This window comes from Acidovorax sp., assembly GCF_047607405.1.
Lineage (GTDB): Bacteria > Pseudomonadota > Gammaproteobacteria > Burkholderiales > Burkholderiaceae_C > Acidovorax.
In genome coordinates, this window is the sequence record NZ_JASGDA010000108.1 from 1 (window position 1) to 55943 (window position 55943).

General features: G+C 67.6%; 52 protein-coding genes, 1 tRNA gene, 1 pseudogene and 1 riboswitch (1 of these 55 running past the window's edge). Of the genes and pseudogenes, 36 read left to right on the plus strand and 18 right to left on the minus strand.

Annotated elements, in window-relative coordinates; all coding sequences use genetic code 11:
- The 3 genes from QM569_RS12650 to QM569_RS12660 all read left to right on the plus strand — a co-directional run.
- Positions 1–1097: DNA polymerase Y family protein (locus QM569_RS12650; RefSeq protein WP_414987592.1), on the plus strand; the 1097-nt coding region annotated here is incomplete at its 5' end.
- A 136-nt stretch (positions 1098–1233) separates the two neighbouring features.
- Entirely contained in the window at positions 1234–4401 is a 3168-nt protein-coding gene (locus QM569_RS12655; protein WP_414987593.1) for an error-prone DNA polymerase, read from the plus strand.
- A 63-nt stretch (positions 4402–4464) separates the two neighbouring features.
- A complete protein-coding gene (locus tag QM569_RS12660) occupies positions 4465–4758 on the plus strand; it encodes a YbfB/YjiJ family MFS transporter (RefSeq protein ID WP_414987594.1) in 294 nt (97 codons plus the stop codon).
- 89 nt (positions 4759–4847) lie between these two features.
- Here QM569_RS12660 and QM569_RS12665 read toward each other — a convergent pair whose 3' ends face one another.
- Positions 4848–5981, minus strand: a complete 1134-nt coding sequence (locus QM569_RS12665) for a GGDEF domain-containing protein (protein WP_414987595.1) — start codon at positions 5979–5981, stop codon at positions 4848–4850.
- Between the two features lie 194 nt (positions 5982–6175).
- Here QM569_RS12665 and QM569_RS12670 point away from each other — a divergent pair, with 194 nt between their 5' ends.
- The 8 genes from QM569_RS12670 to QM569_RS12705 are packed head-to-tail and all read left to right on the plus strand — an operon-like array spanning position 6176 to position 12524.
- Positions 6176–7225: an ABC transporter ATP-binding protein gene (locus QM569_RS12670; RefSeq protein WP_414987596.1), complete on the plus strand. Its 1050-nt coding sequence runs from the start codon at positions 6176–6178 to the stop codon at positions 7223–7225.
- 41 nt (positions 7226–7266) lie between these two features.
- Positions 7267–8550 carry an ABC transporter substrate-binding protein gene (locus tag QM569_RS12675; protein WP_414987597.1) on the plus strand — a complete coding sequence of 428 codons (1284 nt, stop codon included), beginning with the start codon at positions 7267–7269 and terminating at the stop codon, positions 8548–8550.
- Positions 8551–8601: 51 nt separating this feature from the next.
- On the plus strand, positions 8602–9510 hold the full coding sequence (locus QM569_RS12680) for an ABC transporter permease (protein ID WP_414987598.1): 909 nt from the start codon (positions 8602–8604) through the stop codon (positions 9508–9510).
- Positions 9510–10391, plus strand: a complete 882-nt coding sequence (locus QM569_RS12685; protein WP_414987599.1) for an ABC transporter permease — start codon at positions 9510–9512, stop codon at positions 10389–10391. The genes QM569_RS12680 and QM569_RS12685 overlap by 1 nt, the downstream gene beginning before the upstream one ends.
- Positions 10388–11089, plus strand: coding sequence for a GntR family transcriptional regulator (locus QM569_RS12690; RefSeq protein WP_414987600.1), 702 nt, complete (start codon positions 10388–10390; stop codon positions 11087–11089). Before QM569_RS12685 ends, QM569_RS12690 begins: the two co-directional genes overlap by 4 nt.
- A gap of 14 nt (positions 11090–11103) precedes the next feature.
- Complete coding sequence (locus QM569_RS12695) at positions 11104–11850, plus strand: aspartate/glutamate racemase family protein (protein WP_414987601.1); 747 nt, start codon at positions 11104–11106, stop codon at positions 11848–11850.
- Between the two features lie 54 nt (positions 11851–11904).
- Positions 11905–12129, plus strand: a complete 225-nt coding sequence (locus QM569_RS12700) for an AbrB/MazE/SpoVT family DNA-binding domain-containing protein (protein WP_414987602.1) — start codon at positions 11905–11907, stop codon at positions 12127–12129.
- On the plus strand, positions 12126–12524 hold the full coding sequence (locus QM569_RS12705; protein WP_414987603.1) for a type II toxin-antitoxin system death-on-curing family toxin: 399 nt from the start codon (positions 12126–12128) through the stop codon (positions 12522–12524). Before QM569_RS12700 ends, QM569_RS12705 begins: the two co-directional genes overlap by 4 nt.
- A 66-nt stretch (positions 12525–12590) precedes the next feature.
- On the opposite strand, the gene nth is transcribed toward QM569_RS12705, so the two are convergent.
- Complete coding sequence (gene nth, locus QM569_RS12710) at positions 12591–13229, minus strand: endonuclease III (RefSeq protein ID WP_414987604.1); 639 nt, start codon at positions 13227–13229, stop codon at positions 12591–12593.
- Positions 13230–13309: 80 nt separating this feature from the next.
- Between nth and QM569_RS12715 the strand changes: the two genes are divergently transcribed.
- From QM569_RS12715 to QM569_RS12730, 4 genes are all read left to right on the plus strand, one after another.
- A complete protein-coding gene (locus QM569_RS12715) occupies positions 13310–14500 on the plus strand; it encodes a PLP-dependent aminotransferase family protein (protein ID WP_414987605.1) in 1191 nt (396 codons plus the stop codon).
- Positions 14500–14715 carry a SlyX family protein gene (locus QM569_RS12720; RefSeq protein WP_414987606.1) on the plus strand — a complete coding sequence of 72 codons (216 nt, stop codon included), beginning with the start codon at positions 14500–14502 and terminating at the stop codon, positions 14713–14715. Before QM569_RS12715 ends, QM569_RS12720 begins: the two co-directional genes overlap by 1 nt.
- Positions 14716–14778: 63 nt before the next feature.
- Positions 14779–15237: a DUF2721 domain-containing protein gene (locus QM569_RS12725; RefSeq protein WP_414987607.1), complete on the plus strand. Its 459-nt coding sequence runs from the start codon at positions 14779–14781 to the stop codon at positions 15235–15237.
- A complete protein-coding gene (locus QM569_RS12730; protein ID WP_414987608.1) occupies positions 15237–15608 on the plus strand; it encodes a translation initiation factor Sui1 in 372 nt (123 codons plus the stop codon). Before QM569_RS12725 ends, QM569_RS12730 begins: the two co-directional genes overlap by 1 nt.
- A 71-nt stretch (positions 15609–15679) precedes the next feature.
- Here QM569_RS12730 and serB read toward each other — a convergent pair whose 3' ends face one another.
- Positions 15680–16396, minus strand: a complete 717-nt coding sequence (serB, locus tag QM569_RS12735) for a phosphoserine phosphatase SerB (protein WP_414987609.1) — start codon at positions 16394–16396, stop codon at positions 15680–15682.
- A 35-nt stretch (positions 16397–16431) separates the two neighbouring features.
- Complete coding sequence (gene mfd / locus QM569_RS12740) at positions 16432–19893, minus strand: transcription-repair coupling factor (protein ID WP_414987610.1); 3462 nt, start codon at positions 19891–19893, stop codon at positions 16432–16434.
- A 57-nt stretch (positions 19894–19950) separates the two neighbouring features.
- Between mfd and QM569_RS12745 the strand changes: the two genes are divergently transcribed.
- Positions 19951–20760, plus strand: coding sequence for an IspD/TarI family cytidylyltransferase (locus QM569_RS12745; RefSeq protein ID WP_414987611.1), 810 nt, complete (start codon positions 19951–19953; stop codon positions 20758–20760).
- Positions 20757–21236: a 2-C-methyl-D-erythritol 2,4-cyclodiphosphate synthase gene (ispF, locus tag QM569_RS12750; protein ID WP_414987612.1), complete on the plus strand. Its 480-nt coding sequence runs from the start codon at positions 20757–20759 to the stop codon at positions 21234–21236. Before QM569_RS12745 ends, ispF begins: the two co-directional genes overlap by 4 nt.
- Before the next feature lie 11 nt (positions 21237–21247).
- On the opposite strand, the gene QM569_RS12755 is transcribed toward ispF, so the two are convergent.
- Both QM569_RS12755 and ompR read right to left on the minus strand, forming a co-directional pair.
- On the minus strand, positions 21248–22744 hold the full coding sequence (locus tag QM569_RS12755; RefSeq protein ID WP_414987613.1) for an ATP-binding protein: 1497 nt from the start codon (positions 22742–22744) through the stop codon (positions 21248–21250).
- A gap of 78 nt (positions 22745–22822) precedes the next feature.
- Positions 22823–23557: a two-component system response regulator OmpR gene (gene ompR, locus QM569_RS12760; protein WP_414987614.1), complete on the minus strand. Its 735-nt coding sequence runs from the start codon at positions 23555–23557 to the stop codon at positions 22823–22825.
- 199 nt (positions 23558–23756) lie between these two features.
- Here ompR and QM569_RS12765 point away from each other — a divergent pair, with 199 nt between their 5' ends.
- Complete coding sequence (locus tag QM569_RS12765) at positions 23757–24473, plus strand: SIMPL domain-containing protein (RefSeq protein WP_414987615.1); 717 nt, start codon at positions 23757–23759, stop codon at positions 24471–24473.
- 233 nt (positions 24474–24706) lie between these two features.
- Here QM569_RS12765 and QM569_RS12770 read toward each other — a convergent pair whose 3' ends face one another.
- On the minus strand, positions 24707–25489 hold the full coding sequence (locus QM569_RS12770; RefSeq protein ID WP_414987616.1) for a 3-hydroxybutyrate dehydrogenase: 783 nt from the start codon (positions 25487–25489) through the stop codon (positions 24707–24709).
- A gap of 70 nt (positions 25490–25559) precedes the next feature.
- On the opposite strand from QM569_RS12770, the gene QM569_RS12775 reads away from it, so the two are divergent.
- The 12 genes from QM569_RS12775 (at position 25560) to QM569_RS12830 (ending at position 41613) form a co-directional block, all read left to right on the plus strand.
- On the plus strand, positions 25560–26471 hold the full coding sequence (locus tag QM569_RS12775; protein WP_414987617.1) for an alpha/beta fold hydrolase: 912 nt from the start codon (positions 25560–25562) through the stop codon (positions 26469–26471).
- On the plus strand, positions 26468–28660 hold the full coding sequence (locus tag QM569_RS12780; protein ID WP_414987618.1) for a RelA/SpoT family protein: 2193 nt from the start codon (positions 26468–26470) through the stop codon (positions 28658–28660). Before QM569_RS12775 ends, QM569_RS12780 begins: the two co-directional genes overlap by 4 nt.
- Positions 28661–28694: 34 nt before the next feature.
- Positions 28695–28771, plus strand: a tRNA-Val gene (locus QM569_RS12785).
- A gap of 155 nt (positions 28772–28926) precedes the next feature.
- Positions 28927–29184, plus strand: a riboswitch (cobalamin riboswitch).
- Positions 29185–29314: 130 nt separating this feature from the next.
- Positions 29315–31414, plus strand: a complete 2100-nt coding sequence (locus QM569_RS12790; RefSeq protein WP_414987619.1) for a TonB-dependent receptor — start codon at positions 29315–29317, stop codon at positions 31412–31414.
- A gap of 3 nt (positions 31415–31417) precedes the next feature.
- Complete coding sequence (locus QM569_RS12795) at positions 31418–32401, plus strand: ABC transporter substrate-binding protein (RefSeq protein WP_414987620.1); 984 nt, start codon at positions 31418–31420, stop codon at positions 32399–32401.
- A complete protein-coding gene (locus tag QM569_RS12800) occupies positions 32398–33438 on the plus strand; it encodes a FecCD family ABC transporter permease (protein WP_414987621.1) in 1041 nt (346 codons plus the stop codon). Before QM569_RS12795 ends, QM569_RS12800 begins: the two co-directional genes overlap by 4 nt.
- Positions 33438–34208 (plus strand): ABC transporter ATP-binding protein, encoded by a 771-nt coding sequence (locus QM569_RS12805; protein WP_414987622.1) that lies wholly within the window; start codon positions 33438–33440, stop codon positions 34206–34208. The genes QM569_RS12800 and QM569_RS12805 overlap by 1 nt, the downstream gene beginning before the upstream one ends.
- Positions 34198–34968, plus strand: a complete 771-nt coding sequence (locus tag QM569_RS12810) for a CbiX/SirB N-terminal domain-containing protein (protein ID WP_414987623.1) — start codon at positions 34198–34200, stop codon at positions 34966–34968. The genes QM569_RS12805 and QM569_RS12810 overlap by 11 nt, the downstream gene beginning before the upstream one ends.
- Positions 34969–34990: 22 nt before the next feature.
- Positions 34991–36046 (plus strand): cobalamin biosynthesis protein CobW, encoded by a 1056-nt coding sequence (gene cobW, locus QM569_RS12815; protein ID WP_414987624.1) that lies wholly within the window; start codon positions 34991–34993, stop codon positions 36044–36046.
- Positions 36047–36104: 58 nt separating this feature from the next.
- Entirely contained in the window at positions 36105–39917 is a 3813-nt protein-coding gene (gene cobN, locus QM569_RS12820; RefSeq protein ID WP_414987625.1) for a cobaltochelatase subunit CobN, read from the plus strand.
- The gene (locus tag QM569_RS12825) at positions 39914–41005 is read left to right on the plus strand and encodes an ATP-binding protein (protein WP_414987626.1); all 1092 of its coding nucleotides are present in this window, start codon (positions 39914–39916) and stop codon (positions 41003–41005) included. The genes cobN and QM569_RS12825 overlap by 4 nt, the downstream gene beginning before the upstream one ends.
- A 32-nt stretch (positions 41006–41037) precedes the next feature.
- Positions 41038–41613, plus strand: coding sequence for a vWA domain-containing protein (locus tag QM569_RS12830; protein ID WP_414987627.1), 576 nt, complete (start codon positions 41038–41040; stop codon positions 41611–41613).
- Between the two features lie 35 nt (positions 41614–41648).
- Here the strand turns inward: QM569_RS12830 and QM569_RS12835 are convergent, their stop codons facing one another.
- Positions 41649–42563, minus strand: a complete 915-nt coding sequence (locus QM569_RS12835; protein WP_414987628.1) for an ABC transporter substrate-binding protein — start codon at positions 42561–42563, stop codon at positions 41649–41651.
- 127 nt (positions 42564–42690) lie between these two features.
- Here QM569_RS12835 and phaR point away from each other — a divergent pair, with 127 nt between their 5' ends.
- Positions 42691–43179 carry a polyhydroxyalkanoate synthesis repressor PhaR gene (phaR, locus tag QM569_RS12840; RefSeq protein WP_414987629.1) on the plus strand — a complete coding sequence of 163 codons (489 nt, stop codon included), beginning with the start codon at positions 42691–42693 and terminating at the stop codon, positions 43177–43179.
- 160 nt (positions 43180–43339) lie between these two features.
- Complete coding sequence (rimO, locus tag QM569_RS12845) at positions 43340–44731, plus strand: 30S ribosomal protein S12 methylthiotransferase RimO (protein ID WP_414987630.1); 1392 nt, start codon at positions 43340–43342, stop codon at positions 44729–44731.
- An 88-nt stretch (positions 44732–44819) separates the two neighbouring features.
- On the opposite strand, the gene QM569_RS12850 is transcribed toward rimO, so the two are convergent.
- Both QM569_RS12850 and QM569_RS12855 read right to left on the minus strand, forming a co-directional pair.
- Positions 44820–46172 (minus strand): MATE family efflux transporter, encoded by a 1353-nt coding sequence (locus QM569_RS12850; RefSeq protein WP_414987631.1) that lies wholly within the window; start codon positions 46170–46172, stop codon positions 44820–44822.
- Positions 46169–46696: a DUF2239 family protein gene (locus QM569_RS12855; RefSeq protein ID WP_414987632.1), complete on the minus strand. Its 528-nt coding sequence runs from the start codon at positions 46694–46696 to the stop codon at positions 46169–46171. Before QM569_RS12855 ends, QM569_RS12850 begins: the two co-directional genes overlap by 4 nt.
- Positions 46697–46802: 106 nt before the next feature.
- Here QM569_RS12855 and QM569_RS12860 point away from each other — a divergent pair, with 106 nt between their 5' ends.
- The 3 genes from QM569_RS12860 to QM569_RS12870 are packed head-to-tail and all read left to right on the plus strand — an operon-like array spanning position 46803 to position 49501.
- Positions 46803–47966, plus strand: coding sequence for an SPFH domain-containing protein (locus tag QM569_RS12860; protein ID WP_414987633.1), 1164 nt, complete (start codon positions 46803–46805; stop codon positions 47964–47966).
- Positions 47967–49244, plus strand: coding sequence for a TFIIB-type zinc ribbon-containing protein (locus QM569_RS12865; protein WP_414987634.1), 1278 nt, complete (start codon positions 47967–47969; stop codon positions 49242–49244). It abuts the gene before it with no gap.
- A gap of 5 nt (positions 49245–49249) precedes the next feature.
- Positions 49250–49501 carry a hypothetical protein gene (locus QM569_RS12870; protein ID WP_414987635.1) on the plus strand — a complete coding sequence of 84 codons (252 nt, stop codon included), beginning with the start codon at positions 49250–49252 and terminating at the stop codon, positions 49499–49501.
- A gap of 85 nt (positions 49502–49586) precedes the next feature.
- Here QM569_RS12870 and QM569_RS12875 read toward each other — a convergent pair whose 3' ends face one another.
- From QM569_RS12875 to QM569_RS12910, 8 genes and pseudogenes are all read right to left on the minus strand, one after another.
- Positions 49587–49964 carry a helix-turn-helix domain-containing protein gene (locus tag QM569_RS12875; RefSeq protein ID WP_414987636.1) on the minus strand — a complete coding sequence of 126 codons (378 nt, stop codon included), beginning with the start codon at positions 49962–49964 and terminating at the stop codon, positions 49587–49589.
- Between the two features lie 95 nt (positions 49965–50059).
- The gene (gene efp, locus QM569_RS12880; protein ID WP_414987637.1) at positions 50060–50614 is read right to left on the minus strand and encodes an elongation factor P; all 555 of its coding nucleotides are present in this window, start codon (positions 50612–50614) and stop codon (positions 50060–50062) included.
- A 99-nt stretch (positions 50615–50713) separates the two neighbouring features.
- Positions 50714–51802 (minus strand): elongation factor P maturation arginine rhamnosyltransferase EarP, encoded by a 1089-nt coding sequence (gene earP / locus QM569_RS12885; protein WP_414987638.1) that lies wholly within the window; start codon positions 51800–51802, stop codon positions 50714–50716.
- Positions 51799–52086, minus strand: a pseudogene (locus QM569_RS12890) (LysR substrate-binding domain-containing protein); the annotation flags it as partial. The pseudogene QM569_RS12890 and the gene earP, both read right to left, overlap by 4 nt.
- Positions 52087–52421: 335 nt before the next feature.
- Complete coding sequence (locus tag QM569_RS12895) at positions 52422–52964, minus strand: hypothetical protein (RefSeq protein WP_414987639.1); 543 nt, start codon at positions 52962–52964, stop codon at positions 52422–52424.
- Entirely contained in the window at positions 52965–53789 is an 825-nt protein-coding gene (locus tag QM569_RS12900) for a hypothetical protein (protein ID WP_414987640.1), read from the minus strand.
- 8 nt (positions 53790–53797) lie between these two features.
- Complete coding sequence (locus tag QM569_RS12905; RefSeq protein ID WP_414987641.1) at positions 53798–54373, minus strand: 2OG-Fe(II) oxygenase; 576 nt, start codon at positions 54371–54373, stop codon at positions 53798–53800.
- Position 54374: 1 nt separating this feature from the next.
- Positions 54375–54929, minus strand: a complete 555-nt coding sequence (locus QM569_RS12910) for a hypothetical protein (RefSeq protein ID WP_414987642.1) — start codon at positions 54927–54929, stop codon at positions 54375–54377.
- A gap of 389 nt (positions 54930–55318) precedes the next feature.
- Between QM569_RS12910 and QM569_RS12915 the strand changes: the two genes are divergently transcribed.
- Positions 55319–55943 carry the 5' portion of a CaiB/BaiF CoA transferase family protein gene (locus QM569_RS12915; protein WP_414987643.1) on the plus strand. Its footprint extends 581 nt past the window's final position, so the window shows 625 of its 1206 coding nt (coding positions 1–625); it begins with the start codon at positions 55319–55321; its stop codon lies off the right edge, out of view.

The following is a 55943-nucleotide window of genomic DNA, read 5'->3' on the forward strand; positions in this document are numbered from 1 at the left end:
CCGCCACGGCCCTGGCGGCGCTGGCCCTGCTGCGGCTGGCCCTGGCAGGCCACGCGCCGCCCCGGCGCGGGCTGCGGGATTTGCCCCTGCACACCCTCACGGCCCTGCGCCCGCACGCCGCCAGCCTGGAGCGCATGGGCTGCCGCACCTGGGGCAGCTTGCGTGCGCTGCCGCGCTCCGGCGTGGCGCGGCGCTTTGGCGCAGAGGTGCTGCACGCGCTGGACCAGGCCCTGGGCGATGCCCCCGAGGCGCATACCTGGGTGGAGCTGCCCGAGCAGTTCGCCCTGAGCGCCGATCTGCCCGCGCTGGCCGAATCCGCCGACGCGCTGCTCTGGTCCGCCAGCCGCTGCCTGACGGCCCTGCAGCACTGGCTGCAGGCACGCCAGCAGGGTGCGCTGGTGCTGGACCTGTGCTGGCGGCACGACCTGCGGCGGGTGGACGGCGTGGACATCGCTCCCACGCAGTCGCTGCCCCTGCGCACGGCCCAGGCCACGCAGGACATGGCGCACCTGCGGCGGCTGCTGTCTGAAAACCTCGCGCGCACCACGCTGGCTGCTCCGGTCCACCAGATCACGCTGCGCCTCGTGGAATCGACCCCGCTCGCGCAGCGCAGCGCCAGCCTGCTACCCCTGGACGACAGCGCGGACAGCGGCGGCGAAGCCCTGCACCAGCTGCTGGAGCGCCTGTCGGCCCGCCTCGGCCCCGCCCAGGTGCAGGCCCCCGTGCTGCACGCCGACCACCGGCCCGAGTGCATGCAGCAATGGCGCCCCGCCGCCGAGGCGCTGGGGCAGGGCGGCAACGTGCCCGCGCCGGATGCCGCACCGGATGCCGAACTATTGCCCCCCTGGCTGCTGCGCCCGCCCCGCCCGCTCGCCGTGCAGGGCAGCCGCCCCTGCCACCACGGGCCGCTGCGCCTGCTGGCGGGGCCGCAGCGGTTCGAGGCCGGGTGGTGGGCCGATGAAGCAGCAGCCATGGCCCAGCGCGATTACTTCGTGGCGCACAACGACGCGGCGGGCCTGGTGTGGGTGTTCCGCGAACGGCAGCCGCCCGCGCCGGGGCAGCCGCACCGCTGGTTTTTGCACGGGGTGTTTGCATGACCTCTGCACCCTGCCTTCACTCCTTCTCCCTTTGGGAGAAGGCAGGGATGAGGGCTTGCAGCGGTGGATTGGCACACGCCGCTGGCCCTCACCCCAACCCTCTCCCAGAGGGAGAGGGTGCTATGGGGGCGCGGGCATGACGGCTGCTTTGCCTCCTTACGCCGAGCTGCACTGCCTGTCCCACTTCAGCTTCCAGCGCGGCGCGTCGCACCCGCACGAGCTGGTCGAGCGCGCCGCCCAACTGGGCTACACAGCCCTGGCGCTGACCGACGAATGCTCGGTGGCAGGCGTCGTGCGCGCCCACGAGGCCGCGCGCCAGCACCCCGGCCTGCAGCTCATCGTGGGCAGCGAATTCCGCTGGGGGGCACTGCGGCTGGTGGCGCTGGCGCGCGACGCCGAGGGCTGGGGCGGCCTGTGCGAGTTCATCACCGCCGCCCGCGCCGCCGCGCCCAAGGGCCAGTACCGCGTGGACGGCGCCAGCCCCTTCGCGCTATTGCGCGGCTGCGAGCTGCTGCTGGCGCTCGATAGAACGCAGATAAATGCTTCTGATTTGATAGCTGCAAGCGCTTGTGTAGAAAGCGCCAGAGGCCAATTTGACTCCAATTTCGACGGCCACATCTGGCTGGCCGTGGAACTGCACCTGGGCCCAGACGACGCCCTGTGGCTGCACACCCTGCGCCGCGTGGCCGCCGCGCACCACCTGCCGCTGGTGGCGGCGGGCGACGTACACATGCACGCCCGCTCGCGCAAGCCGCTGCAGGATGCGATCACCGCCGTGCGGTTGGGCCGCAGCGTGGCCGAATGCGGCTTTGCCCTGCAGCCCAACGCCGAGCGCCACCTGCGCCAGCGCGTGCGGCTGGCGGGCATCTACCCGGGCGACCTGCTGGCCGCCACGCTCGCCGTGGCCGGGCGCTGCACGTTCAGCCTGGATGAAATCAAGTACCAGTACCCGCTGGAGACCGTGCCCCCCGGCATGACCCCCGCCCAGGCGCTGGCCTGGCTGGCAGAGGAGGGCGCGCGGGGCCGCTACCCGCAGGGCGTGCCCGCCAGGATCGCCGCGCAGATCCGCAAGGAGCTGGAGCTGATCGCCCACTGCCGGTACGAGATGTACTTCCTCACCGTCCACGACATCGTGCGCTACGCGCGCAGCCAGGGCATCCTGTGCCAGGGGCGCGGTTCGGCGGCCAACTCGGTGGTGTGCTACGTGCTGGGCATCACGGCGGTGGACCCCGAGGAATCGCACCTGCTGTTCGAGCGTTTCATCAGCAAGGAGCGCAGCGAGCCGCCCGACATCGACGTGGACTTCGAGCACGACCGGCGCGAGGAAGTCATCCAGTACATCTACGCCAAATACGGCCGCGAGCGCGCCGCCATCGCCGCCGTGGTCATCAGCTACCGCACGCGCAGCGCCCTGCGCGACATGGGCCGCGCCCTGGGCGTGGCGCCCGCGCTCATCGACGCCTTCGCCAAAGACCACCATTGGTTCGACGGCCTGCACGCTGCCGAGCATTTGCAGGACATGGCGCGCACCCTGGGCGTGCCGCTGCCTGCGCGCACCGCCGCGCTGTGGCTGGAGCTGGCGCGTGACCTGAGAGGCTTTCCGCGCCACCTCAGCCAGCACGTGGGCGGCTTCGTGCTCACGCAAGGCAAGCTCACGCGGCTGGTGCCCGTGGAGCCCGCCAGCATGCCGGGCCGCAGCGTCATCCAGTGGGACAAGGACGACCTGGACGCCATGGGCCTGCTCAAGGTGGACGTGCTGGCGCTGGGCATGCTCACCGCGCTGCGCCGCTGCCTGCAACTGCGCGCCGCCCTGCGCGGCGAGCGCTGGGGCCTGGCCGACATCCCGCGCGAAGACCCCGCCACCTACGACATGGTCTGCGCCGCCGACACCGTGGGCGTGTTCCAGATCGAAAGCCGCGCCCAGATGAGCATGCTGCCGCGCCTGCGCCCCCGCCGGTTCTACGACCTGGTGGTGCAGGTCGCCATCGTGCGCCCCGGCCCCATCCAGGGCGGCATGGTCCACCCCTACCTGCAGGCGCGGGAACGCGAGCGGCAGGGCGGCGCGCTGGTGCTCGAAAAGCCCGAGCTGGAAGAGGCCCTGGCCCGCACCCTGGGCGTGCCCATCTTCCAGGAACAGGTCATGCAGATCGCCATGATCGCCGCGGGCTTCACCCCCGGCATGGCCGACGATCTGCGCCGCTCCATGGCCGCCTGGAAGCGCAAGGGCGGCGTACACCGCTTCGAAGAGCCGCTGATGCAGGGCATGCTGGCCAACGGCTACCGCGCAGAGTTCGCCCAGGCCATCTACCAGCAGATGCTGGGCTTTGGCGAATACGGCTTCCCCGAAAGCCACGCGCACAGCTTCGCGCTGCTGGCCTACGCCAGCAGCTGGCTCAAGCGGCACGAGCCAGCGTGCTTCCTGGCTGCGCTGCTCAACGCGCAGCCCATGGGCTTTTACACGCCATCGCAGCTCGTGCAGGACGCGCGCCGCCACGGCGTGCGCGTGTGGCCTGCCGACGTGGTACACAGCGACTGGGACTGCACGCTCGAAGACTCCACCCAGCCGCAGCCCGCCGTGCGCCTGGGCCTGCGCATGGTCAGCGGCCTGGGCGAAGCCGCCGCCCGGCGCCTGGCGCAGGCCCGCGCCACGGCCCCCTTCGCCAACGCGCAAGACCTGGCCCTGCGCGCCCAACTCACCCAGCAAGACCTGCGCGCCCTGGCCGCAGCCGACGCCCTCGCCAGCCTCAGCGGCCACCGCCGCCAGCAGATGTGGGAGGCAGCCGCCCAGCACACCGCCCCCGCGCTGCTGCGCGATGCCCCCGTCCATGAGCCGCCCTTGGAACTACCCGCCGCCCCCGAGGGCGAAGAAATCCTGTTCGACTACGCCGCCACCGGCCTCACCCTGCGCCGCCACCCCCTGGCCCTGCTGCGCCCGCGCCTGGCCCGCTGGCGTTTGCTGACCGCGTTGCAACTGCACGCCACCCCCCATGGCCGCACCGTGCGCACCTGCGGCATCGTCACCGTGCGCCAGCGCCCCGGCACGGCCAAGGGCACCCTGTTCGTCACGCTGGAAGACGAAACCGGCCCCGTCAACGTCATCGTCTGGCCCGCCCTGCTGGAGCGCTGGCGCGACGCCCTGCTGCGCTCGCGCCTGCTGGCCGTGCAGGGCACCTGGCAGGTCGCGCAGGCCACTGCACCCGGCGGCACGGCGGTGCGCCACCTGGTGCTGCAGCGCTGCCGCGACCTCACGCCGCTGCTGGGGCGGCTGGGCGCGGCGCTGCAAGGCAGCCGGGACTTTCACTGAAGGGAGAGGGCTTCATCGCCCCCGCCACTCCGACGGGGTGTACCCCATCTCCTGCCGGAACATGTGGCTGAACGCCGCCGTCGAGGCATAGCCCAAGTCCAGCGCCACTCCGATGACACCGACCGCCTGCGCGTGGTCTTTGCGGGCATCAGCGCCCTGATCCTCGCCGTGGGCCTGGCGCGCTTTGCCTACACGCCCATGCTGCCGGTGATGCGCGGGCAAGCGGGGCTGTCGTACCTGGCGGGCGGGTGGCTGGCGGCGTTCAACTACGCGGGCTACATCACGGGCGCGCTGGTGGCGGCCATGGCTGCGGCCACGGGCGGCTACCGGGGGCGCTGGTGGTGGCGGCTGCCGTGATGGGCGTGGGCATGCTGCTGCTGGTGGCGATGCTATCCAAAGAGTAGCTGTTGGCGCTTGTCCAGAAAGCGCTGGAGGCCGATTTGACCTCAAGCCTCGACGGTCTGGTTGCGCCCCAGTTCCTTGGCGCGGTACAGCGCGGCGTCGGCGCGCGAGAGCATGGCGTCCAGGGTGTCGTCCGGCCCTTTCCAGCCGGTCAGGCCGATGCTCACCTGGCAGTCCAGCGGGTGGCCCGTGGACAGGGCGGCATGGATGCGCTGGGCCACGCGCCGCGCGGCCTCGGCGTCGGTGCGTGGCAGCAGCACCATGAATTCCTCGCCGCCATAGCGGCCCAGGTGGTCCGGGCGGCGCAGGGCCTGGCGCACGCGGTCGGCGAAGTACGCCAGCACGGCGTCCCCGTGCTGGTGGCCCCGTGTGTCGTTGACGGCCTTGAAGTTGTCCAGGTCCAGCATCATGATGGCCGGGCCGTCGCCGTAGCGCCGGGCGCGCTCCAGTTCTTCCTCGCAGCGCTGCAGCAGCGCGCGGCGGTTCAGCGCCTGGGTGAGGGAGTCGTGGGTGGCCAGGTGCTCCAGTTCGGTGCGCACGCGGTCGGTGGCCAGCAGCACCGCGCCGATCGGCAGCATGAGCACCGTGAGCGTGTAGGCGCCGATGTAGAACGTCTGGAACAGCGACGGCGCCATCAGGTCCGTGCCTGCCTGGCCCGTGATGACCGTCACCAGGCGCGTCGCCAGCACCGCCAGGTGCAGCGCCAGCACGGCCTGCACCAGCCGCGCCGGGAAGCTGCGCCCGCCATGGCGCAGCATGAAGCGCAGCTGCGCGGCATACAGGGCCGACATCACGGCGGTGAACAGCCCCAGGCGCAGCGCGTAGTGGGGCAGCCAGTAGGTAAAGACGACCAGCATGAGCATGGTGCCCGCGATGACGCGGCTCCACGGGCGCCAGGTGGTGGGGTGGCCGAAGAAGCTGCGCGTGCCCATGTAGTAGGTTGTGCTGCCCAGCAACAGCAGCAGGTTGGCCAGCAGCACACTCAGCCATTCGTGCATGACGTGGCGCGTGCTGAAGAACGAACTGGACACCAGCCACAGCATGGGCGCCACGGCCCAGGCGCCTATGCCGCGGATCGAGGGCGGGTAGTTGCGCCGCATGAACAGCAGCACGATGACCATGAAGGCGGACATCAGGCCCGCCGTGGCGATCATGGAGCGCGGGTCGAGGTTCGTCATCCAGCGTAAGAAAGAAGGGCTCGACGCGTAAAAATATGTTTCTGGCCTGCGGTTCAGTATAGCCACGCACCTGCGCGCAGCAAACGCTTCTGCACCATAAGGGGCCTGTCGGCACGGTGCTGGTGCGACGCTTGTATGCAAAACGCCAAAAGCATTGTGTACAAACGGGCATGGGGCTTGCATTGAGGCAGGCCATGCAAGTCCACGACGCTCCCGCGCAGGCCCCTGCCGCCATCGAAATCGTCGCGCTCACCAAGCGCTATGCCCAGGGGCGCCCGGCGGTGGACGCCATCAACCTGCGCATAGACAGCGGCAGCTATTGCTGCCTGCTGGGCCCGTCGGGCTGCGGCAAGAGCACGACGCTGCGCATGATTGCGGGGCACGAGTCGGTGACCAGCGGCGACATCCTGCTGGAGAACCGCAACATCACCGACCTGCCCGCCGCCGCGCGCGGCACGGCCATGATGTTCCAGAGCTTTGCGCTGTTCCCGCACCTGTCGGCGCTGGACAACGTGGCCTTCAGCCTGAAGATGAAAGGCGTGGCCAAGGCCGAGCGCCAGGCCAAGGCGCGCGACCTGCTCGGGCGCGTGGCCATGGGCCACCTGGCGGACCGCAAACCCGCCGAACTGTCGGGCGGACAGCAGCAGCGCGTGGCGCTGGCGCGCGCCCTCATCACGCAGCCGCGCGTGCTGCTGCTGGACGAGCCGCTGTCGGCGCTGGACCCCTTCCTGCGCATCCAGATGCGCGCCGAGCTGCGCCGCTGGCAGAAGGAACTGGGGCTGACCTTCATTCACGTGACCCACAGCCAGGAAGAGGCCATGGCCCTGGCCGACACCATGGTGGTGATGAACCACGGCGTGATCGAGCAGGTGGGCTCGCCGCACGAGGTCTATAACCGGCCCGCCAACGAGTTCGTGGCGCGCTTCATGGGCGGGCACAACGTGATCGACGCGCCCGGCGGCGGCAAGGTGGGCGTGCGCACCGACCATCTTCAGGTGGCGCCCGCAGGGGCCGACCTGCCGCCCGGCGTGCCGCGCATGCAGGCCGTGGTGACCGACGTGGAGTACCAGGGCACCTACGTGCTGCTGGGCCTGCAAAAGCACGGCGTGGCGCTGTCGGCCCATGCGACGGCGGCGTATTCCGCGATGGTGCCCGAGGCCGCGTTCGACGCGCAGCCCTACACCGTGGGCCAGGCGGTGCAGATGCACTGGATGGCCGGGCAGGCGCACCCGCTGGCGGCCTGATGTCTTCATTTTTCCCTTCCGCAACCCCAAGGAGCTTTCCCATGTCCGATTCTTCCTCTACCGATTCCTCCGTCGTCGCACCCGGCGTGCAGCGCCGCTCGCTGCTGCAGGGCGCGGCGGGCGTGCTGGCCACCGGCATGTTCCCGGCCATTCACGCGCAAGAGAAGATCGTGCTGCGCTACCTGGGCACGGCGGTGAACCAGGACAAGGCGATTGCCGAGAAGTTCGAGAAGGACACGGGCATCAAGATCCAGTACGTGGCCGTGACCACCGACGACGTGACCAAGCGCGCCGTCACCGCGCCCAACAGCTTCGATTTGATCGACACCGAGTACTTCTCGCTGAAAAAGATCGTGCCCACCGGCAACCTCAAGGGCATCGACACCAAGCGCATCAAGAACGCCGACAAGATCACCACGCTGTTCACCACCGGCATGGTGGCGGGCAAGGCCGTGGGCGAGCAGGGCACCGCGCCCAAGAAGGTGATCTACCTGGAAGGCGAGAAGTCCAAGAAGTTCGCCGCCGCGCCCACGCAGTACATGTCGCTCATTCCCACCGTGTACAACGCCGACACGCTGGGCATCCGGCCCGACCTCATCAAGCGGCCCATCAGTTCGTGGGCCGAACTGCTCAACCCCGAGTTCAAGGGCAAGGCGGCGATCCTGAACATCCCGTCCATCGGCATCATGGACGCGGCGATGGTGGTCGAGGCCATGGGCATCTACAAGTACCCCGACAAGGGCAACATGACCAAGAAGGAGATCGACCTGACGATCAAGACCCTGATCGAGGCCAAGAAGCAGGGCCAGTTCCGCGCGCTGTGGAAGGACTTCAACGAGTCGGTGAACCTGATGGCCTCGGGCGAGGTGGTCATCCAGTCCATGTGGAGCCCCGCCGTCACCGCCGTGCGCACCAAGGGCATCGACTGCGTGTTCCAGCCGCTCAAGGAAGGCTACCGCGCCTGGGCCGCGGGCTTCGGCCTGCCCGCCACGCTGTCGGGCCGCAAGCTCGACGGTGCCTACGAGTTCATCAACTGGTTCTTGGACGGCTGGGCTGGCGCCTACCTGAACCGCCAGGGCTACTACAGCGCCGTGCTGGAGACGGCCAAGGCCAAGATGGAAGCCTACGAGTGGGCCTACTGGATGGAAGGCAAGCCCGCCACGCAGGACATCAAGAGCCCCACGGGCGACCTGCTGGCCAAGGCCGGGTCGGTGCGCGACGGCGGCAGCTACGAGGCGCGCATGGGCGGCATCGCATGCTGGAACGCCATCATGGACGAGAACAACTACATGGTCCAGAAGTGGAACGAGTTCGTGGCCGCGTGATGGCCGCGTGATGGTCGCGTGATGGCCGCCTGACGCAAGCCCAAGGACAGCATGAGCACCTCCGCCCCCGCCCTGCCCGCAGCCGCCGCGCCTGGGCGCAGCATTGCCGCCTGGTGGCAGGCCGCGCCGTTCACGGCGGTGTTCGTGCTGTTCTTCCTGGTGCCGCTGGCGCTGATCGTGATGGTCAGCTTCTGGGACTTCAACGACTACGAGCTGCTGCCAGGCTTCACGTTCAAGAACTACGTGTCGATCTTCGCGGGCTGCGGCGACATGGGCGACGTGTGCGTGACGCTCAAGACCTACTGGTCCACGCTCAAGTTCAGCGTCATCGTGTGGCTGATCACGTTGGTGGTCGGCTTTGCCGTGGCCTACTTCCTGGCCTTTCACGTGCGCTCGCCGGGCATGCAGACGCTGCTGTTCGTGCTCTGCACCATTCCGTTCTGGACCTCCAACGTCATCCGCATGATCTCGTGGGTGCCGCTGCTCGGGCGCAACGGCCTGGTCAACCAGGCGCTGCAGGGCATGGGCCTCACCGACGCACCCGTCGAGTGGCTGCTGTTCTCCGACTTCTCGGTGGTGCTGGCCTTCGTACACCTGTACACCATGTTCATGATCGTGCCCATCTTCAACAGCATGATGCGCATCGACCGCAGCCTGATCGAGGCCGCCAGCGACAGCGGCGCCAGCGGCTGGCAGACGCTGTGGAACGTGATCGTGCCGCTGTCCAAGACCGGCATCATCATCGGCTCCATCTTCGTGCTCACCATCGTCATGGGCGACTTCGTGACCATCGGCGTCATGGGCGGGCAGCAGATCGCCTCGGTGGGCAAGATCATCCAGGTGCAGACCTCGTACCTGCAGTTCCCGCTGGCGGCGGCCAACGCGGTGATCCTGCTGGCCGTGGTGCTGATGATCATCTGGGCGCTGACCCGCATGGTCGATATCCGCAAGGAGTTGTGATGCGCGAACCCCGCCCCGCCAGCTTCTGGCCGCTGGCCGCCGTCTTCGGCCTGTTCGTGCTGTTCATGTACGGCCCCATGTTCGTCATCTTCGTGCTCAGCTTCCAGGGACCGGAGGGCGGGCTCACCTTTCCGATGCGCGGCGTGTCGCTGCACTGGTTCGGCAAGCTGGCCGAAGGGCTGGGCGTGGTGGACATCGGCGCGGCGCTGTGGCGCTCGCTGGGCCTGGGGCTGGCCGTGATGGCCTGCACCGTGGTGCTGTCGGTGCTGGCGGGCCTGGCGTTCCGCAAGCGGCTGGCGGGGGGCAACCTGCTGTTCTTCATCGTGGTGGCCAGCCTCATCATGCCGTCCATCATCGTGTCGCTGGGCATCGGGCTGGAGTTCCGGCTGATCGACACGGCCATCAAGTCCGCGCTGGAATGGGCGGGCCTGCAGGATGTGCTGGAGGGCTACGGCACGGCGCTGGGCCTGTACACCTCGGCGCTGGGCGCGCACCTCACGTGGACGCTGCCGTTCGGCCTGCTCATCATGTTCGCCGTGTTCAACCGCTTCAGCCCGTCCTACGAGGAGGCCGCGCGCGACCTGGGCGCCACGCCCTGGCAGGGCTTTGCGCACGTGGTGCTGCCGCTGATCGCGCCGTCGGTGGTGGGCATCGGCATGTTCGGCTTCACGCTGAGCTGGGACGAGATCGCCCGCACCTCGCAGGCCATCGGCGACGTGAACACGCTGCCGCTGGAACTGCAGGGCCTGACCAGCACCGTGACCACGCCCGCCATCTACGCGCTGGGCACGGTGACCACGGTGGTGTCCTTCGCCGTCATGGCGCTGACGCTCGCGCTGGCCTGGGCGTTGGGCCGCAGGCGCAAAGGGCGCCGCGCATGATGCCCCTGGCGCCGGGCCAGCCCAGCGACAACGACATGTACGAGCGCATGGTCTCGGCCATACTGGACCACCGCCTGCCGCCCGGCACCAAGCTGGTCGAGGACCGGCTGGCGGCGGCGTTCGGCGTCTCGCGCACGCGCGTGCGACCGCTGCTGGTGCGGCTGGCGAACGAGCAGGTGGTCACGCTCACGCCGCGCCGGGGCGCGTCCATCGCCCAGCCCACGCCGCAAGAGGCGCGCGAGGTCTTCGAGGCCCGTCGGCTGCTGGAGCCGCGCCTGGTGGAGCTGTTCATCGCCAACGCGGCGGCGAGCGACATTGCCGCGCTGCGCGCCTGCATCGCGGACGAAGAGGCCGCGCGAGCCCGTGGCGACATGCGCCGCGCCATCCGCCTCTCGGGCGACTTTCACCTGCGCATCGCCCAGGCGGCGGGGCACCAGACGCTGGGGCGCATCCTGCGCGAGCTGGTCTCGCGCACCTCGCTCATCCTGATGGCCTACAGCCCCGGGCACACGCACGAGCGCGAAGACGCCACAGCCTGCGGCTGCCGCGAGCACCGCGCGCTGGTGGACGCGATCCGCCTGCGCGACGCGCCCGAGGCCGCACGGCGCATGCTGGACCACCTGGCGCGCATCGAGCGGCAGCTGGAGTTCACGCCCCCCGCCAGCGCGCTGCCCGACCTTGCCGCGCTGCTGGCGTGAACGGGGCCAACGCCATGCGCCATCTGCTCGTCATCAACCCCAACACCTCGCCCGGCGTGACCGCGCTGCTGCAGCACCATGTTCAGGCCGCTGCCGGGCCGCACGTGGCGGTGCGCACGGCCACGGCGCGGTTCGGCGCGCCCTACATCGCCTGCGAGGCCAGCTACGCCGTCGCAGCCCACGCCACGCTGGACGCCTGGGCCCACGACCTGGCGCAGCCCCCCTCGCACGATGAATCCCGGCCCGACGCGGTGCTGATCGGCTGCTTTGGCGACCCCGGCCTCATGGCGCTGCGCGAGAGCAGCCCCGTGCCGGTGACCGGCCTGGCCGAAGCCTCGTTCACCGCAGCCGCCCGCCACGGTCGCTTCGCCATCGTGACCGGGGGCGAGCGCTGGGGCCCCATGCTGCAGCGGCTGGCGCAGGCGCTGGGCCATTCGCAGGCGCTGGCGGGCATCCACACCGTGGCACCCACGGGCGCCCAGCTCCTGGCCGACCCAGACGGCGCCCGCGCGCTGCTGGCACAGGCATGCCGCGACGCGGTGCGCCAGACGCAGGTGCAGGCCGTCATCCTGGGCGGCGCGGGGCTGGCGGGCATGGCCGCCGCCGTGCAGCCGCAGGTGCCGGTGCCCGTGATCGACAGCGTGGCCGCCGGGGTGGCCTGGGCGCTGCACGCCCACTCCGTGCCGCCCGTGCGCAAGGCGGCGGGGTTCGACGTGGCGTGGGCGGGGGTGTCGGCGGAAATGGCGGCTCTTGGGGTTTGACGGGCGGGTGGACTCCATTTAGTATTACGTTTGTAATTACTTGAAAGCCTTCCCATGCACACGCTCAAACTGACCCAGGTCGGCAACTCGGTCGGCGCCGTCTTCCCCAAGGAACTGCTGGCCCGCCTGCAGCTTGAAAAGGGCGATGAGCTGTACGTGACTGAATCGCCCGACGGCCTGCGCATCACCACCCACAACCCCGACTTCGAGGAGCAGATGCGCGTGGCGCGCGAGATCATGAAGGAACGCCGCGCCGTGCTGCGCGAGCTGGCCAAATGAGCCGGGAGTGGGTCTGGCTGGACCGCGCCGTCATCGTCGCCATCCATGAAATGCAGTTGGCCGAGCATGGCGGCGGCGCGGGTGTGCGCGACGCGGGTCTGCTCGATTCGGCCCTGGGCAGGCCGCTGCACCTGAGCCACTATGGCGAGCCGCCGCCTGATGCCGCCGCGCTGGCCGCTTCCTACGGCTACGGCATTTCGCGCAACCACCCCTTCATCGACGGCAACAAGCGCACGGGCTTCGTGGCGGCAGAACTGTTTTTGCGCCTGAACGGGTGGGTGCTGACCGCCGACGATGCATCCTGCGTGCTCACCATGCTCGCCGTCGCGGCGGGCGACATTTCCGAAGAAGCCTTCGCCGCCTGGCTGCGCGAGCACATGGCCGCCCGTCCGTAAATATTGGGTGTTTTTAGCCTCCAGCGCTTGCTGGACAAGCGCAAGCAGCTATCAAAACAGAAGCATTCAAGGCTGCATGACCTTGGGCGCGTAGTCGCAGTACGGCGCCACCACGCATTCCCAGCAGCGCGGCTTGCGCGCCTGGCACACGTAGCGGCCCAGCAGGATCAGCCAGTGGTGCGAGTCCACCGCGTACTCTGGCGGCACGCGCTCCATCAACTGCATCTCCACCGCCAGCGGGTTCTTGCCGGGCGCCAGGCCCGTGCGGTTGCCCACGCGGAAGATGTGCGTGTCCACTGCCATCGTGGGCTGGCCGAAGGCCACGTTCAGCACCACGTTGGCCGTCTTGCGGCCCACGCCGGGTAGCTGCTCCAGCGCCTCGCGCGTGCGCGGCACCTGGCCGCCGTGCTGCTGCACCAGGATGCGGCTGGTTGCCATCAGGTTCTTGGCCTTGGTACGGTACAGGCCGATGGTCTTGATATAGCCCTCCAGCCGCTCCAGCCCCAAATCCAGGATGGCCTGCGGCGTGTTCGCCACGGGGAACAGCCTGCGCGTGGCCTTGTTCACGCCCACGTCGGTCGCCTGGGCCGACAGCAGCACGGCGGCCAGCAGCTCGAAGACGTTGGTGTATTCCAGCTCGGTGTTGGGCGTGGGGTTGGCGGCCTTCAGGGCGGCGAAGAAGGGTTCGATCTGCGTGGGCTTCATGGGGCGTGCATTGTCCCGCAGGAAACCTGCGCGCCGATTGGCGACAATGCGGGATTCACCCCATTAACAGCGTCCACGCCATGCAATTCGCCGACCGCCTGAACAACGTAGAAACCTCCGCCATCCGCGAGCTTTTCAAGCTGCTGGGCAAGCCCGGCATCATCAGCTTTGCCGGGGGCTTTCCGGACAGCGCCATGTTCGACGTGGACGGCATCCGCGAGGCCGCCAACGCCGCCTTGGCCGAGGAGCCCGGCGCCGCGCTGCAGTACGGCGCCACCGAGGGCTACAACCCGCTGCGCGAACAGCTCGCGGCCTTCATGGCGGGCAAGGGCGCGCAGGGCGTGGCGCCCGACAACCTCATCGTCACCACTGGCAGCCAGCAGGCGCTGGACCTGCTGGGCAAGACGCTCATCAGCCCCGGCGACAAGGTGATCGTGGAAGGCCCCACCTTCCTCGCCACCATCCAGTGCTTTCGCCTGTACGGCGCCGAGCTGATCAGCGCGCCCATCGACGGCAACGGCGTACAGACCGACGCGCTGGAACAGCTCATCGCCGAGCACCGCCCCAAGTTCGTCTATCTGATCCCCACCTTCGGCAACCCCAGCGGCGCCATGCTGAGCGCAGAGCGCCGCAAGGCCGTGCTGGCAATGGCCGTCAAGTACAACACGCTGATCGTCGAGGACGACCCCTACGGCGACCTGTACTTCGGCGATGCCCCTCCGCCCAGCCTGCTCAATTTGTCTGCCACCGTACACGGCAGCCGCGATCTGCTGGTGCATTGCGGCAGCTTGAGCAAGGTGCTCTCCCCCGGCCTGCGCGTGGGCTGGATGATCGCGCCCGCCGACCTGCTGGGCAAAGCCACCATGTGCAAGCAGTTCAGCGACGCGCACACCAGTACCTTCGCCCAGGCCACGGCCGCGCAGTACCTCAAGGCGGGCCGCATGCCCGCCACGCTGGCGCGCGTGCGCAAGGTCTATGCCGAGCGCGCCCAGGCCATGGGCGACGCGCTGCGCAGCGACCTGGGTGACGCCATCGACTTCGTGCAGCCCCAGGGCGGCCTGTTCGTGTGGGCGCGGCTCACGGGCGCGGGCGGCAAGGTGGCCGAAGGCAACGTGCTCGCCAAGCGCGCCATCGACAAGGGCGTGGCCTTCGTGCCCGGCACGCCGTTCTACTGCGCCAACCCCGACAACGCCACGCTGCGCCTGTCCTTCGCCACGGCCGACGTGGACAAGATCCGCGAAGGCATCGCCCGCCTCGCCCAGGCCCTGTGATGCACGACGACGGCATCGCCCAGCGGCTGGAGAGCCTGGAGATCAAGGCCAGCTTCATGGAAGACCTGCTCGACCAGCTCAACCTGACCATCTACCGCCAGCAGGAGCTGATCGACCGGCTGGCGCGCGAGGTCATCCAGTTGCGCCAGCAGGTGCCCGAGGCCGGGCAGGGCGCGGCGCGCAACCCGCGCGACGAACTGCCGCCGCACTATTAATGATGAAAACCGGCTCCAGCGCTTATTGGACAAGCGCAAGCAGCTATCAATATAGAAGCAACCATGGCCCTGCCCATTGACTCCACCACCATCACCCACGGCATCCAGCTCGCGGTGGCGCCGGTGTTTTTGCTCACCGCCGTCTCCGGCATGATCGGCGCGGTGGCCGGGCGGCTGGCCCGCATCATCGACCGCGCCCGCCAGGTGGAAGACCGGGCCCGCGCCAGCAGCGACGCGGAGTTTCTGGCCCGCGCCTACGCCGAGCTGGCCGAGCTGCGCACGCGCGGGCAACTCGCCAACGGCTGCATCGGGCTGCTCACCTTCTGCGCCTTTCTCATCGGCACCACCATCATCCTGCTGTTCCTGGGCGAAACCACCGACTTCCAGGCCAGCCGCCTGGCCGTGTTCGGCTTTCTGGCGGGGGTGGCCTCGTTCCTGCTGGCGCTGGTGTGCTTCCTGGCCGAGACGCTGATCGCCACGCGCCTGCTCAACTTCCACATGCTGGAGCACGGCAGGCGGTGATGCATAAAAAGTCCCTGGCCGACCTGGGCGGCCTCGTCTATTCCACCGAATCGGGCCGCATGTGCCCCGGCTGCCGCCAGCCCGTGGCGCAGTGCATGTGTCGGCAGAACGCCAAGGCCCAGCCCACGGGCGACGGCACCGTGCGCGTGTCGCGCGAGACCAAGGGCCGCGGCGGCAAGGCCGTCACGCTGGTCAAGGGCGTGCTGGCCAACGAGGCCGCGCTGGTGCAGCTGGGCAAGCAGCTCAAGGCCGCCTGCGGCAGCGGCGGCACCGTGAAGGACGGCGTGATCGAGGTGCAGGGCGACCACGTGGAGCGCGTGATGGCCGCGCTGCAAAAACTCGGCCACCGGGTTGTGCGCGCGGGTGGCTAGGGCCGTCCCGCAGTCGCTGAAATATCAGCCAAATCGGCCTCCAGTGCTTGATGGACAAGCGCCAGCAGCTATCAAGAACGTAGCACTTCGAGCAAGCGGTCCAAGCCGCCCTGGTTGATTGCCACCTGGGCCTGCGCGCGCACGGCGGGCTTGGCGTGGTAGGCCACCGACAGGCCCGCGACGCCCATCATGGGCAGGTCGTTGGCGCCGTCACCCACGGCGATGGCCTGCTCCGGGCGGATGCCCATCAGCGAGGCCACCTCCAGCAGCGTGCGGCGCTTCTCCGCGCCGTCGCAGATGTCGCCCCAGGGCTGGTCCACCATGCGGCCCGTCAGCACGCCGCCCTCGACCTCCAGCACGTTCGAGCGCGTGAAGTCGATGGAGAGGGCCGCCTTCACCCGGTCGGAGAAGAAGGTGAACCCGCCCGATACCAGCAGCGTGACCAGCCCCGCCGCCTTGGCCGCCGCCACCAGCTCCTTGGCGCCGGGGTTCAGGCGCAGGCGCTCGCTGAACACCTGCTCCATGTGCCGCACCGTCACGCCGCGCAGCAGCGCCACGCGCTGGCGCAGGCTCTCCTTGTAGTCGGTGATCACGCCCTGCATGGCGGCCTCGGTAATCGCCGCCACCTCGGCCTTGCGGCCCGCCGCGTCGGCGATTTCATCGACACACTCGATGTTGATGAGCGTGGAATCCATGTCGAAGGCGATGAGCTTGTAGTCGGCAAGCCGCAGCGGGGGCGTGATGCCCTGGACGACGAGGCCGGGGGCGAATTCGGTGGCGTGTTGCATGGCAGAGGCAAGAAAAGGAATGTGAAACCGGATTGTCAGGCCGCCAGCGGCTGCCCCAGGCTGCGCAGCAGGTCGCGCACCATCTGGGCGCGGGCCGAAGCCTCGGGCAGTTCGCGCTCGATGCGCAACTTCTCGTTACCCGCCAGCTTGATGTGCTTGTTCTTCTGGATCAGCCCGATGATCGCCATCGGGTCCACGGGCGGCTGGGGCCGGAAGGTGATGGTGATGACGCCGGGCGCGGCGTCCACCTTCTGCACGCCGTAGGGCTGGCTCAGCACGCGCAGGCGGTGTACGTCGATGAGGGTCTGCGCCTGCGGCGGCAGCTTGCCGAAGCGGTCCACGATTTCTTCGAGCAGCGCGTCGATCTGGTCGGTGGTCTTGGCGGTGGCGAGCTTCTTGTAGAACGACAGGCGCAGGTGTACGTCGCCGCAGTAGTCGTCGGGCAGCAGGGCGGGGGCGTGCAGGTTGATGTCGGTGGTGACGGACAGGGGCGCCAGCAGGTCGGGCTCCTTGCCCGCCTTCAGCGACTTCACGGCCTCGGCCAGCATCTCGTTGTAGAGCTGGAAGCCCACCTCCAGCATGTTGCCGCTCTGGTTCTCGCCCAGCACCTCGCCCGCGCCGCGGATCTCCAGGTCGTGCATGGCCAGGTAGAAGCCGCTGCCCAGCTCCTCCATCTGCTGGATGGCGTCCAGCCGCTGTGCGGCCTGCTTGGTCAGGCCGTCCACGTCGGGCACCATCAGGTACGCATACGCCTGGTGGTGGGATCGTCCCACGCGGCCGCGCAACTGGTGCAACTGCGCCAGGCCGAACTTGTCGGCGCGGCTGATGACGATGGTGTTGGCCGTGGGCACGTCGATGCCGGTCTCGATGATGGTCGAGCACAGCAGGATGTTGTAGCGCTGCGCCACGAAGTCGCGCATCACGCGCTCCAGTTCGCGCTCGGGCATCTGGCCGTGGGCGACGGCGATGCGGGCCTCGGGCAATATCTCTTCGAGCTTCTGGCGGCGGTTCTCGATGGTCTCGACCTCGTTGTGCAGGAAGTAGCACTGGCCGCCGCGCTTGAGTTCACGCAGCACCGCCTCGCGGATCACGCCCGTGCCCTCGTTGCGCACGAAGGTCTTGATTGCCAGGCGGCGCTGCGGCGCGGTCGCTATCACGCTCAGGTCGCGCAGCCCTTCCAGCGCCATGCCCAGCGTGCGCGGGATGGGCGTCGCCGTGAGGGTGAGCACGTCCACCTCGGCGCGCAGGGCCTTCATCTGCTCCTTGTGGCGCACGCCGAAGCGGTGCTCCTCGTCGATGATGAGCAGGCCCAGGTTGTGGAACTTGGTGGATTCGGACAGCAGCTTGTGCGTGCCGACCACGATGTCCACCGTGCCGTCGCCAATGCCCTGGATGGCTGCCGTGATCTCCTTGCCGGAGCGGAAGCGCGACACCTCGGCCACCTTCACCGGCCATTTGCTGAAGCGGTCCACCAGCGTCTGGTAGTGCTGCTCGGCCAAGAGCGTGGTGGGCGCGAGAAAGGCCACCTGCCTGCTGCCCGTCACCGCCACGAAGGCGGCGCGCAGGGCCACTTCGGTCTTGCCGAAGCCCACGTCGCCGCACACGAGGCGATCCATGGGGCGCGGCGAGATCATGTCCTGGATGACGGCGTGGATGGCGGCCTTCTGGTCGGCCGTTTCCTCGAAGCCGAAGTCGTTGGCGAAGGTTTCGTAGTCCTGCGGCGAGTAGCGGAAGGCGTGCCCCTCGCGCGCGGCGCGGCGGGCGTAGATGTTCAGCAGCTCGGCCGCGCTGTCGCGCACCTGGCTTGCCGCCTTGCGCTTGGCCTTTTCCCACTGGCCGCTGCCCAGCTTGTGCAGCGGGGCCTCGTCGGCGGAGACGCCGGTGTAGCGGCTGATGAGCTGCAACTGGCTCACGGGCACGTAGAGCACGGCCTTGTCGGCGTATTCCAGGTGCAAAAACTCCTGCATCGCGGGCGTGCCGTCGGGGTTCTTGTTGCCCACGTCCATGTGGACCAGGCCCCGGTAGCGGCCAATGCCGTGGGCGCTGTGGACCACGGGGTCGCCCACGTTGAGTTCCGACAGGTCCTTGATGAGCGCTTCCACGTCGCTCACCTGCTCCTGCTTCTTGCGGCGGCGCGTGGTGGGGCCTGCGGCGAAGAGTTCGGTCTCGGTGACGAAGTCGATGCCCTCTTCGATCCAGCCAAAGCCGACCGTCAGGCCCGCAGTGGCGATGCCGACCTTCTCGTCCGTGCTGCCCTGGAACTCGGCCAGCGAATCGAACGCGGGCGGGTTGAGCTGCGAGGCGCGCAGAAAGTCCAGCAGGCTCTCGCGCCGCCCGTCGCTCTCGGCCAGCAGCAGCACGCGGTGCCGGGTGTTGCGGATGTGCGCGTGCAGGCGGGCCAGCGGGTCGTCTGCGCCGCGCACCACCGACAGGTCGCCGAGCTTCTGGAAGTGCGGGTTGTCATCCACGTCGTGTACGCCGGGGCGCAGCGACAGTTGGGCGTGCTCGTTGGCGCGCGTGTAGAACTGGTCGGGCGAGAGGAACAGCGACTCGGGCGGCAGGGCAGGGCGCTCAGGGTCGCCGTGTACCAGACGGAAGCGCTCGCGCGTGTCCTGCCAGAAGCGCTGGAAGGCCGGTTCCAGGTCGCCGTGCAGCACCACGGTGGCGTCACCGCCCAGGTAGTCGAACACCGTGGCCGTGTCGTCGAAGAACAGCGGCAGGTAGTACTCGATGCCCGCCGTCGCTATCGCCTGCCCCATGTCCTTGTAGATGCGGCTCTTGGTCGGGTCGCCTTCCAGCATCTCGCGCCAGCGGCTCCTGAATTTGGCGCGCGCGTCGTCGTCCATGGGGAACTCGCGGCCCGGCAGCAATCGCACCTCGGGCACGGGGTACAGGCTGCGCTGGCTGTCGGGGTCGAAGGTGCGGATGCTGTCGATCTCGTCGTCGAACAAATCCACCCGGTAGGGCACGGGCGAGCCCATGGGGAACAGGTCGATCAGCCCGCCGCGCACCGCGTATTCGCCGGGGCTGACCACCTGCGAGACGTGGCTGTAGCCCGCCAGCGTGAGCTGGGCCTTGAACTTGGCTTCATGGAGCTTCTGCTTCGTCTTGAAGTGGAAGGTGTAGCCCGCCAGGAAGGACGGCGGCGCCAGCCGGTACAGCGCCGTGGTGGCGGGCACCAGCACCACGTCGGCCTCGCCCTGGCTGATGCGCCACAGCGTGGCCAGCCGCTCGCTGATGAGGTCCTGGTGCGGCGAGAAGGTGTCGTAGGGCAGCGTCTCCCAGTCGGGGAACAGCGCGCAGCGCAGGCCGGGCGCGAAGAAGGCCATCTCGTCGATGAGCCGCTGCGCGTCGGTGGCGTCGGCCGTGACGATGGCGGTCACGCGGCGCGCGGCCTTCTGCTGCTGCCCCAGGCGGGCGAGCAGCAGGGCGTCGGCGCTGCCGACGGGGCGGGGCAGGGTGAAGCGTTTTCCGGGGGAGAGCTTGGGCAGTTCCATGCGCGGGGCGGGATCGGGCGATCCGGGGGGCAATCGTCGATTTTAGAATGCGTGCATATGACCGGCCCGCTGCTGCACCCCTTGCCCGCGCCCCTGTCGGCCCAGGGCCGCTTCTGGGCGCTGCTGCCCTGCGCGGGCACGGGCTCGCGCGCGGTGGCGCAGCCATCGCCGTCGCCGCTGCCCAAGCAATACCAAATGGTCGCAGGGCGGCCCATGGTGCTGCACACACTGGCCGCGTTCGCAGGCGTGGGCCGCCTGCTGGGTACGCTGGTGGCGGTGGCGCCGGGCGACCGATTTCTGGACGCCTACGCCCTGCCCACGTTCTTCACCGTGGAATGCGGCGGCCCCACGCGGGCCGACACGGTGCTGGGCGGCCTCCGGGCGCTGCTGGCGCGGGGCGCAGAGGCCATGGACTGGGTTCTGGTACACGACGCGGCGCGCTGCCTCGTCACCACCGCGCAGATCGACGCGCTCATCGACCACTGCGCCAGCGACGGCGTGGGCGGGCTGCTGGCGCACAAGCTGGCCGACACGCTCAAGACCTCCATCGACGGGCCGGGCGGTGTGCGCGTGGCGTCCACCGTGGACCGCAGCGACAAGTGGCTGGCGCAGACGCCGCAGATGTTCCGCATCGCGCCACTGATGAATGCGATGGAGAAAGTGGGCTCCAACGTGACCGACGAGGCCAGCGCCATGGAAGCCATGGGCCTGCACCCGCGCCTGGTGCCCGGCGGCGCGCAGAACTTCAAGGTGACCTATCCGGACGACTTTGCCCTGGCGACCGCCGTGCTGGCCCAGCGCGGTCACGGCAGCACGCTGGAGCGCTTTGGCGGTGCGGGCAACGACAGCAGGACGACGACAACATGAATTTCAGGATTGGCGAAGGCTGGGACGTGCATGCGCTGGTGCCCGGCCGCCCGCTGGTGATCGGCGGCGTGACCATCGCCCACCCCATGGGCCTGCTGGGCCATTCGGATGCCGACGTGCTGCTGCACGCCATCACCGACGCGCTGCTGGGCGCGGCGGGGCTGGGCGACATCGGCAGCCATTTCCCCGACACCGATGCCGCCTTCCGCGGCGCCGATTCGGGCGTGCTGCTGGCCGAGGCGGCGCGCCGCGTGCGCGCGGCGGGCTACGCAGTGGGCAACATCGACAGCACCGTGGTCGCGCAGGCCCCGCGCCTGGCGCGGCACATACCGGCCATGCGCGCCGCCATCGCGCAGGCCGTGGGCATTGCCGAAGGTCAGGTCAACGTCAAGGCCAAGACGGCCGAGCGCCTGGGCCCCGTGGGGCAGGGGCTGGCAATGGAGGCGCGGGCCGTGGCGCTGATCCACGCCGTGTAGGCGCGGCTCGTTCAGGCCAACTGCTTGTCGTCTTGCGCCGGGCGCGGGGGCAATTGGCGCTTGATGGACGGGCGCTGCAGGCGCTGCTTGGGGTCCTCGCCCTCGGGCAGGTCCGACGCGCGCTGCAGCTGCAGGTGCGCCACCAGCCCGCCCGTGCTGGAGTTTGACAGCGCGAACACCCCGCCCATGCGCTGCACGGTCTTGTCCACGATGGACAGCCCCAGTCCCGCGCCAGCGGCTGCCGTGCGGGCCGAGTCGCCCCGGAAGAACGGCTTGGTCAGGTTGCCGAGCTGCTCGGGCGGCACGCCGGGGCCGTGGTCGCGCAGCTTGACCAGCACCCATTTCTCGCGGCACTTGGCGGCAATGTCCACGCGGGCCATGCCCGTGTCCTCGGCCTTGCCGTAGCGCCGGGCGTTCTCCAGCAGGTTGGAGATCACGCGCGCCAGCTCCACTTCGTCGGCCATCACGTTGATGTCCTCGGGCACGGACATGGTGATCTGCAGCTCCCGGTGGTCCTGCACGGCATAGACGCAGGACGACATCACCGCGTGCAGGTTCACGGGCGTGAGCGTCACGTGGTCGGGCCGCGCGTAGTCCAGGAACTTGTCGATGGTGGCGTCGAGCTGCACGATGTCGGCCACCATGTGCTCGCGCGCCACCTCGTCGTTCACGCTCATCTCGGTTTCGAGCCGCAGCCGCGCCAGCGGCGTGCGCAGGTCGTGCGATATGCCTGCGATCATCACCGCGCGGTCCTGCTCCAGCTTGGCGAGCTTTTGCGCCATGCGGTTGAAGCCGATGTTGACCTCGCGTATCTCGCTGGTCACGGCCTCTTCGTCGAGGTGGCTGGCGGCGAAGTCGCCGTCCTTCACCCGGTTGGCGGCGTAGGAGAGCTGCTTGAGCGGCCGGTTGATGAGCCGTGCGATCACCGCCGCGCCCGCCAGCGACAGGGCGCCTGCGGTAATGAGCCAGATCAGCCAGGTGCGGCCCCCGGCGGGGCTGAAGCGCGCGCGGTCCATCAGCAGCCAGTTGGGGTCGCCGTTGATGGTGAAGCCCACCCACAGGCCCTTCTCGCCGTTCACGCTCTGGGCGACGATGGTGCCGGGGCCCAGGCGCTGGGTCAGCTCGTCGGCCAGGCGGTTGCCCAGGGCTGTGGTGCCGCCCAGCAGCTCGAAGCTGTCCTTGGGCTCGCGCGGCAGGATGCGCACACCCTCCTGGTCGGCCATGGTCTTGATGAGCGACACGCGGGCGATGGCGTCGGAATGCACCAGCGCCGCGCGGCTGAGGTTGACGAGCGAGGCGATCTGCTGCGCCGTCTGCAGCGTGCGCGGCTCGAACTCCAGCGCCCGCAGCGTCTGCAGCCACGCCAGGATCGAGCCCACCAGCAGCAGCGCCAGCAAAAAGAACGTGCGCCAGAACAGGTTGAGCCCGACGCGCGCGCGCTGCTCGCGCGCCTGGCGCAGCGATTCGAGCGGTGCGGGGCTGGTGGCGTCGGGCGGCGGAACGGACATGCTGTGCCAGCTACCCACGGCGCACGAAACTGGCGCGGCCAATACCAGCCGCACAGCGGTTACTCAGGGGGTTGTGCCTCATGACGTGCCGTCCGGCACGAAGACGTAGCCCACGCCCCACACGGTCTGGATGTAGCGGGGGGCGGCGGCATCCACCTCGACCAGCTTGCGCAGGCGCGACACCTGCACGTCCAGGCTGCGGTCGAAGGGCTCGAACTCGCGGCCGCGCGCCAGCAGCGCCAGCTTCTCGCGCGACAGCGGCTGGCGCGGGTGGCGCACCAGGGCCTTCAGCATGGCGAACTCGCCGGTGGTCAGCGGCAGCTCCTCGCCGTTCTTCTGCAGCGCGCGCGTGCCCAGGTCGAAGGTGAAGGGGCCGAAGGTGACGACCTCGTTGTCGCCCGAGGGCGCGCCAGGCGCCTCTTGCGCGGGGCGGCGGCGCAGCACGGCGTGGATGCGCGCGAGCAGCTCGCGCGGGTTGAACGGCTTGCCCAGGTAGTCGTCGGCGCCCACCTCCAGGCCCACGATGCGGTCCACGTCCTCGCCCTTGGCGGTGAGCATGATGATGGGCGTGCGGTCGTTGGCGGCGCGCAGGCGGCGGCAGATGGACAGGCCGTCCTCGCCGGGCATCATCAGGTCGAGCACGATGATGTCCACCGTCTCGCGCAGCAGCAGCCGGTTGAGCGCCTTGCCGTCCTCGGCGACCATGACTTCGAAGCCTTCCTGCGTGAGGTAGCGGCGCAGCAGGTCGCGGATGCGCGCGTCGTCGTCCACCACGATGACTTTGTCGGTGCGAATGGGGGGTGTTGTGGCCATGTAGATCAATCCAAGGTCCAATTTGTAACAGAGCCGATTCTGACCAGTTGAAGCGCCGAAGTTCGGGTTTTGCGACCGGGTTTGACCAACTGTTACAACAATTGCCGAGCTTCGCACGTGCGGCCCATGCGCTTCACGCAGGGGGGCGGGCCCTGCGGTTATGGTGTGGCCCGGCGCAACCTCCAGGGACTCTCAAGCCATGAAGAAAGCTATGAAATTGATAGCTGCCAGTGCTTTATTGGTAAGCGCTGGAGCCGTTTTTTCTCAAAACAACGTGCCCGTTGGCGAACCACGCAACGTGGTGCAGTTGTCGGCCACGGGCACGGTCGAGGTGCAGCAGGACCTGCTGGTGCTGAGCCTCACCACCACCAAGGAAGGGGCCGACGCCGCCGCCGTGCAGGCGCAGCTCAAGCAGGCGCTGGACGCCGCGCTGCAGGAGGCCAAGCGCAACGCGCAGCCGGGCCAGCTGGACGTGCGCACCGGCCCTTTCGGCCTGTACCCGCGCTACGGCAAGGACGGCAAGATCAGCGGCTGGCAGGGCCGCGCCGAGCTGGTGCTGGAGGGCCGCGACTTCGCGCGCATCACCGGTACGGCGGGCAGGATCCAGACGCTGGCGATCAGCAGCGTGGCGTTCGGCCTCTCGCGCGAGGCCCGCGCCAAGGTCGAAGGCGAGGCCCAGACCCAGGCCATCGAACAGTTCAAGGCCCGTGCGGCGGAGCTTGCCAAGGGCTTCGGCTTCAGCAACTACAGCCTGCGTGAAGTGGCGGTCAACAGCAACGAAGTGCTGCCCGGCCCCCGCCCGCGCATGATGGCGATGGAAGCCAAGTCGGCGTCGTTCTCCGATGCGCCCGTGCCGGTGGAAGCGGGCAAGGCGCAGGTCGTGGTCAACGTGTCCGGCTCGGTGCAGATGCGCTAAGGAACAGGATCACTCCCCTGAGCCGCTACGCGGCTTCCCCCCGCTCTCGCATTGCTGCGCAATGCGGGCAGGGGGACGACGCCGGTGGCCTGGCAAAGCCAGCTCCACGGCGTCCGCTGGCCTGGGCCGCGCTGACTTCATGGCGCAAGGGTCTAGACCGAGCGATATGGATGATGAGGGAAATTGGCCGCTAGCGCTTGTCCATCAAGCGCGAGCAGCTATCAAAACAGTAGTTACTGTGCAGCCCAGCCGCCGTCCATGTTCCAGGCGGCGCCGCGCACGTTGTTGGCGGCGGGGGAGCAGAAGAACACGGCCAGTTCGCCCAGTTCTTCGGGCGTGGTGAACTGCATGGACGGCTCTTTCTCGCCCAGCAGCAGCTTCTTGGCTTCCTCGTTCGACAGGCCCAGCGCGGCGGCCTTGGCGTCCACCTGCTTTTGCACCAGCGGCGTCAGCACCCAGCCGGGGCAGATGGCGTTGCAGGTCACGCCCGTGGTGGCGGTCTCCAGCGCCGTCACCTTGGTCAGCCCCACGAGGCCGTGCTTGGCGGCCACGTAGGCGGCTTTCTGCGCCGAGGCCACGAGGCCGTGTACCGAGGCCACGTTGATGATGCGGCCCCAGTGGGCGGCCTTCATGGCGGGCAGGGCCAGGCGCGAGGTGTGGAAGGCGCTGCTGAGGTTGATGGCGATCACCGCGTCCCAGCGCTCAATGGGGAAGTCTTCCACGTTGGCCACGTGCTGGATGCCTGCGTTGTTCACCAGGATGTCCACCCGACCGAACTGCGAGGCGCTGTACTTCATCATGTCCTCGATGTCGGCCACGCGGCTCATGTCGGCGCCGTGGTAGGCCACCTGCGCGCCCGCCGCGCTGCCCGCCGCCAGCACCTCGGCACGGGGCGCGTCCACGTCGCCGAAGCCGTTGAGCACGATGTTGGCGCCCTGGCGGGCCAGGGCCTTGGCTATCCCCAGGCCGATGCCGCTGGTGGAGCCGGTGACGAGGGCGGTTTTACCTTTCAGCATAGGAGTCTCTCCGATATGAATTACGATGCAACGCAGCCATTATCCAGCGCTGCTACAGGCTCCCGCACCCATGATTGAACCTACGCTGAACTACGTATCCTGCCCCGGCGCCGCCGCATCGGGCAGCCCCACGCACCGCATGGCGTACTGGGAGTGGAACGCCACCGGCAACCCCGCGCATCCGCATGTGATCGTCTGCGTGCATGGCCTCTCGCGCCAGGGGCGCGACTTCGACACGCTGGCCCGCGCGCTGGCCCCGCACGCCCGCGTCATTTGCCCCGACGTGGCGGGGCGCGGCCAGAGCGACTGGCTGGCCGACCCCGCGCTGTACCAGATCCCGCAATACGCTGCCGACATGCTGGCCATGCTCGCGCAACTGCACCAGCAGGCGCCCATCACGACGCTCGATTGGGTGGGCACCAGCATGGGCGGCCTGATCGGCATGGCGGTCGCGGGGCAGCCCGGCCTGCCGCTGCCCGTGCCGGTGCGGCGGCTGGTGCTCAACGACGTGGGCCCGGTCATCCAGTGGCAGGCGCTGCAGCGCATCGGCCAGTACCTGGGCCGCCTTGCGCGCTACGACACCGTGCAGCAGGCGGCCGACGCCATGTGGGCCATCTCCTCCAGCTTTGGCCCGCACACGCCCGAGGAGTGGCTGGCGCTGTCGCGCCCCATGGTCAAGGCATTGCCCGATGGCGGCTTCACGCTGCACTATGACCCGGCCATCGCCGTGCCTTTTCGCGCGGTGACGCAAGAGGCTGCTGCGGAAGGCGAGGCCGCGCTGTGGCAGTCGTACGACCACATCGCGGCCAGCACCCTGCTGCTGCGCGGGGCGGAGTCGGACCTGCTGTCGCCCGAGACCGCGCAGGCCATGGCACAGCGCGGGCCGCGCGCGCGCGTGGTGGAGTTTGCAGGCGTGGGCCACGCGCCCACGCTGGTGGCGCCGGGCCAGGTGGCCGCCGTCACGGAGTTCCTGCTCGGATGAAGACCCAGCCCCAGGCCGGTGCCGTCCCACAGCTCATCGCCGCCACCGCGCAGACGCTGCCCGAGCAGGTGAACGCGCTGGCGCGCGCCCGCGCCTTCGCCGAGCCGCTGATCTCCGCCGAGACGCTGGACTCGGGCGAGAACACGCTGGCCCACGCCGACGCCGTGGCCGCCATCCTGAAGGGCATCGGCGGCTCGGAAGCCATGCAGGCGGCCAGCTACCTGGTACACGCCTGCGTCCACCTGAACAAGCCCGAGGAAGTCATCGCCAAGGGCTTTGGCGAGAACTTTGCCGCGCTGGCGGTGGAGACCACCAAGCTCATGCGCGTGCAGCAGCAGGCCCGCGACGCGCAGCAGGTGGAAGACCCCGCCGTGCAGACCGAAAACGTGCGCAAGATGCTGCTGGCCTTCTCGCGCGACCTGCGCGTGGTCATGCTGCGCCTGGCCTCGCGCCTGCAGACGCTGCGCTACCTGGCCGCCGCCAAGCGCCCCGTGCCGCCCAGCCTGGCGCGCGAGTCGCTGCAGGTGTTCGCGCCGCTGGCCAACCGCCTGGGCATCTGGCAGATCAAGTGGGAGCTGGAAGACCTGTCCTTCCGCTTTCTGGAGCCCGACACGTACAAGGAAGTGGCCCGCCTGCTCGACGAGAAGCGCGGCGAGCGCGAGGTGTACATGCAGCACCTGCGCGAGCGGGTGGAGGCCGAGCTGCGCGCGCGCAGCATCAGCGCCAGCGTGCAGGGCAGGCCCAAGCACATCTACAGCATCGTCAAGAAGATGCGCGGCAAGTCGCTCAACTTCGACCAGGTGTTCGACATCCGCGCGCTGCGTGTGGTCGTGCCCTCGGTGAAGGACTGCTATGCCGCCCTGAGCTGGGTACACGAGCAGTTCAAGCCCATCGTCGAGGAGTTCGACGACTACATCGCCCGTCCCAAGCCCAACGGCTACCAGTCGCTGCACACCATCGTGCGCGACGACGCGGGCCGCCCCATCGAGATCCAGATCCGCACCCAGGCCATGCACGAGCACGCCGAGCACGGCGTGGCCGCGCATTGGGTCTATAAGGAGGCGGGCACCAAGGGCTATGCGGGCGTGGCCGCCACCGGCGAGTACGACGCCAAGATCGCCGTGCTGCGCCAGTTGCTGGCCTGGGAGCGCGACCTGTCGGGAGCCGTGCCCAACCGGGGGCTGTTCGAGGACCGCATCTACGTGCTCACACCCGACGCTGCGGTGGTGGAGCTGCCCCAGGGCGCCACGCCGGTGGACTTCGCCTACGCCGTACACACCAGCGTGGGCCACCGCTGCCGGGGCGCGCGGGTCGATGGCGCCATGGTGCCGTTGAACACACCGCTGCAGAACGGCCAGACGGTGGAGATCACCACCGCCAAGGAAGGCCGCCCCTCGCGCGACTGGCTCAATGCCGAGCTGGGCTACCTCACCAGCCCCCGCGCCAAGGCCAAGGTGCGCGCCTGGTTCAACGCCCAGGCCACGCACGAGACCGTCTCGCGCGGGCGCGAGGCGGTGGAGAAGCTGCTGCAGCGCGAGGGCAAGACGGCGGTCAAGCTCGACGACCTGGCCGTGCAGCTGGGCTTCAAGTCGGCCGACGCGCTGTTCGAGGTGGTGGGCAAGGACGAATACTCGCTGCGCAACATCGAGACCGTACTGCGCCCGCCCGAGCCGCAGCCCGAGTCCCAGGACTTCGTGCCGCTCAAGAAGACCCGCGCGGGTGATGCGGCCCCCAAGGGCGGCGTGCTGGTGGTGGGCATCGACTCGCTGCTGACCCAGCTCGCCAAGTGCTGCAAGCCCGCGCCGCCGGACGCCATTTGCGGTTTCGTCACGCGCGGCAAGGGCGTGAGCGTTCACCGCGCCGACTGCAGCAACTTCCGCGAAATGGCCGCGCGCAACGCCGAGCGCGTGATCGACGTGGAGTGGGGCGCGCCCAAGGCATCGGTCGCCACCGCCGCCGTCTATCCCGTGGACGTGGCCGTGGAAGCCGCCGACCGCCAGGGCCTGCTGCGCGACATCTCCGAAGTCTTCGCGCGCGAGAAAACCAACGTGATCGGCGTGCAGACCCAGTCCGTCAAGGGCACGGCCTGGATGACCTTCACCGTGGAAGTCGCCGACTCGGGCCGCTTGAACAAGGTGCTGGGCATCGTCGCCGGGGTGTCGGGCGTGCGCTCTGCAAGGCGGCGCTGAAAAATGGGCTATAATCGCAGACTCGAACAAACACAGGCGCGTAGCTCAGCTGGTTAGAGCACCACCTTGACATGGTGGGGGTCGTTGGTTCGAGTCCAATCGCGCCTACCAATTCTCCATTCCGAGGAAACCAGCCTCGGAAGCCCACGGAGATGAATGGAAGATCACCCGGCCTTGAGCCGGGTTTCTTTTTCCCCTTGCGCTTGCAAAACCGGCGGTGCGGACCGCTGGTAAAATCGCCAGGCGCCCTGTGGGAGGTTTCCCCGGGGCGCTTCGTTTCGGCAGGTGCTCGCCTCGGCGAGTGAAACGGGAACAAGGTACGGTCTGTTCGACCCATGCCTTGGCTGCCCCCGCAACGGTATGCAGGAAAACATCCCACGCAGGCGCTGTACGCGTTTGCTGCCACTGGGCAGGTAGCGGCATTTGATCCTCGAATGCCATGCGCCGCCCGGGAAGGCGGGATGCGGGTTCGTTCACCGAACCGCCTGCGAGCCCGGAGACCGGCCCGCCGACATTCAGGGTGCATCCATGTGGGGTGATGCGCCCGCTTTCTTCAACTGTCTGCGGGGTGCGGATGGCGATCTCCCGGTTCCGGTTTCCGGTGCGTGCGCGTGGCCATCGCTTCAGGCAGTTGTTGTCCTGGAGTGCGACTTCATGCAAAAAAGCCTTTGTTTTCTTCCTTCTTCTTCCCTGCGGCGCACGGCATTGAGCCTGCTGCTGTGCCCGGCTGCGGTTCTGGCGCAGCAGGCTCTGCCCGAGGTGGTGGTAACCGACACCGCCGCCCCGCCGCTCGATACCGCGCGCCGCGCCGCCACGGGCACGCGGCTGAACGTGCCGGTGCTGGACCTGCCTGCCAGCGTCAGCGGCGTCTCGGCCGAGCAGATCGACGAGCGTGCCGACCGCGGCGCGGTCGAGGCCGTGACCCGCACAGTCGGGCTGGCGGCGGCGGGCAATCCCGGCAATGGCGGGCTGTCGTACTCCAGCCGGGGCTTCTACGGCGTCAACTCGGTGGGCGTGGCCGAGGATGGCATCACGCTCGGCGTCGGCTCGGGCACCATCAACTACCCGGCGGACACCTGGGGCTACGAGCGCTTCGAAGTGCTGCGCGGCCCGGCCTCGCTGATGTACGGCAGCGGCACCATGGGCGCCACGGTCAACGCCATCCGCAAGCAGCCCAGCCGCGAGCGCTCGACAGAGGTCATGCTTTCGGGCGGCAGCCATGGCACGGCGCGCCTGGGCCTGGGCACCACCGGCGCGATCAGCGACACGCTGACCTACCGCGTGGACGCCTACGGCGCGCGCACCGGCAGCGACCGGGGCTTCGACAACAGCAAGGGCGGCAAGCTGATGAGCGCGCTGCGCTGGCAGCCGCGCGGCGATTTCACGCTGGACGTGACGGCGGACATCAGCAGCCAGGCGCCCTCGCGCTACTACGGCACGCCGGTCGTCAATGGCCGCCTGGCGCGCGAACTGATCGGCATCGGCTACAACACCGAGGACAGCGACATCCACTACCGCGACCGCCGCTTCAAGGCCAAGGCCACGTGGCAGATCAACGACGCGCTGACCCTGCGCGACGAGCTGTACCACTTCAGCGCCGACCGGCACTGGAAGAACATCGAAGCCCTGAGCTACGACTCCGCAGCGGGCACGGTGACGCGCTCGGACTACCTGGAGATCGGCCACGCGCTGCAGCAGAACGGCAACCGCATGGCGCTGGACTGGAAGGCGGGCGCGCACCAGGTGGCGCTGGGCTGGGATGCATCGCAGGCCAACTTCGGCACCGCCAGCAATTCGCCCTACACGGGCAGCTCCACCGTGTCGGCCCTCAACCCCGTGGCGGGCACCTGGATCAGCCCCGACCCCTACCTGCCGCGCATGGGCGCGACGATGCAGCAGAAGGCGCTGTACGTGGAGGATGCCTGGAAGCTCAACGACCAGTGGCTGCTGATGGGCGGCATCCGCCGCGACTGGTACGACTTCTCGCGCCGCGATTTGATCGCCAGCACGGGCTTCGACAAGGACTTGAGCGGCACATCGTGGCGCCTGGGCGCGACGTACAAGATCACGCCGCTGTCCAGCGTCTATGCGCAGATGACCACCGGGCACGACCCCGTCACCAGCCTGCTGTCCATCGCGGCGTCGCAGACCGGCTTCACCCTCAGCGAGGGCCGCCAGCAGGAGATCGGCTTCAAGCAGCAACTGGCCGATGGCCGTGGCGAGTGGACGGCGGCGCTGTTCCACATCGCCAAGGACGACATCATCACGCGCGACCCGAACAATGCGGCTCTGTCCATCCAGGGCGGCAAGCAGTCCTCGCGCGGGCTGGAGCTGGCGGGCGCGTACAGCCTGAGCCGTGCGCTCCGCCTGGAGGCCAATGCCGCCTACACGAAGGCCCGGTTCGACGAGCTGATCGAGGCGGGCGGCGCCAACCGCGCGGGCAACCGCCCGGCCAACGTGCCCAAGGTGACGGCCAACCTGTGGGGGCATTACCGCGTGCAGGACTGGCGCGCGTCGCTGGGCCTGCGCTACGTGGGCGACCGCTTTGGCGACAACGCCAACAGCGCCGCCAAGCACATGCCCGGCTACACCGTGTTCGACGCCGTGGTGAGCTGGAACCTCAACCCCCAGACCACACTGAGCCTGATCGGCCGCAACCTGACGAACCGCGTCTATGCCACCGCCACCTACAACAGCCAGTGGGTGCTGGGTGGCAGCCGCAGCCTGGAGCTGATGGCGCAGATGCGCTTCTAAGCCATGCAGCGCGCATCCCTCGCGCTGCTGGCCGCGCTGTGTGTGCTGCCTTGTGCGGCGCGTGACGTGACGGTCAACGTCTGCGGCCAGCCGCAGACCTACACGCGCGTGCCGCAGCGCGCGGTCACGCACGACGTGAACATCACCGAGATGTTCCTGTTCCTGGGTCTGGCGGACCGGCTGGCGGGATATTCGGGCATTTATGCGAGCAAGGAAATCAGCCCGCAGCTTGCCCCCGTGCTGGCGCGCGTGCCGAACCTGTCGCAGCAGGGTATGAACCTGGAGAACATCGTCGCCGCCCGCGCCGACTTCGTGTTCGGCGGCTGGAGCTACGGCTTTCGCCCCGGCGGCGTCACGCCCGAGCTGCTCGCGCGCTACGGCATTCCCTCCTATGTGCTGACCGAGTCGTGCGTGCGCGTGCAAACACCCGAACAAAGGCGCGAGCGCGTGGCGCTGGAGGATGCGTTTGCCGACATGGACAACGTGGCGCGCATCTTCGGCGTGCAGCAGCAGGCCGCGCCGCGCATCCAGCAATTGCGCGAGGGCCTCGCCACGCTGCGCAAGGAGATGCGCGGCAACACGCACCAGCCCAAGGTGTTCGTTTTCGACAGCGGCGAGAAAAGCCCCACCACCGTGGGCCGCTACGGCATGCCCCAGGCCATGATGGAAGCGGCGGGCGCGCGCAACATCTTCGACGACATCGCCAGCAACTGGCCCAAGGGCAACTGGGAAGACGTGGTGCTGCGCGACCCGGAGTGGATTGTCATCATCGACTACGGCACGCCCAGCGCGCAGGGTAAGATCGACTTTTTGCTACAGAAAAAAGAGCTGCAGACGGTTGCTGCTATTCGGGAAAAGCGTTTTTTCGTCATGACTTATGCCGAGGCCACGCCCGGCCCGCGCAACGTGGAGACGGCGCAGCGCCTGGCGGCAGCGCTGCATCCTGACCGGCGCATCACCGTCACTCCGGTGCGCTTTAACCCATGAAAACTTCCGCCTGGGCGCTGGTGCTGCTGATCTTGCTGGCGATGGCCGTGCTGGCTGGCGTCACCTGGGGCTCGGCGCAGTTGGATATGGGCCAGGTCTGGGCTGTCATACGGCACCAGCTTTTGCAGCACACGGGGTTGGCATCGGCAGCGCCCGATGCCGTGTTGCCCCACTACCAAATCGTCTGGATGATCCGCCTGCCCCGCGTGCTGATGGCCGCGCTCGTGGGCGCAGGGCTGGCCATCGTCGGCGTGGTGATGCAGGCCATGGTGCGCAACCCGCTGGCCGACCCGTACATGCTGGGCGTGTCCTCGGGCGCCTCGGTGGGGGCGGTGTCGGTGCTGGCCTGGGGCGTGCTGGCGGGCGTGGGGCTGTATGCGATCGCGGCGGGCGCGTTCCTGGGCGCGCTGGCGGCCAGCGTGCTGGTCTATCTGCTGGCGCAGCAGCGCGGGCGCATCCCGTCGGCGCGGCTGATCCTGAGCGGCGTGGCCGTGGGCTACATGTGCACGGGGCTGACCAGCCTGATCATGCTGACCAGCGGCCAGCGTGACCTGGCCAACGCGCTGCTGGGCTGGATCATGGGCAACCTCGCAGGCACGCAATGGCCCGCGCTGGGCCTGCCCGCCGCGCTGTTGCTGCTCGGCACGGCCTGGCTGCTGGCGCAGGCGCGCCAGCTCAATGCGCTGCTGGCGGGCGATGAGACGGCGGCCACGCTGGGCGTGGCGGCCGAGCGGCTGCGGCGGCAATTGTTCGTCGTGGTGTCGCTGCTCACGGGCGTGATGGTGGCGGTCAGCGGCGCCATCGGCTTCGTCGGGCTGGTGATTCCGCACGTCACGCGCATGCTCGTGGGCACCGACCACCGGCGCGTGCTGCCCATCGCGGCGCTGATGGGCGCGGTGTTCCTGGTGCTGGTCGATGGCGCGGCGCGCACCTGGTTCGCGCCGATGGAGATTCCCGTCGGCGTCTTCACCGCCTTCATCGGTGGGCCGTTCTTCATCGCCATGCTGTGGCGCGGCGCCGCGCGGGAGGATCGTTGATGCTGCGCGCGCAAGGACTCAGCTTTGCCGTGGGCGGCAAGACCATCGTGCGCGATGCCGCGCTGCACGTCGACGCGGGCGAATGCGTGGGCCTGATCGGCCCCAACGGCTGCGGCAAATCGACGCTGCTGCGCATGTTGTACCGCCTGCTGCCGCCGCAGCGCGGGCAGGTATGGTTCGAAGCGCAGGACATCTGGCGCATGGACGCGCGCGCATTCGCCCGGCAGGCCGCCGTGCTCGCCCAGGCCAGCGCACCGGCCTTCGACAGCACCGCGCGCGAGGCCGTGATGCTGGGCCGCCTGCCGCACCAGGGCCGCTTCGCGGCCGACAGCGCGCAAGACCAGCGCATCGTCGATGAAAGCCTGGAGCGCGTGGGCGCGGCCGGCCTGGCGGGCCAGAGCATGGCCACGCTCTCGGGCGGCGAGCGCCAGCGCGTGCTGCTGGCGCGGGCGCTGGCGCAGCAGCCGCGCCTGCTGTTCCTCGACGAGCCGACCAACCACCTCGACGTGCGCTACCAGCTCGAACTGATGCGCCTCGTGCGCAGCCTGGGCGTGACCACGCTCGTGGTGCTGCACGAGCTGAACATTGCCGCGCAATTCTGCGACCGGCTGTACCTGATGCAAGCGGGCGCGCTGGCGGCCAGCGGCACGCCGCGCGAGGTGCTCACGCCCGAGGCCATCCACGGCGTGTTTGGCGTGCGCGCCGCCGTCGATGACCACCCGGCCACCGGGCGGCCGCGCATCGCCTACTGGATCGACCATGACGACTGATGACCAACGGACGGCCATTGTGCTGCTAGGGCGCGGCGGCGTTGCCAAATCGACGACGGGCGAACTGACGGAACTGGCCGCGCAGCTTGCCCAGCAATGGCCCGGTGCGCAGGTGCAACCCGCCTTCATTGACCGCTGGCAGCCCGACCTGCCTGCGGCGCTCACCACTTGCGCCGACGCGGGCGCGCAGACCATCGCCATCCTGCCGCTGATGCTGCCCGACGAGGCCGCGCTGCGCCGCTGGCTGCACAAGGTAGCCATGCGCTGGCGCGCGGCGCGGGGCGATGGCTCCCCCAAACTGGTCTTTGCCGAGTCGCTGTCGCACGCCGTGCCGCTGCCCGCGCTGCTGGCCGACGCAGCGCGCCGCACGCTCGCCAGCCAGCCCGACGTGCCCACGCTGGTCGGCGACGACGACTGGCAGAACGGCCCCAAGGGCTGGTCGAGCGTGCCCGAGCACACCCACCATGCGCTGTGGTGTACGGGGCCACGCTGCGCGGCCATCGGTGCGGTAGCGCTGTGGCCCGTGCTCACAGGCACGATCAACGACACGCCCGAATTGAAGAAGCGCGTGCGCCCCTTGCAGACCAGTTGCCAGTACCCGTGCAACCACGGCCCGCTGATGATCGTCTACCCCGAAGGCGTGTGGTACGGCCCGCTCGACGCCGATGGCATCCGCCGCACGCTGGAATGCCATGTGCTGTGCCACGAGGTCGATGCCGCCACGCACGTCCACGGGCCGCAGACCCTGGCCGACGCCTGATTTTTTTACCGGAACCTGACCCATGCAAACCACCAAGATCCCCGCCACCATCGTCACCGGCTTCCTCGGCAGCGGCAAGACCACGCTGATGCGCCACATCCTCGAACAGGCTAAAGGGCTGCGCGTGGCCGTCATCGTCAACGAGTTCGGCGAACTGGGCATCGATGGCGAAATCCTCAAGACCTGCGCCATCGGCTGCAAGGAGGAGGGCGGCGCCGACGCGCCCGAGGGGCAAATCTACGAGCTGGCCAACGGCTGCATGTGCTGCACCGTGCAGGAGGAGTTCTTCCCCGTGATGAAAGCCCTGGCCGAGCGCCGCGATGCGATCGACGTGCTGCTGATCGAGACCAGCGGCCTGGCCCTGCCCAAGCCGCTGGTGCAGGCCTTCCAGTGGCCCGAGATCGCGAGCGTGTTCACCGTGGACTCGGTCGTCACCGTGGTGGACACGCCCGCCGCCGCCGCAGGCCAGTTCGCGCACGACCCGCATGCCGTCGATGCACAGCGCCAGGCCGACCCCAACCTTGACCACGAGGCCGAATTGCACGAGCTGTTTGAAGACCAGCTTTCCGCCGCCGATCTCGTCGTGCTGTCCAAGGCCGATCTGGTCAGCGCGGACGAACTGGCCCAGGTGCGCGCCCTGGTCGCTGAAGAAGTGCCTGCCGCCGTCAAGATGGTCGAGGCCGTGCAGGGCCGCGTGCCCCTGGCCGTGCTGCTGGGCCAGCACCGCGCGGCAGAGGCGCACATCGACGCGCGCCACTCCCACCACGACCACGAAGAAGACCACGACCACGACGCCTTCGATTCGCTGCACATCGACCTGGGCGCCGTGGACAAGGATCGCCTGATGCAGGCGCTGCAAGGCATCGTGCAGCAGCACGCCGTGCTGCGCGTCAAGGGCTTCGCCGCGCTGCCGGGCAAGAAGATGCGCCTGCTGGTGCAGGGCGTGGGGCGGCGCTTCGACGCCTACTTCGACCGCGCCTGGAAGGACGGCGAGCCGCAGGCCACGCGGCTGGTGTTCATCGGCCAGCACCTCGACGCAACAGTGCTGCGCGCAGCGCTGGCAGTTGCAGCGATTTAAGGTCAAATCGGCCTCTAGCGCTTATCCAGCAAGCGCAAGCAGCTATTATTTTTGAAGCATGCACCTACTCAGCACCCGCCCCGGCGGCTTTGTCGAAGACGAGAGCATCGTCACCCGGCTCGACCAGACGCCCGCCGACATGGTGGTGCTCAGCTCCGCCGACACCACGCTGTCGCTGCTGGCCGATGCCTACCGGCTGTGGCAGCAGGCCGAGCCCGATGCGCCCACGCTGCGGCTGGCAAACCTGCTGCACCTGCGCCAGAGCGCGTCGCTCGACCTGTACATCGACGAGGTGCTGCAGCACGCCAGGCTGGTCATCGTCGATCACCTGGGCGCCGAGTCCGCCTGGCCCTACGGCATAGAGCAGTTGCGCAAGCTCGCGCTGCAGCGCGGGCAGCAGCTCGCCATGTTCTCGGGCGACAGCCAGGAGGACGTGGAACTGCTCGCCAAGGGCACGCTGGCCCCCGAGCACAGCCGCGCGCTGTGGCAGTACCTGCGTGCCGGGGGCCTGGGCAATGCGCGCGAGTTCCTGCGCATGGGCGCGGCCTGGGGGCTGGGGCGGGCGGTGCAGGGCGCGCCGGTGCGCGTGCTGCCGCCCGTGGCCGTGCATGTGCCGCTGGCCTGGACGGGGGATGCGCCGGGGCACATTCCGGGCCTGGACGACCTGCAGGCGCGCTGGAAGCCCGGGGCGCCCGTGGTCATGCTGGTGTTCTACCGCTCGCACCTGCTGGCCGCCAACACCGACGCCTTTGATGCGATGACCGAGGCGCTGCGGGACGAGGGCCTGAACCCGCTGCCGCTGGCGCTCGAATCGCTGAAAGACGCGCTGTGCCTGCAAACGCTGCGCGCGCTGTGCGCGGCGCACAACGTGCAACTCATCCTCAACACCACGGCCTTTGCCGCGCTGGGCGAACATGCGCGCGGCGGTGGCGATGCCGATGCGCTGGCGGGCGACGTGCCCGTGCTGCAAGTCATCGCCAGCGGCGCCAACCGCGACGACTGGCTGGCCGACGCCCAGGGCCTGCGCCCGCGCGACATCGCCATGCAGGTCGTGCTGCCCGAGATGGATGGCCGCATTATGACGCGCGCCATGAGCTTCAAGGGCCTGGCGCACCGTTGCGACCTCACGCAGACCGACGTGGTGGCCTACCAGGCCGAGCCCGACCGCGTGCAGTGGATCGCAGAACTGGCGCGCCGCTGGTGCGTGCTGCGCAGCAAACCTGCCACCGACAAGCGCGCCGCGCTGGTGCTGGCCAACTACCCCGGCAGCGAGGCGCGCATGGGCAGCGGCGTGGGGCTGGACACGCCCGAATCCGTGATCGCGCTGCTGGCGCAATTGGAGCGCGACGGCTGGCGCCTGGGCGATGCGGCAGAGCGCCCCGCCAGTGGCCAGGCGCTGATGGAGCGCTTGCAGCAGGGCATTGCCAACGACCCCGCCCAATGGCCGCTGCGCCGCGCGCACCAGGGCTATGCGCTGCACGCCTATCGAGAGCGGCTGGCGCAGTTGCCCGAGGGCATGGCCGATGCCATCACCGCCCAGTGGGGTACACCCGAGCAAGACCCCATGCTGCGCGAGGGCTGGTTCATGGTGGCCGGGCTGCAACTGGGCAACGTCTTCGTCGGCATACAGCCCGCTCGCTCGCTCGATGGCCGCAACGACTACGCCCAGTACCACGACGCCGAACTTGTGCCGCCGCACCACTACCTGGCCTTCTACTTCTGGCTGCGCGACAGCTTTGCCGTCGATGCCGTCGTACACGTGGGCAAGCACGGCAACCTCGAATGGCTGCCGGGCAAGAGCCTGGCGCTGTCGCAACACTGCTGGCCCGACGCCATCCTGGGGCCGCTGCCGCATGTCTATCCGTTCATCGTCAACGACCCCGGCGAGGGCGCGCAGGCCAAGCGCCGCAGCCAGGCCGTCATCATCGACCACCTGATGCCGCCGCTCACGCGCGCCGAGAACCACGGCCCCATGCAGGCGCTGGAGCGGCTGGTGGACGAGTACTACGACGCGCTGCTGGTGGACCAGCGCCGCGCCGCGCTGCTGCGCCGCCAGATACTGGACTGCGCGACGGGCCAGGACTTGCTGAACGAGCTGGGCGTGGCCGCCGCGCAGGACGATCAAATCCTGGAGCGCATCGACGCCTATCTGTGCGAGCTGAAAGAAACCCAGATCCGCGACGGCCTGCACATCTTTGGCCGTTCGCCAGAAGGCAGCCTGCGCGATTCCACGCTGCTGGCGCTGGCGCGCTACCCGGCGGCTGGCGAGCAGGGTTTGCTGAACGCGCTGGTAGCCGACCTGCTGCCCGGCTGCGACTGGAACCCGCTGGACATGGACGCAGCCGCTGCCTGGGCGGGCCCGCGCCCGCAGGTGCTGGCCGCGCTGGACCCCGGCCCCTGGCGCCACAGCGGCGACACACGCGAGCGGCTGGAACTGCTGGCCCTGCAAGTGCTGGCCCAGCCCGCCATCGCACAGGACTGGCCGCAGACGCGGCAGGCCCTGCACCGCATCCACACGCAGATAGCGCCCGCGCTCGACGCCTGCGGCAGCGAGGAGCTGCGCCAGTTCTCGCGCGCGCTGCAAGGCCGCTTCGTGCCGCCGGGGCCCAGCGGCTCGCCCTCGCGCGGGCGCTGCGACACCTTGCCCACGGGGCGCAATTTCTACACCGTGGACACGCGCGCCATCCCCACGCAGACTGCCTGGGCGCTGGGCCAGCAGGCCAGCGAGCGGCTGATCGCGCGCTATCTGCAAGAGCACGGCGAATACCCGGCGGCCATCGGCCTATCGGTCTGGGGCACGGCCACCATGCGCACGGGCGGCGACGACATCGCCCAGGCGTTTGCGCTGATCGGCGTGCGGCCCAAGTGGGCGCCGGGCAGCCAGCGTGTGGTGGACTTCGAGGTCATCCCGCGCGTGGGCCTGCACCGCCCGCGTGTCGATGTGACGCTGCGCATCAGCGGCTTCTTCCGCGACGCCTTTCCGGGCGTGGTGCAGATGTTCGACGCTGCCGTGCGCGCCGTGGCCGCCATCCCCGATGAAGACGAGGACGCCGAGGACAACCCCATCCGCGCGCGCGTGCTGCGCGATGCCGCCGCGTGGGTGGAGCAGGGCATGGACGCCGCCCAGGCCCGCGAGCAGGCGCAGTGGCGCATCTTTGGCGCGCCCCCAGGCAGCTATGGCGCCAGCATGCACGAGCTGCTGCGCTCGGGCCAGTGGAGCGACGCGGGCGACTTTGCGCGCCACTACCTGCACTGGGGCGCGTTCGCCTACGGCCAGCAGGCCGACGGCGTGCCCGCCCGCCAGGCGCTGGAGCAGCGCATGCAGGCGCTGGTCGTGGTGCTGCAAAACCAGGACAGCCGAGAGCACGACCTGCTCGACTCCAGCGAGTACTACCAGCACCAGGGCGGCATGGCCGCCGCCGTGCGCCACCTGGGCGGGGGCGAACCGGCCATCTACCACGGCGACCACGGCAACCCGCAGTCCGCCAAGATCCGCTCGCTGGCCGAGGAGATAGGCCGCGTGGTGCGCGCCCGCGTCACCAACCCCCAATGGATCGCCGGCGCCATGCGCCACGGCTACAAGGGTGCATTCGAGATGGCGGCCACGGTGGACTACCTGTTCGGCTTCGACGCGACCACGCAGCTCGTCTCCGACACCCACTACGCGCTGGTGACGCAAGCTTATGTGCAGGACGATGCCGTGCGCCAGTTCCTGCGCGCACACAACCCCCAGGCGCTGGGCGACATCGTGAACCGGCTGCTCGAAGCGATTGACCGCGGCATGTGGGAGCAGCCCGGTGACTTGCACGACGCGCTGCTCGCGCAGATGCTCGCGCAGGAAGAATTCATGGAAGGACGCGCGCCCCAATGACCCCGACATTTCCGCTATCGGCCATCCAGGGCCAGCCGCAGCTGGTGCAGGCGCTGCTGCTGGCCGCCATCGACCCCGCCCTGGGCGGCGTGCTGATCCAGGGCCCGCGCGGCACGGCCAAGTCCACGGCGGCGCGGGCGCTGGCCGACGTGCTGGCGCCCGCGCCCTTCGTCACGCTGCCGCTGGGCGCGTCCATCGAGCACGTGGTCGGCAGCCTCGACCTGTCCAAGGCGCTGGCGGGCAGCGAGGTGGCCTTCGCGCCCGGCCTGCTGGCCAAGGCCCACGGCGGCGTGCTCTACGTCGATGAGATCAACCTGCTGCCTGACGCCATCGTCGATGTGCTGCTGGACGTGGCCGCCTCGGGCGTCAACCGCGTGGAGCGCGACGGCATCTCGCACAGCCACGCGGCGCGCTTCGTGCTTATAGGCACCATGAACCCCGAGGAGGGCACGCTGCGCCCGCAACTGCTGGACCGGCTGGGCCTGTGCGTGCAGCTCGCGAATGCGCAGGACGCGCCGCTGCGCAGCGCCATCGTCAAGGCGCGGCTGCGCTTCGACCTCGACCCTGCGGGCTTCCTGCAAGCCCACGCCGCGCAGCAGGCCGACATCGCCGAGCGCCTGCGCCAGGCACGTGCGCGCTGTGCCGATGCCCGCCAATTGCCCTGGAGCGATGCCATTCACGACGCCGTGGCGCGCCAGTGCATCGCGGCGCAGGTGGACGGCCTGCGTGCCGACCTGGTCATGCTGCGTGCCGCGCGTGCGCTGGCAGCCTGGGAAGGCAGCGACGCCATGGCGGAACGCCATGTGGCCGAAGTCGCGCCGCTGGTGCTGCGGCACCGCGCGAACGAGCCGCAGCGCCAAGCCCAGGCCGCTGCCCCGTCTCCTGCGCCCAAGCCGCCGCCGCCCGGCAGCGCAGCGAACCCGCCCCCCACAGCAGCCCAGGGCCTGGAGCAGCCGCCCGCCGACTGGGGCCTGCCTCAGCCCATGGCGAGCGCGCCTGTCGCAGCGCCGCAGGCCGACGCCCTGGCGCTGGCCGCCCTGGAGGCCCTGGCCGCAAAAAAAGCCCGCGCCCCCGGCCCCAGGCGCTGACGCCGGGCGGTCGGGGGCGGGGCGCAAGGCCGATGGCGGGCGCCGCGCTGGACTGGCCTGCCACGCTGCGCGCGCGGCGCAGCCAGCCGCTAGCGGCTGAACACCTGCGCTGGCGCCAGCATCTGGGCCAGCCCCAGGCGCTGCACGTGTTCGCGCTCGACTGCTCGGCCTCGATGCTGGACAGCGGCGCCTTCGCACGGGCCAAGGGCCTGCTGCTGCAATGGCTGCGCTGGGCCTATCTGCAGCGGGCGCCGGTCGCGCTGCTGTGCTTCGGTGCGGGCCAGGTGCAATGGCGCCTGCCGCCGCGCCGCGCGCCGCAGTGGAACGCCGACCTGATCGAACCGCTGCACGGCGGGGGCGGCACGCCCCTGGCCCTGGCGCTGCATGCGGCCTGGGCGCTGATGAAGCGCCGGCCCGAGGAGCGCAAGGTGCTGTGGGCCATCAGCGACTTTCGCAGCCCCGACGTGTGGGGGCTGGCACGGCAGGCCGGGCCACAGGGCATTGCGCACGTGCTGGTCGATGCCGAAGCCCCCGGCGTGCGTGCCTTTGGCGGCGCGCGGCGCTTGGCGCACGCCTGGCCCGATACGGCAAGAATTTTGATGAAATAAGCCTCTAGCGCTTATCCAGCAAGCACAAACAGCTACTATTTTGATAGTAAAGCCAGCTGCTGCAGACACTGCACGATCAACTGCGCCGCTTCGTCGATGCGCGGGCCGGGCCGCACCAGCATTTCGTAGTCGCCATTGGGAATGCGGCAGTGCCCGTCGCCATTGCGCAGCGCGGCGATGCGGCCCCAGCCCGGGCGGTCGGCCAGCGGCGTGGGCAGGTCGGCCATGGTGATGATGAGGTCCGGGTCGGCGCGCACCACGTATTCGGGGCTGAGCTGCGGGTACATCGGCAGGTTGCGCCCGGCGATGTTGACCAGGCCCAGGCCGTGCAAGGTCTGGCCTATGAACGACGCCTCGCCCGCCGCCGTGGCGGACTTGGCCCCGTGCAGCTCAAAGTACACCTTCTTCCCCCGCCATTGCGCAGGCACCTGGCCGCGCAGCTCGGCCAGCCGCTGCTGCGTGCGCTGCCACAGCCGCGTGCCCGCGCCGGGCTTGCCCAGCAGCACGGCCAGGGTCTCCAGGTCCTGGGCCATGTCCTCGTAAGTCTGCGTGTTCAGTGCCAGCACCTTGACGCCCAGCGCCTCCAGCCGCGCATCCATGCGGTGCCCGGGCCGGGCCAGCACCACGTCGGGCCGCAGGGCGACGATGCGCTCGATGTCCGGCTCGCGCAGGCTGCCCACGGTGGGCAGGGCGCCGACCTGCCGCGGCCACACGGAAAACCGATCGACGCCCACGAGCACATCGCAGCCGCCCAGGGCGCAGATGGCTTCGGTGAACGAGGGCTGCAGCGACACGATGCGCGTCGCGGGTCGGGCCAGGACGATGGTCTTGTGCCGCGCATCGGCGAGCTGAAGCTCGTCCTGCGGCGCTGCCTTGCCAGGGGCGGCGGCCATCAGGATGGCGCAGGACAGTGCAAGGTCTTTCAGGGGGGTGCGCAGGTGCCGTGTCATGGGGCTGCCATTTTCAGGCATGGCATGGGCCATAAGGGTTAACCTGCGCGGCTGCCCGGCACCGGCCTCCCTAGAATCTGCTGCACTGCAATAAACAACAAGGGGGCCGTGCCCCCAGGAGTCCGTCGTGCCCGACCAGCCCAGCACCGCCGCCACGAAGTCTTCCCAGCGCGTGATCAAGAAGTACCCGAACCGCCGCCTCTACGACACCGACACTTCCACCTACATCACCCTGGCCGAGGTGCGGCAACTGGTCATGAACCACCAGAGCGTCGTGGTGCGCGACGCCAAGACGGGCGAGGACATCACGCGCAGCATCCTGCTGCAGATCATCCTGGAAGAAGAAGCGGGCGGCGCGCCCATGTTCAGCGAAGCCGCGCTGGCCAACATCATCCGCTTCTACGGCCATGCCATGCAGGGCTTCATGGGGGCCTACCTCGAAAAGAACGTGCAGGCTTTCACCGACATGCAGGCCAAGCTGGCCGAGCATTCGCCACTGCTCAAGGGCATGATGGGCAGCTACGTGGAGCAGTCGCAGGCCGTGCTGGCGCGGATGCAGGAGCAGATGCAAAAGCAGACCGAGCAGCTGCTGGCCGCGTTCGGAATAAAAAGGTAACCCCCCTGAGCCGCTTCGCGGCTTCTCCCCAGGGGGACGACGCCAGTGGCCTGGCAAAGCCAGTTCCACGGCGTCCGCTGGCCTGGGCCGCGCCAGTTGCACGGGCTTGTGTTGCATGGTCACCCCAGAGATTCCGGGCCGAAGCTGGGACAATACGGGGATGAGCGAAGCACTCTCCCCCACGAAAACCCCCAAGGTCGGGTTCGTCAGCCTGGGCTGCCCCAAGGCCCTCACGGACTCCGAACTCATCCTCACCCAGCTCTCGGCCGAGGGCTACGAAACGTCCAAGACCTTCCAGGGCGCGGACCTGGTCATCGTCAACACCTGCGGCTTCATCGACGACGCCGTGAAGGAAAGCCTGGACACCATCGGCGAGGCGCTGGCCGAGAACGGCAAGGTCATCGTCACCGGCTGCCTGGGCGCGCGCGCTTCGCAAGACGGCGGCAACCTGGTGAAAGACGTACACCCCAGCGTGCTCGCCGTCACCGGCCCGCACGCCACGCAGGAGGTGATGGAAGCTGTCCACACCCACCTGCCCAAGCCGCACGACCCGTTCATCGACCTGGTGCCTGGGGCGTTTGGAGAGGCGGGCATCAAGCTCACGCCGCGCCACTATGCGTACCTGAAGATCAGCGAGGGCTGCAACCACCGCTGCACCTTCTGCATCATCCCCTCGATGCGCGGCGACCTCGTCTCGCGGCCCGTGGGCGACGTGCTCAAGGAAGCCCGCGCGCTGTTCGAGGGCGGCGTGAAGGAGCTGCTGGTCATCAGCCAGGACACGTCCGCCTACGGTGTGGATGTGAAGTACCGCACCGGCTTCTGGGACGGCAAGCCCGTCAAGACGCGCATGCTCGAACTCGTGCAGGCCCTGGGCGAGATCGCCGAGCCCCACGGCGCCTGGGTGCGCCTGCACTACGTCTATCCGTACCCCAGCGTGGACGAGGTCATACCGTTCATGGCCACGGGCAAGGTGCTGCCCTACCTGGACGTGCCCTTCCAGCACAGCCACCCCGACGTGCTCAAGCGCATGAAGCGCCCGGCCAGCGGCGAGCGCAACCTGGAGCGCATCCAGCGCTGGCGCGAAGCCTGCCCGGACCTGGTGATCCGCAGCACCTTCATCGCGGGCTTTCCGGGCGAGACGGAAGAAGAGTTCGAGCACCTGCTCGGCTTCGTGCGCGAGGCGCAGATCGACCGCGCGGGCTGCTTCGCCTACAGCGACGTGAATGGCGCCGCCGCCAACGAGCTGCCCGGCATGCTGCCGATGGAACTGCGCGAGGAGCGCCGCGCCCGCTTCATGGCCGTGGCCGAGGAAGTCTCCATCGCCCGCCTGCAGCGCCGCGTGGGCGCCACCATGCAGGTGCTGGTGGACCACGCACCCGCCCTGGGCCGCAAGGGCGGCCGGGGCCGCAGCTACGCCGACGCGCCCGAGATCGACGGCGTGGTACACCTGCTGCCGCCCGAGAAGATCAGCAAGCAATTGAAGGTGGGCGAGTTCACCCGCGCGCGCATCGTGGGCGTGCAGGGGCACGACCTGGTGGCCGTGCCGGTCTGATGGCCGATTTGCTATCGTAAGCATAGCTGCTTGCGCTTGTCCAGAAAGCGCTGGCGGCTGTTTTGACTCTTAGATCGTAAACACGCTCTTAAACCATCCGCCGGATCGGCTTGCCCTTCCACACCCGGTGGTAGTACGCGGCCTGCAGCGCCAGCGTCAGCCCGTAAGACAGCGGGAACGCCATCCACACGCCCGTCAGCCCGAACCGGCGGCTCAAAGCCCAGGCCATGGGCAGCTCCAATAGCGCCAGCACGCCGATGGTGATGGCCGTGGGCACCAGCACGTCGCCGCTGGCGCGCATCACCGCCGACAGCGCCACGAAGCAGCCGAAGATCAGCCCGCTCCACAGCACGATGTGCAGCAGGTGCGCGGCCGTCTCGATGACCTGTGCGTCAGGGATGAACAGGCCCAGCAGCGGCCGCGCGAACACCGAGCCGACGAGGGCCAGCGCCGCGCCGATGGCGAGGTTCATGCGGATCGCCGTGGCCGTGATGGCGCCCAGCCGCTCCGGCCGCCCGGCGCCGATGGCCTGCGCGCCCAGAATGGATGCGGTGATCGCCACCGAGATGATGGGGAACTGCGCGAAGCCCGCGATCTGGTTCACCGCCCCGTAGGCCGCTGTGGCGCTGGAGCCGAAGCCGTTGACCAGCGACACCACCACCAGCGCCGCCAGCGACGACGCCACCATCTGCACCCCGGTCGGCACGCCCATGCGCAGGATGGCGCGCAGCAGCACCGGGTCGATGCGCACCATGCGCCACAGCGCCGCCCCGGGCGCCAGCGGGCTTTTGATGCGGCGCAGCCGCCAGCCCAGCCACAGCAGCGCCAGCGTGAAGCCCAGGATCATCGACACGCCCGCGCTCACCACGCCCAGCCGGGGCAGCCCGCCCCAGCCCGCGATCAGCGCGGGCGTGACCACCAGGCCCACGCCGGTGGACAGCACCAGCGACCACATGGGCGACACCGTGTCGCCCACGCCGCGCAGCATGGACGTGGCCAGCAGGAACACGCACAGCCCCGGCATGCCCAGCAGCACCACGCGCGAATACGCGGTGGCGGTGGCCAGAATGTCCGGCGGCGTGCCCAAGAGGCGCATCAGCGGCGCCGCGAACAGCCCGCCGCTGACGGCCACCAGCGCGCCGAACGCCAGCCCCATGGCCAGCGCCGTGCCCGCGATGGCGCGCACCTTGTCCGGCTCGCGCGCGCCCCACGCCTGGCCGATGAGCACCGACGCGCCCGCGCCCAGCCCGATCATGAAGGCGATGAACAGGAACAGCACCGGAAAGAACGCCGCCACCGCCGCCAGCGCCTGCACGCCCAGCATGTGGCCCAGGAACACGCTGTTGAGCGAGCCCGACAGCGACTGCAGGATGTTGGCCAGGATCATCGGGCCGAGAAAGCGCAGGAATACGCGCCACAGCGGCGGTGGAGAAGAGGTCATTTCCATAGGGGGGACGCCAGATGGCGCAAATAGGCCCGCACGTCTTCGGGCCAGCCTTGCGTGTGCTGGTCGAAGGCCGTGCGCTCGCGCGCGAACAGGGCGCGGCTGGCTTCTTCAAAGCCGGGCAGGTCGCTGGCCATGTCGCTCATGAAGCGGTAGCTGGATTCGGTGGCGGCACGCAGTTCGTCCTGCGCGGCGTTGGTTTTGCGCGCTTCGTCGATCAGGCGGCGCAGCGCGGCGGACGCGCCGCCGCGCTGGCTGTTAAGCCATTCCCAGTGGCGCGGCAGCAGGGTGACCTCGCGGGCGGTCACGCCGAGCTTGGGGCGGCCGACGCTGGGTGGCGGTTCGGGCGCGGCGGCGGCCAGTTCGCTGCGCCAGTCCAGGTCGATGCGCTGCCCGGTCTGGTCGTCGAAGACCCGCAGCCCGGGGACCGCATCGGCTTCGTGCTGCCGCAGGTACTCCAGCACGGCGGTGCGCTCGCCCTGCAGTCTGCGGCATGGGCCTTGGAAGATGGTGTAGCTCATGGCCCGAATATTACCCGGGTTAAATTGTTTCGTCAATTTAATCCGGGTAAAAATACCGCTCCCGATTCGGGTATGCTTTTTTCCTCACACAAACAAGGAAGGCATCATGGGTCTCATCCAGGCAGCGGTTGGTTCGATCGGCGGTGCGCTGGCCGATCAGTGGAAGGATTTCTACACGGTGCCCGACGGCCTGCCGCCCACGGCGGCGCTGTTCGCCGCCGTGCCGCGCGGCACCAACGCGGGGCGCGGGTCGAACACCAAGGGCTCCAGCAACATCATCACCAACGGCTCCAAGATCGTGGTGCCCGAGGGCTACGGCCTGCTGCTGTTCCAGGACGGGGCCATCACCGGCTTCGCGTCCGAGGCGGGCGGGTACGAGTGGCGGTCGGACGACATCAACTCCAAGTCCATCTTCACGGGCGGCGGCCTGATGGACTCGCTCGTCAAGCAGAGCTGGGAGCGCTTCAAGTTCGGCGGCCAGCCCGGCTCGCAGCAGGCGGCGTTCTTCGTGTCGCTCAAGGAACTGCCGGACAACCGCTTCGGCACGCGGTCCGAAATCTACTGGGACGACGCCTACCTGAACGCGCAGGTGGGCGCCATCACGCGCGGCAGCTACACGATCAAGATCGTGGACCCCATCCTGTTCGTGAAGAACTTCGTGCCCGCCATGTACCTGCAAGGCGGCCAGGTGTTCGACTTCACCGACATCGACAACGCCGCCGCCAGCCAGTTGTTCAACGAGGTGGTGGGCTCGCTCGCGCCCGCGTTCAGCCTGTATACCAACGACCCGAGCAAAGGCAACCGCATCACCAAGATCCAGCAGGACTCGGTGGGCTTCGCCCAGAGCCTGTCGGACGCGGTGGAGAACGCCTACCAGTGGAAGTCCGCGCGCGGCCTGCAGATCGTCAAGACGGCCATCGTCTCCATCGAGTACGACGCCAACACCAAGGAACTGCTCAAGACCGTGCAGCGCGCCGACGCGCTGTCGGGCGCGCGCGGCAACTCCAACCTGCAAGCCTCGGTGGCGGCGGGCATCCAGTCGGCGGGGCAGAACGCGGGCGTGGGCGGCCTCATGGGCATGGGCATCGCCACGGGCGGCCTGGGCGGGCTGGCAGGCTTGCAGCAGCCCGTGGCCGCGCCTGCGCCGACAGCAGCCCCGGCGGCGGACGACCCCGTCGCCAAGTTGACCAAGGCCAAGCAGATGCTGGACGCGGGCCTGATCACGCAGGCCGACTACGACGCGGTCAAGGCCAAGGCGCTCGGTCTGTAAATGGCCTCGCCCCTGCCCACCGGCCCGGGCTCGCCGCGAGATGTGCCGCCCGCGCCGGGTGAGTCCCCCATCGACCCGGCCACGCTGCCGGAGCCGATCCGCGACGAGTTGACCGCGCCCGACCCGGTCGCCATCGACACCGCGTCCAAGGAGCTGAAGGACGGCCTCAACCACTGCCCCAAGTGCGGCGCGACCGAGATCCGCCAGCGCGCGGGCACCGACAAGCTGATCTGCCTGTACTGCCGCCATGAATGGACGGCCACGCGGGTCGAAGAAGAGTTCGGCCTGGGCGAAGGCATTGGCGACCTGAAAGGCACGCAGATCGCATCCGGCGCCAAGGACATTGCCGCCGATGCGGCCAGCCTGCGCACCTACCAATGCACCGGCTGCGGCGCCGAGGTGGTGGTGAACACCGAGACCGCCATGACCGCGCGCTGCCACTGGTGCCGCCACGTGCTGGGCGTGAACGAGCAGATCGACAACGGTGCGGTGCCCGACGCGGTGCTGCCCTTCCACATCAAGAAGGACGACGCGGTGGCGCGCATCCGCCAGTTCGTCGGCAAGCGCCAGATGTTCGCGCTCAAGGCGTTCAAGGAAGAATTCACGCCCGAAAACGTGCTGGGCGTCTATCTGCCCTACATGGTGGTGGACGCCAACGCCAGCGCCGACGTGGCGGGCTTTGGCGAGGTGGAAACGCGCCGCTACACGCGCGGCGAGGGCAAGGACCAGAAGACCTACTACGACGCCGACGTGTACCAGGTGCAGCGGCACGTGGACTTCACCGTGGACGACCTCACGATGGAGTCCAGCAGCAAGCGCGGCAACCTGGACACCAAGGCCAACACCAACAACGTCATCAACGCCATCCTGCCGTTCGACACCAAGAACGCCGTCAAGTGGAACGCCTCGTACCTGGCGGGCTACACGTCCGAAAAGCGCGACCGCGACGTGGAGCACCTGCAGCCGCGCCTGGAAGACCAGTTGCTCTCCATCGCCCGCGCGCAGGTGCAATCGTCGGTGCGCGCTTTTGACCGCGGCGTGCGCTGGGAGCAAGAGCGCATCGACGTGCACGGCACGCGCTGGGTGGCGATGTACCTGCCGGTGTGGCTGTACTCCTACCAGGAGCCGGGCAGCCACATGCTGCACTACATCGCCGTGAACGGCCGCACGGGCCGGACCATGGGCAGCGTGCCCGTGCAGCAGTGGAAGCTGATCACCGCCGCGCTCACCGTGGGCACCTTCGTCGAAGGGCTGGCGCTCTGGTTCATAGGACGGTAATGGGTATGGACAACGACAGCGCTCTTTTCTTCCTCGCCCTCGGTCCGGCCAGCGCCGTGGGGCTGTACTGGATGCTCTACCGCTACTACCGCAACACCGACAAGTCGCACGCCTTCGAGCGCGAAACCGCCATCGAGGCCCAGCCCGTCACCGGGGCCGATGCGGACCGCAAGGTGGACGAGGTGCGCGGCACGCAGGCCACACAGATACCCGGCAACAACGTGGGCGACTACCGCAGGCGCGTGCAGCGATTTTAGCTGAAATCATCAAAAATGATAGCTATTGGCGCTTTGCCAGTGGGGTCTGGAGGGCGTTTGGTATGAAAAAAAGCGCTGCGCAATCTCAGGCGGTTTGCCCGATCAACACCTCCGCCGGAATGCCCAGCCCCTGGTGCAGTTTGCGGATCATCGCCAGCGACAGAGGGCGCTGGCGTGCCAGCACCTCATAGACGCGGTTGGGCTGGCCGATCATGGGCGTCAAATCCTTTACCGTGAGGTTGCGCTGTTCCATGCAGAACTTGATGGCCTCGATCGGGTCCGGCGGGGCAATGGGGTAGTGCTTGCGCTCGTATGCCTCGATCAGCGTCACCAGCGCATCGAAGGCTGCGCCTTCCTCGCTGTCCGGGTCGGGCTCGAGGGGCGCGTCAAAGAAAGCCTCGGCCACCTTCAAAGCGGCCTGGTAATCGGCTTCTGTGCGGATGGGTTTGATTTGGTACGTCATGCCTTGTGCTCCGCGGTTGCAACGTCGATCTTGTCGAGTTGGGAAAACAAAAAGACTTCCCGAGGGAAGCCTTCTTTTGACGGAACCAAGCCGGATTACACGCGCTTGCGGTATTCGCCGGTGCGGGTGTCGATTTCGATCTTGTCGCCCTGGTTCACGAACAGGGGCACGGCCACCTCGAAGCCGGTGGCGATCTTGGCGGGCTTGAGCACCTTGCCGGACGTGTCGCCCTTGACGGCGGGTTCCGTCCAGGTGATTTCGCGCTCGATGCTGGTGGGCAACTCGACCGAGATGGCCTTGCCGTCGTAGAACACCACTTCCAGCGCCATGCCGTCTTCCAGGTAGTTCAGCGCGTCGCCCATGTTCTCGGCTTCGACTTCGTACTGGTTGTAGTCGGCGTCCATGCACACGTACATGGGGTCGGCAAAGTAGGAATAGGTGCATTCCTTCTTGTCCAGGATCACGTTGTCGATCTTGTCGTCGGCCTTGAACACGACTTCGGTGCCGAAGTTGGCGATCAGGCTCTTGAGCTTCATGCGCACGGTGGCTGCGCCGCGGCCGCCGCGGGCGTATTCGGTCTTCAGGACCACCATGGGGTCCTTGCCGTGCATGATGACGTTGCCTGCGCGGATTTCTTGAGCGATTTTCATAGCGAGTTGCTTGGGTTGGGGCCGCTCGAAGCGCGGCGGGACTGCGCGGGCCTTGAAGTGGCTTGGGTTGCCGTGCCTGACTGCGCAAAGCCTGCGATTTTACTGTTTTTCCAGAACGAAGCCCAAAAGCTGGCTGGCAAGGTCGTGCTGCGCCAGCAGCCGCTCGCGCGCGCCGCGCACGCAGGCCGTCCATTCGGCCAGGGTGTCGTCGCCGGGCAGCGCCAGCGGGGCGGCGTCCAGCCCGTTCCAGGCGGTGTGAAAGCGCCGCAGCGAGGGCGGCGCCCCCAGCCAGTCCAGAAAGGCGTGCAGCTTGGCGTGGTGCGCGCCGTCGTCCTGCGGGTAGATGTGCCAGACGAGGGCCTGCCCGGCCCACAGGGCGCGCACCAGCGAGTCCTCGCCGCGCACCAGGTTCAGGTCGCTGGCCCAGAGCATCTCGTCGAAGGCAGGCTGAGGGCGGGGTTGCAGATATGAAATTGATAGCTGCTCGTACTTGCTGAATAAGCGCTGCGGGCCGATTTGGCTTTGAACTGCCGCCGTGGCCCGGCCCGGCGTGACGAGCAGTTGCGTGGGCCGCTCCTGGCACTGCGCCAGCAGTTGGGGCAGGGCGGGGGGCTCGTAGCAGAACAGCGAGATCCAGCGTGCGTCCCTGTCCGCGCCCGGCGCGGTGGCGGCGCGCCAGGCATCGCGGTCGAACGCCTCGCGCCGCGCCATCAGGTCGGGCTCGCGCAGCAGGCCGCCCGTGGCGGGCGTGAAGCCGGGGTAGAAGAACCAGCGCGTCCACCCCGCCGCCGGGCCGGACTGGATGGGCGAGGGCAGGCGGTGGCAGCGCTCCACATAGCTTTCTGCCGACAGGTACTCCAGGTTGATCCATACGGGTTTTTGGCCTCTAGCGCTTGAATGGTAAGCACAAGCAGCTATGAATTCGGGAGCAATATCGCAGCCGAAGGCTTCCACCAGCACATCGGGCGGTCCGTCTGTGGGCGCGTGCTCGGGCCAGGCCAGCACCTGCACGCCGGGCGCACCGCGCGGCGCCATCCAGGCCAGGGCGCTGGCGTCGTCCACCCACAGGCGCACGGTGTGCCCGCGCGCCCCCAGGTCGGCGGCAAGCCGCCAGCACACGCCGATGTCGCCGTAGTTGTCGATGACCCGGCAGAACAGGTCCCAGCGAAGCGCGGCCATGTGGCTCATGGTGCGCGCAAGTGATCGACCAGCAACTGGGCGACGTTGGAGAGCGATTCCTCCAACCGCACGCACAGCGACAGCCGCCGCCGCGCCCAGGGCTCCGCCAGCGTGCCAGTGTCGAGTTGCACGCTGCCGCGAGGCAGCATGCCCACGCCCAGCTCGGTGGAAACCATGAGGCACATCGCGTAGCGGCCCGTGACCTGCATGCGTAGCGTGAGCGGCATCTCCGTCTCCGACGCCGCGTGCGTGAGCAGGTTGTTGATGGTGCTGCCCGTGTGCATGCCCACGATGACCTGCGTGATGGCTCCGTTCATCCGCATGCGTTTTCATTCTGGAAGAAGGCGTGGATGTTGAGGACAAACTCCAGTTCCCTTCCCGCCTCCTTGTAGGCTTGCGATGACGGCAGGCTGTTCTGCGTCATCACCGTGGACGTTTCCCCAGCAATGCTGATGAGGGCGCAGATGAGGATTATCTTGCAGCGACTCATGATAGGAACGGGGCGGCATGAATGGAATGCGAAATGCGTCTGATGGTACTGGAGCGGCAGGCTTCATTGGCTGGCGCTTCAGTACCTTGGGGCAACGACAAACTATGTGAAATCACTGTCATCCAAAAATATCAGAGCTTACTTGAATATTCCATCTTGCTTTTGCTTTCCTATTTCTCGTCTGAAAAGTAATGCACCTAAGGCGGTCAAGATGGTGCCAGTGATGCAGGTTCCCCAGCCAGCAATAAAGAGACTCTCCCGTTTCAATGATAGGAAATTGCGCATCTGATGTTCATTAATTGCTACATTATTGCCATTAATTATTCTCAATATTCTCTTGCTTGCGGCTCGCCCCGATTTGTCTTTCAATTGGAAATAAAAATCCAGCTCACTTCCCTTTTTGATGTCAAATGCGCTTGGTTCCATTGGAATTGACAAGGTTGCTACGTCGCGAGGTTTCTTCCTGTTAGGAAATATCACATCCATCTTTAGATACTCAAATCCATCGTCTGCACGCCCAATTTGGGTGACTGTCCCTTTTTCGACTAATAGGGGGGCGTCAATCATCGGATTGGGCTCCATTGAATACCCATCATAGAAATAAAGGGTGGATCGCATCAAAAAATAAATCCCAAAAGCCGTGATTACGGCGATGTTTGATGTGTATCTGGTGATGCGCATTTAATTGTAGCTGTCAGCATTTGATTCGCAACAATTGTATGAGTCCCCTTCATCCGGTTGTAAAGGGCCAATCGTTACGTTTCCGCTAGAAATGCCAGGAATCCAGGGTGCTGGAATTCCAATAACATTGACACCAGGGTCATATGGGATGCCGGCAGCCTCAAAAACCGACTGAGGTATAGGGGCGGCAGGGGTTATCACATCTCCCGAATCGAACCGTACACCAACTGAGATTGTGTAACCGCCGTAGTTGCTATGTATTTCATATAATGTTCTCAACGAGAGGTCTGGGGCGATGATTGCCGTCGGATAGCTTGCAGATGGCTGGTCTTGATAATATTTCTCCCAGATCGGTTTGACTGCATTATCCCAGACATTTTTGTATATGTACTCCCAGTTGACGGCGCCTAGTGCGGTCGCGAGACCTATCGCCCCCATGGTTAGTGCAAGTGGCCCTACGCTAACACCGCCAGCAGCCATGATTGCAAAGGTGCCGACTACACCTGCAACGCTGCCAACTAAGCTCAATACGTCTTCACGTTGAATAGGGCGATCGGCGTTAATATCAACCACAATTTTGAGGAATGTTAGCGTTCCTGCAAACGTGTTGGTGGCAACGTTTAGTAATCCCAATGGGCCGGCAGTTTGCCGTGTAATGCCAATGATTTGGCCGACAACGGTCCCGGCTAATTGGCCGGTTTGGGAGTGTGTGACGATAAGGTTGAAACCCGTCGGATTCTGATTGTAGGCATCGATGATTGATTGCGCACTGGCGCCAGTCGCGCTAGTCTCAAGAATCCCTGCAATGATCGTTGTGCTTGCCATTTATATCCCTATTTGAAGCGGATGTGCGTTTTGAATGCTATTGAAATTCTCAGCAATTCACACCCTATCGACGGTGAGCGTACGTTATGTGGTATTTCGCCGTCAAAAACAACTAGGCGATTAGGTTTTGGAATGACGGATTTAATTAAATCTTCAGAGGTTGTGCTGTAAAAGCACGTTTCACCACCCCATGTGGTTGGCCATATTCTGTGCATAAATAGCAACGCAGTCTTGGTGTATTCGCCTTTTCTGCTATCTCTGTGGATCGAGCTCTCGATACCGTATGTATGACCATTAGCGTATACACCGCGCAAATCTGCATCGGGCATATACTTCTCTTTGATCCGCTGCCATACGGGAATTAGAAACCGCCAACGATCATTGCTGGAGAGTTCTTCTAGGCAGCTTTTTTCTTCTGGTCGGTTGCGTCCTGCAATAAATACGTGCCAAGTCGGATGCTCATTCAAATGGCTTCGCCTCGGCCAACCATACTGCCAAATATCACCGGTTAACGAAATACCGGACTGTTTCCACTCTTCGGGTGATAGAAAATTATCGACAATCTCAATATAGTCGGCTGACATTTCAACTTTTCCAAGGATTGATTTCTTTTACTTCGCTATAAATCACTCTTGGAGATGCCTCTCTTTTGGCGCTTTTGCCGGTCTCAATCATTGCTTTCATTCGTGAATAGATGATTATATTATTATAGGGTAGGTCAAACTGGCATTTTATTAAGTGATGCTCCTTGGGTTCTGCTGTCAAATTAATCCTCTTAACCACTTGCTGGAAATGCTTGTCTGTGCCAAATTCGGCTACAATTGGTACATCTCTCTTTCTATATTTTCCTGCTGCCTCCAGCTTGGCTGACATGATATATAAATTGTTCCCAATTGAGTCAATAAAAAAATTCTCCGTAAAGCGAACTCGACTTTGATATGCATTCTTCTTGTTTTTCTTGTCGGTGTTATTATTTTTATCCTCGCCCTTCGCTGCTGCGGAGTTGTCTGGGGATATGCCAATCGATGCGCCAATTGCTGTCAGTGATGCATAGTTTATTAATTTTCTTCGATGCATGGCGTCCCGACTCAGGACGTTCTCTTGTGATTTGGTTGTTTTATGAGTTTGATCTGTCTTCATTTGACTCCAAGGCATTTTTTATTTTGAAAAATGAAAATGTTGAGTTGCATCAGATGATGGCTGATCCTCGTCATCAACGAAGTCGATTGTATCAATGAGAATGGTTCTCATGTGTGTAGTCAATAGAAGTTTCATCTAGTTGCAGTTTGCATCGAGCAAGCGTAATCGCTACCTTCACATCGGAGTGCGGCGTACGCAAGGTGTAATGGGTACTGGACATTGAGCGATGTTGGGGGTGAAACCGATGGCAGTCATTGATTCCCGCCGCACGCCACCTATAACGCTGCACAGCCATGCCGGGTCACGACGCTGGCTTCGCAATCAAGCGTTTTGCGCGTGCGGACGCGTTGGCGCATCATGCGCGCCAGATTTTCAGGAGATATACCGACATGCAAGAGACGACAGCCCCCGCCGCCCTGCAAGGCGTGCGCGTGATCGAAATGGGCCAGCTCATCGCAGGCCCGTTCTGCGCCAAGACGCTGGGCGAGTTCGGGGCCGAGGTCATCAAGATCGAGCCGCCCGAGGCGGGCGACCCGCTGCGCAACTGGCGGCTCATCAAGGAAGGCACCTCGGTCTGGTGGCAGGTGCAGTCGCGCAACAAAAAATCGGTGGCGCTGGATTTGCGGCAGCCCGAGGCGCAGGACATTGCCCGCAAGCTGATTGCCGAGGCCGACGTGCTGGTCGAGAACTTCCGCCCCGGCACGCTCGAAGCCTGGGGCATGTCGCCCGAGGAACTGCACCGCATCAACCCGGGGCTCGTGATGCTGCGCATCTCGGGCTACGGCCAGACGGGGCCGTACCGCGACCTGCCGGGCTTCGGCCTCATCGGCGAGGCCATGGGCGGCCTGCGCCACCTGACGGGCGAGCCGGGCCGCGTGCCGGTGCGCGTGGGCGTTTCCATCGGCGACACGTTGGCGGCGCTGCACGGGGCCATCGGCGTGCTGACGGCGCTGTACCACCGCAAGGTGAACGGCGGGCAGGGCCAGGTGATCGACGTGGCGTTGCACGAGGCGG

Excerpts from the sequence above, each read along its gene's own strand:
- QM569_RS12895 (WP_414987639.1), bottom strand. The coding sequence starts at position 52,964 with ATGCGCATCACCAGATACACATCAAACATCGCCGTAATCACGGCTTTT.
- QM569_RS12875 (WP_414987636.1), bottom strand. The coding sequence starts at position 49,964 with ATGACGTACCAAATCAAACCCATCCGCACAGAAGCCGATTACCAGGCC.
- earP (WP_414987638.1), bottom strand. The coding sequence starts at position 51,802 with ATGAGCCACATGGCCGCGCTTCGCTGGGACCTGTTCTGCCGGGTCATC.
- mfd (WP_414987610.1), bottom strand. The coding sequence starts at position 19,893 with ATGGAACTGCCCAAGCTCTCCCCCGGAAAACGCTTCACCCTGCCCCGC.
- QM569_RS12700 (WP_414987602.1), top strand. The coding sequence starts at position 11,905 with ATGCACACGCTCAAACTGACCCAGGTCGGCAACTCGGTCGGCGCCGTC.
- QM569_RS12725 (WP_414987607.1), top strand. The coding sequence starts at position 14,779 with ATGGCCCTGCCCATTGACTCCACCACCATCACCCACGGCATCCAGCTC.
- rimO (WP_414987630.1), top strand. The coding sequence starts at position 43,340 with ATGAGCGAAGCACTCTCCCCCACGAAAACCCCCAAGGTCGGGTTCGTC.
- QM569_RS12825 (WP_414987626.1), top strand. The coding sequence starts at position 39,914 with ATGACCCCGACATTTCCGCTATCGGCCATCCAGGGCCAGCCGCAGCTG.
- efp (WP_414987637.1), bottom strand. The coding sequence starts at position 50,614 with ATGAAAATCGCTCAAGAAATCCGCGCAGGCAACGTCATCATGCACGGC.
- QM569_RS12780 (WP_414987618.1), top strand. The coding sequence starts at position 26,468 with ATGAAGACCCAGCCCCAGGCCGGTGCCGTCCCACAGCTCATCGCCGCC.
- QM569_RS12830 (WP_414987627.1), top strand. The coding sequence starts at position 41,038 with ATGGCGGGCGCCGCGCTGGACTGGCCTGCCACGCTGCGCGCGCGGCGC.
- QM569_RS12900 (WP_414987640.1), bottom strand. The coding sequence starts at position 53,789 with ATGGCAAGCACAACGATCATTGCAGGGATTCTTGAGACTAGCGCGACT.
- cobN (WP_414987625.1), top strand. The coding sequence starts at position 36,105 with ATGCACCTACTCAGCACCCGCCCCGGCGGCTTTGTCGAAGACGAGAGC.
- serB (WP_414987609.1), bottom strand. The coding sequence starts at position 16,396 with ATGCAACACGCCACCGAATTCGCCCCCGGCCTCGTCGTCCAGGGCATC.
- QM569_RS12905 (WP_414987641.1), bottom strand. The coding sequence starts at position 54,373 with ATGTCAGCCGACTATATTGAGATTGTCGATAATTTTCTATCACCCGAA.
- QM569_RS12805 (WP_414987622.1), top strand. The coding sequence starts at position 33,438 with ATGCTGCGCGCGCAAGGACTCAGCTTTGCCGTGGGCGGCAAGACCATC.
- QM569_RS12810 (WP_414987623.1), top strand. The coding sequence starts at position 34,198 with ATGACGACTGATGACCAACGGACGGCCATTGTGCTGCTAGGGCGCGGC.
- QM569_RS12745 (WP_414987611.1), top strand. The coding sequence starts at position 19,951 with ATGACCGGCCCGCTGCTGCACCCCTTGCCCGCGCCCCTGTCGGCCCAG.
- QM569_RS12775 (WP_414987617.1), top strand. The coding sequence starts at position 25,560 with ATGATTGAACCTACGCTGAACTACGTATCCTGCCCCGGCGCCGCCGCA.
- QM569_RS12860 (WP_414987633.1), top strand. The coding sequence starts at position 46,803 with ATGGGTCTCATCCAGGCAGCGGTTGGTTCGATCGGCGGTGCGCTGGCC.
- QM569_RS12665 (WP_414987595.1), bottom strand. The coding sequence starts at position 5,981 with ATGACGAACCTCGACCCGCGCTCCATGATCGCCACGGCGGGCCTGATG.
- QM569_RS12770 (WP_414987616.1), bottom strand. The coding sequence starts at position 25,489 with ATGCTGAAAGGTAAAACCGCCCTCGTCACCGGCTCCACCAGCGGCATC.
- QM569_RS12670 (WP_414987596.1), top strand. The coding sequence starts at position 6,176 with ATGCAAGTCCACGACGCTCCCGCGCAGGCCCCTGCCGCCATCGAAATC.
- QM569_RS12765 (WP_414987615.1), top strand. The coding sequence starts at position 23,757 with ATGAAGAAAGCTATGAAATTGATAGCTGCCAGTGCTTTATTGGTAAGC.
- nth (WP_414987604.1), bottom strand. The coding sequence starts at position 13,229 with ATGAAGCCCACGCAGATCGAACCCTTCTTCGCCGCCCTGAAGGCCGCC.
- QM569_RS12715 (WP_414987605.1), top strand. The coding sequence starts at position 13,310 with ATGCAATTCGCCGACCGCCTGAACAACGTAGAAACCTCCGCCATCCGC.
- QM569_RS12705 (WP_414987603.1), top strand. The coding sequence starts at position 12,126 with ATGAGCCGGGAGTGGGTCTGGCTGGACCGCGCCGTCATCGTCGCCATC.
- QM569_RS12835 (WP_414987628.1), bottom strand. The coding sequence starts at position 42,563 with ATGACACGGCACCTGCGCACCCCCCTGAAAGACCTTGCACTGTCCTGC.
- QM569_RS12690 (WP_414987600.1), top strand. The coding sequence starts at position 10,388 with ATGATGCCCCTGGCGCCGGGCCAGCCCAGCGACAACGACATGTACGAG.
- QM569_RS12855 (WP_414987632.1), bottom strand. The coding sequence starts at position 46,696 with ATGAGCTACACCATCTTCCAAGGCCCATGCCGCAGACTGCAGGGCGAG.
- QM569_RS12730 (WP_414987608.1), top strand. The coding sequence starts at position 15,237 with ATGCATAAAAAGTCCCTGGCCGACCTGGGCGGCCTCGTCTATTCCACC.
- QM569_RS12720 (WP_414987606.1), top strand. The coding sequence starts at position 14,500 with ATGCACGACGACGGCATCGCCCAGCGGCTGGAGAGCCTGGAGATCAAG.
- QM569_RS12755 (WP_414987613.1), bottom strand. The coding sequence starts at position 22,744 with ATGTCCGTTCCGCCGCCCGACGCCACCAGCCCCGCACCGCTCGAATCG.
- QM569_RS12695 (WP_414987601.1), top strand. The coding sequence starts at position 11,104 with ATGCGCCATCTGCTCGTCATCAACCCCAACACCTCGCCCGGCGTGACC.
- QM569_RS12655 (WP_414987593.1), top strand. The coding sequence starts at position 1,234 with ATGACGGCTGCTTTGCCTCCTTACGCCGAGCTGCACTGCCTGTCCCAC.
- cobW (WP_414987624.1), top strand. The coding sequence starts at position 34,991 with ATGCAAACCACCAAGATCCCCGCCACCATCGTCACCGGCTTCCTCGGC.
- ispF (WP_414987612.1), top strand. The coding sequence starts at position 20,757 with ATGAATTTCAGGATTGGCGAAGGCTGGGACGTGCATGCGCTGGTGCCC.
- QM569_RS12675 (WP_414987597.1), top strand. The coding sequence starts at position 7,267 with ATGTCCGATTCTTCCTCTACCGATTCCTCCGTCGTCGCACCCGGCGTG.
- QM569_RS12870 (WP_414987635.1), top strand. The coding sequence starts at position 49,250 with ATGGACAACGACAGCGCTCTTTTCTTCCTCGCCCTCGGTCCGGCCAGC.
- ompR (WP_414987614.1), bottom strand. The coding sequence starts at position 23,557 with ATGGCCACAACACCCCCCATTCGCACCGACAAAGTCATCGTGGTGGAC.
- QM569_RS12800 (WP_414987621.1), top strand. The coding sequence starts at position 32,398 with ATGAAAACTTCCGCCTGGGCGCTGGTGCTGCTGATCTTGCTGGCGATG.
- QM569_RS12910 (WP_414987642.1), bottom strand. The coding sequence starts at position 54,929 with ATGAAGACAGATCAAACTCATAAAACAACCAAATCACAAGAGAACGTC.
- QM569_RS12685 (WP_414987599.1), top strand. The coding sequence starts at position 9,510 with ATGCGCGAACCCCGCCCCGCCAGCTTCTGGCCGCTGGCCGCCGTCTTC.
- QM569_RS12680 (WP_414987598.1), top strand. The coding sequence starts at position 8,602 with ATGAGCACCTCCGCCCCCGCCCTGCCCGCAGCCGCCGCGCCTGGGCGC.
- QM569_RS12850 (WP_414987631.1), bottom strand. The coding sequence starts at position 46,172 with ATGACCTCTTCTCCACCGCCGCTGTGGCGCGTATTCCTGCGCTTTCTC.
- QM569_RS12795 (WP_414987620.1), top strand. The coding sequence starts at position 31,418 with ATGCAGCGCGCATCCCTCGCGCTGCTGGCCGCGCTGTGTGTGCTGCCT.
- QM569_RS12865 (WP_414987634.1), top strand. The coding sequence starts at position 47,967 with ATGGCCTCGCCCCTGCCCACCGGCCCGGGCTCGCCGCGAGATGTGCCG.
- QM569_RS12790 (WP_414987619.1), top strand. The coding sequence starts at position 29,315 with ATGCAAAAAAGCCTTTGTTTTCTTCCTTCTTCTTCCCTGCGGCGCACG.